Below are 57671 nucleotides of genomic sequence, written 5' to 3' on the forward strand. Positions count from 1 at the left end.
TAGCCGTCGGAGCCGCGGAAATTGACCCGCAGCACCGCATAGCCCAGCGAGGCGAGGAACTGGGTGTCCGGGTCGAAGCCCAGCGAATCGGCCACGCCGATCGGCCCGCCATGCGGGAACACCACCAGCGGCTTGCGTCCGCCGCCCGGCGGCAAGGTCAGGAACGCCTCCAGCGGCAGCCCGTCGCGCCCCTTGAACTTGAGCACTTCGCTCGGCGCGAAGTGCATGCCGTGCAGCCATGGCATGTCCTCGGCGATCGCGCTAGCGGCACGCTTGTCCAGGTCCAGATGGAACAGTTGCGGCGGCTGGTCGCTGGCGTCGGCCCACAGCACCATCTGCCGGCCGTCCAGGTTGCGCGCGGCGATCTGCACGTTGCGACCGGGCAGCGCCGCGCTCAGCGCGCGGCCGAGGCGTTCGTCGGTGCTTTCGAAGTAATGGCTGACCAGGCGCCCGCTCTCGTAGTAAGTGACCCCGATCGGCGTGCGCCGCGGCCCCTGGATCAGGTCGACCACATCGACTCCGGGCTGGCTGAACAGCGTGCGCACGATCTTGCGCGCGGCGACGTCGTAGGCGACCAGGTCGCGCTGCGCGCGGCCGTCGTCGGTCACCGCGTAGATCTCGCCCGCATCGAAGGACAGGCCGACCGGCTGGAAATCGCGCAGGTCGCTGAGCGTCATCACGTCGCGGTAGGTCGCGCCCATGCCGTCGCGGTACATCAGCACGTAGTCGTCGTCGCGCCGCACCACCGCCAGGCGCAGCCGCCCGTTGCCGTCGGTCAGCCAGCCCACGTCGCGTTCCAGGCCGATGTTCAGCCGTTCCTGGAAGCGCGGCCGCCAGCGGTCGATCGCCGCCTGGCTGGACACGTCCATCAGCTGCACCGCGTTGTCGCCGTTGCGCAGCGTGGTGGCGAACAGCACCGTGTTGGGCGTTTGCGGCAACGCATCGACGATGTAGCCGCCATTGGGCAGGGTCAGCGGGCTCCACTTGCGCGTGCCGTCGGCCGCGGTGTCCACGCGCATGCCGCGCACCACGTTCGGGCCACGCGGCACGCGCACGGTGAACAGCAGCGCATCGTTGCCGGCCCACAGCAGTTGCTTGATCGGCTCGACGCTGGTGGCCAACAGGCGCTGCTGGTTGCTGGTCAGATCCAGCAGTTCGATCCGCCATTCGTCCTTGCGCTCGTGCAGTTGCAGCGCCAGCAGGTCGCCACGCGGGTTCAGCTCCAGCGCCTTGACCAGACCGCCGCGAAACAACGTGGCCGGGGCGATCGGCATCGCGGCCGGTGGCGGCGGCGCGCGCAACGCCACCTTCGCCGCCGGCGTGGCGTTGGGATGCTGCGCCAGCGCCTTGCGGTAGAACTGCGGGAACGGATCGGGATAGTGCCCGGAATAGCTCAGTTCGTACTGCGTCCACAGCGCCGGATGGGTCTGCTGCAGCCAGTCCATTGCGGCCAGCGAACGGTTGACCATGCCCATGTCGACATTGAACAGCGACTCGGGACGGAACAGCAGATCGCCCGGATAGGTGATACGTCCGGGTTGGACACGGAAACGGAATTCGTCGCTGTCGCGCAAGCTGTAGCTGAATTGCGGCATCAGCATGATCTTGCGCCAGGCGTAGTCGCCGACCGGCGCGATGTACAGCCGGTAGCTGATCCCCGGCTTGAGCTGGGACATGGTGCCGGCGCCGAAGATCTTGCCGTCCTTGTTCAACTCCACGCCGTGCAGTTCGACATCGGTATCCACCGCGACCAGCACCAGGCCCTCGTCGGCCGCCAACTGCGGCGTCTGCCCCGGTTTGACTTCCTGCATCCGCGCCCACGCCGGCAATGCCAACGTGCACAACACCAACAGCCACGCCAGCCCGCGCGCCATGCGCAGGCGGCCACCGGCCGCGACAACGTACGTCTCCATTGCGTCCCCTGTTCCTTTGCTGGGCGGCGCCCCCCGGCGCCCAGCGCGCATCATAGCCGTGTGCAGGCGGCTCACGGCGGGCCGGCATGGCCCGAACGATCGCGCCGGCAGGCGCTACAGGATCAGCCGCTCGCTGAGGTAATCGATGAACACGCGTAATTTCGGCAGCACGTGCCGACCCGACGGCCACAGCAGGTGGAAGGTGCCGTCGGCGGCGACATAGTCGTCCAGCAGCGTGCGCAGCGTGCCGTTGGCGACCGCATCGCGCACCGAATGCTCCGGCAGCAGAGCGATGCCGCAGCCGCGCAGGGCGAAGCTCAGGCGCGTTTCGATGTTGTTGCAGACCATCGACACCGGCAACTGCAGGCCGGCCGCCGCCGCGCCCATCGGCCAGGCCTCCAGGCGTCCGCTGCTGCGGAAGCGGTAATGCAGGCATTGGTGGGCCAGCAGGTCGGCCGGCGCGCGCGGCGTGCCGCAGCGCTGCAGGTAGTCCGGCGCGGCCACCAGGCAGCGCCGGAAACCGCCCAGGCGCTTGGACGCCAGGCGCGAGTCGTCGGGTTCGGCCACGCGCAGCACCGCATCGAAGCCGTCCTCGATCACGTCCACCAGGCGGTCGTCGAAATCCAGATCCAGTTGCACCTGCGGATAGGCGCGCATGAAGTCGGCAAGCACCGGCAGCAGCACGTTGTTGTTCATCGGCAGGCTGACCCGCAGCCGTCCCTTCGGCGTGGCCGCGTGGCTGCCCAGCTCGCTGCGCGCCGCCTCGGCCTCGGCCAGGATGCGCCGGCAGCGCGGCAGGAACAGCTGGCCTTCCGCGGTCAGGGTCTGGCTGCGGGTGCTGCGATGGAACAGGCGCACGCCCAGCGACTGCTCCAGCCGCGCCACGCTCTTGGCCATCGCCGAAGCGGACACGCCCAGCACCCGCGCCGCCTCGGCGAAGCCGCCGCTCTCCACCACCTGCACGAAGCCGCGCAGGCTGCCCAGACTGTCCATCGCCCACTCCATTGCGGACATCTGCGTCCTCGGAGCCAGGAACTCTACCCGTCTTTTTCCGCAATCGGCATACGCCCACGCTGCAGCTCCTTCCACCGCGAGTCGCGTCCATGTCCATGTCCCCCACCGTCGCTTCCGTCGCCCCGGCGCATACGCCGGCACTTTCGCCGCACCAGGCCGCGCCGCTCGATGCCGCGATCGATGCGGCGCTGCGCGAGCAGCGCCTGGTCGGCGCGGTGGTGCTGGTCGCGCACGCGGGTCAGTGCGTCTATCGCCGCGCCGCCGGCTGGGCCGACCGCGAAACGCAGCGGCCGCTGCGCGAGGACGCCACGTTCCGCCTGGCCTCGGTCAGCAAGCCGATCGTCGCCACTGCGGCATTGGCGCTGGTCGCGCAAGGCCGGCTGCAGCTGGATGCGCCGATCGCTCGCTGGCTGCCCTGGTTCCGCCCCGCGCTGCCCGACGGGCGGGCGCCGGACATCAGCCTGCGCCAGTTGCTCAGCCACAGCGCCGGACTCGGCTACCGCTTTCTCGACCCGGCGGACGGCGCGCATGCGCGTGCCGGCGTGTCCGACGGCATGGACAACAGCGGCCTGAGCCTGGAAGACAACCTGCGCCGCCTCGCCGAAGTACCGCTGCAGTACGCACCCGGCACCGGCTGGGGCTATTCGCTGTCGATCGATGTCGCCGGCGCGCTGCTGCAGGCGGCCAGCGGTCAGCCGTTGCCGCAGCTGGTGCGCGACCTGGTCACCGCGCCGCTGGGCATGCACGCCACCGCCTTCCATGCCGAGGACGCGGCGCGGTTGGCCGTGCCCTACGTCAACGGCGACCCTTCGCCGCACCGGCTCGGCGAAGGCGAAGTGGTCGCGCCGTTCGCGGACGGCGCCGGCATCGTGTTCCATCCTTCGCGCGCGCTGGATCCGCAGGCGTTCGCCTCCGCCGGCGCCGGCATGGTCGGCAGCGCCGACGACGTGCTGCGCCTGCTGGAAACGCTGCGCTGCGGCGGCGCGCCGCTGCTGCCGGCCGCGCTGGTGGCCGAGATGGGCCGCGCGCAGGCCGGCGATTTCGGCCCGCCGGACGCGCCCGGCTGGGGCTACGGCCTGGGCTTTGCGGTGCTGCGCGATCCGGCGCCGACCGCGACCCCGGAAGCACCCGGCACCTGGCGCTGGGGCGGCGCGTACGGCCATAGCTGGTTCGTCGATCCGGCACGGCAGCTGAGCGTGGTGGCGCTGACGAACACCTTGTACGAAGGCATGTCCGGCGCGTTCGTGACCGAGCTGCGCGACGCGGTCTACGCCAGCCTGCGCAGCGTGCCGGCATGAGCGGGGAACGCCTGGCGCCGTGCCCGGCCGCGACCGCTGCGACGGCAACGCAGCGCCTGCCCTGGAGCGGATTGCTGGCGCTGGCCTGCGCCGGCTTCGTCACCATCCTCACCGAGACGCTGCCGGCCGGCCTGCTGCCGGCGATGGCGGCGGGACTGGGCGTCGGCGAAGCGTGGGTCGGCCAACTGGTCACCGTCTACGCACTCGGCTCGCTGCTGGCAGCCATCCCGCTCACCGCCGCCACCCGGCGCTGGCGCCGGCGTCCGTTGCTGCTGCTCGCCATCGCCGGCTTCGCGCTGGCCAACACGATCACCGCCGTGTCCGCCAGCTATCCGTTGATCCTGGCCGCGCACCTGCTCGCCGGGGTCAGCGCCGGGCTGTTGTGGGCGTTGCTGGCCGGCTATGCGAGCCGGATGGTGGCGCCGGCGCAGCAGGGACGCGCGATCGCGGTGGCGATGGTCGGCACGCCGCTGGCGCTGGCGCTGGGCGTGCCGGCCGGCACCCTGCTCGGGCAGCAGTGGGGCTGGCGCTGGACGTTCGGCGCGATGTCGCTGCTGAGCCTCGGCCTGCTCGGTTGGGCCCGCGCTGCGCTGCCCGACTTCGCCGGCCACACCGCGCGCACGGCGCTGCCGCTGCGCCGCGTGCTGGGCCTGCCCGGCATCGCCCAGGTGCTGGTGGTGATGCTGCTGTTCGTTCTCGCGCACAACCTGCTCTACACCTATGTGGCGCCGCTGCTGGCGCTGTCGGCCGCGGCGGCCGCGCTGGACCGCTACCTGCTGCTGTTCGGCGTCGCCGCGCTGCTGGGCATCGTCGCGGTGGGCCTGTGGATCGATCGCTGGATGCGGCCGCTGCTGCTGGCCAGCATCGGCCTGTTCGCGCTCGCCGCGCTGGCGATGGCGCTGTGGCCGCATTCGCCGGCACTGCTGGCCGTGGCGATGGCGGTGTGGGGATTAGCATTCGGCGGCTGCGCCACGCTGTTCCAGACCGCGATCGCGCGCCGTGCCGGCGAGGCCGCCGATCTGGCGCAGTCAATGGTGGTCACTGGCTGGAACCTGGCGATCGCCGGCGCCGGCGTGCTCGGCGGCATGGTGCTGCAACGTTCCGGCGCCGCCGCGCTGCCGTGGACGGCGCTGGCGCTGCTGGTGCTGGCGTGGGCATTCGCGCAGCGCCGGTACGGCTGGGCGAACACCGGCGGTTGAGCAGCGCCGGCACGACCGGCGCGCGTGCTGTCTGTGGCGTCGGCGATCGCTGGCGCCACGGGCCGGTGCCAATCCACATCCGCGATGATGCCCGCAGCCCATGCGCAACGATCGTCGTGCGGCGCGCTGCTCGCCGCTGCACGCAGCGCGCGACAACCGCCGCGGCGCGCCCCTTTGCGCCGCGACTCAGGCCTTGCGCAGGAAGCAGGTCTTCAGCACCAGTCCCTTGATCTTGTCCGAATTGCCTTCGATGTGCTCGGCATCATCCTCGACCAGGCGGATGCCGCGGATCACTGTGCCCTGCTTCAGCGGGATCGACGAGCCCTTCACCTTCAGGTCCTTGATCACCACCACGGTGTCGCCGGCCTGCAGCACGTTGCCGTTGCTGTCGCGCACCACCGTTTCTGCGGCGGTGGCGGTGTCCGCCGCTGCCGGCCACTCGTAGCCGCAGTCGGCGCAGATCCACAGCGCCCCGTCGACATAGGTGTTTTGCAGGGTGCATTGCGGACAGGCGGGTGCGGCGGACATGGGGTTCCTTGATACGGCGACGACGGGAGGACGCCTATTGTAGCCGCCCGCTCCACGCCGCCGCGTGCCGCGTCCGGTCCGCTCTTCCCGCAGGAATCCCATGTCCGCCGCTTCCGGTTCCCGCTTTGCGATCTATGCCGCGCTCGCCGGCAACCTGGCCATCGCCATCGCCAAGTTCGTCGCCGCCGCGCTGTCCGGCAGTTCGGCGATGCTCAGCGAAGGCGTGCATTCGCTGGTCGATACGGTCAACGAGCTGTTGCTGCTGTACGGCCTGCGCCGCGCCGCGCGGCCCGCCGATGCCAGCCATCCGTTCGGCTACGGGCGTGAGCTGTATTTCTGGAGCTTCATCGTCGCCCTGCTGGTGTTCGCGCTCGGCGCCGGCGTGTCGCTCTACGAGGGCATCGCGCATGTGCGCAATCCGGAGCCGGCCAGCAACCACACCCTCAACTACGTGGTGCTGGGCCTGTCGATCCTGTTTGAGGGCGCTTCGTGGTGGGTGTCGCTGCGCGAGTTCCGCGCGCGCAAGGGCGCCATGGGCTACGTGCAGGCGTTCCGCGAAAGCAAGGACCCGAGCCTGTTCACCGTGCTGCTGGAAGACAGCGCCGCGCTGATCGGCCTGTTCATCGCCCTGCTGGGCCTGTTGGCCGCGCAGTGGCTGCAGATGCCGGAGCTGGACGGCGTGGCCTCGATCGGCATCGCCGCGGTGCTGGCCTGTTCGGCCTTCGTGCTGGCCCGCGAGACCAAGGGCCTGCTGATCGGCGAACCGGCGGCGCGGCCGCTGAGCGATGCCTTGCGCCGCATCGCCGGCGCGGATCCGGACGTACGCGCGGTCAACGGCGTGCTGAGCGTGCAGATGGGTCCCGAGCAGGTGGTCGCCGCACTCAGCGCCGAATTCGAGGACCAGCGCAGCACCGCGCAGATCGAGGCCTGCATCGAGCGCATCGAACGCGCCGCGCGCGCGCAATACCCCGAATTGCAGTCGCTGTTCGTCAAGCCGCAAACGCCCGAGGCGTGGCAGGCGCGGCGCAGCGCGTTGCGCGCGCCGCCGCCAGCCTGAACGCGTAATCCGCCGCGCCGACTTGCGATCCGCCGCCGCTTTTCGTTAGGGTATTCGGGTAGCACCTCCCATCGCGCTGTGACTGTGCCGGCGTATCCCACTTCCTACTGAATGAGGTTTCCCATGGAGATCGCCAATGGCCTTGTCGCCACCATCCACTACACCCTGACCGACGATGCCGGCGAGGTGATCGATCAATCCGCGCCGGACAATCCGCTGAGCTATCTGCACGGCGCCGGCAACATCGTGCCGGGGCTGGAAAAGGCGCTGACCGGCAAGCGCCCCGGCGAACGCGTGCAGGTCGACGTGATTCCGGCCGAAGGCTACGGTCCGCGCCACGAGCAGCTGCAACAGCAGGTGCCGCGCAGCTCGTTCCCGGATGCCGAAGGCCTGCAGCCCGGCATGCAGTTCCAGGCGCAGACCGACCAGGGCCCGCTGCTGGTCACGGTCACCGAGGTCGGCGCGGAACTGGTGACCATCGACGGCAACCATCCGCTGGCCGGGCAGGTGCTGCATTTCGCGGTGGAAGTGGCCGGCGTGCGCGATGCCACCGAGCAGGAAAAGAACCAGGGCCACGCGGGCGCGGCGCTGTAACCGTCCGCATCCCGGCTGCACCGCACGAGGCCCGCAATCGCGGGCCTCGTGCATTGTGCGGAGGCGGCAGCGACAGGCGCGGCCACGCCCCTGCAGCGGCCGTCGCCAGCTTGCGCCGCGCTGCGGCTTGCCGCACAGTGCGCGGCCCCCTGCCCGGCCCCGCAGCGACATGAGACTCGGCATCGATTTCGGTACCAGCAACTCCGCCGCCGCCGCGGTGATCGATGGCCGCGTGGTGCCGATCGGCTTCGGCGACCAGCACCAGTTCCGCACCACCGTGTACTTCCCGGAAGTGATGCGCGACCCGGCCGATTTCGAGCTGACCCCGGTGCTGGAACGGCAGGTGGACGAGCTGATCGAGGCCGGCCGCCGCGATGCGGCCGCCGCCGGCCGCGAGCGCAGCCGCGACGAGTTGCGCCGCGACGCGATCCGGGTGGTGCGCCGGCAATGGATGGAAGCGCAGATGCGCGAACCGCGCAGTTCTGCGGCGCTGCTGCAGAACGCGGTGTACGGCGACGCGGCGCTGGATGCGTATTTCATCGAAGGCGAAGGCAGCCTGGTGCAGAGCCCGAAATCGATGCTCGGCTACAACCTGCATCCGCGCGCCAAGCAGACCATCACCGGCATCGCCACCCATATCCTCGAGCACATCCGCCTGACCGCCTCGCAGCAACTCGGCCTGCAGGTACGCAGCGCGCTGCTCGGGCGCCCGGTGCAGTTCCGCAGTTCGATCGGCGAGGCCGGCAATGCGCAGGCGCTGCAGATCCTGCACAGCGCCGCGATCGCCGCCGGCTTCGACGACATCGCGTTCCTGGAAGAACCCGCCGCCGCAGCGATGCACTACCACGCCGGCAGCGACGAACGCCACGACGCGGTGGTGGTGGACATCGGCGGCGGCACCACCGACATCGCCCACGCCAGCGTCGGCGGCGACGGCGCGCCGCAGGTGCATCGCGCCTGGGGTATCGCCCGCGGCGGTACCGACATCGACCTGGCGCTGAGCCTGGCCAGCTACATGCCGCTGTTCGGCCGCGGCAGCACCCGCGTGCCGGCGCACCATTACGTCGAGGCGGCGATGGTGCAGGACACCACCCGCCAGCGCGATTTCCGCCAGCATCGCTACGACGAAGTGCCGCACCCGTACGACACGCGGCTGCAGGCGCTGCAGGACACCGGCAACACCGCCCGCCTGTACCGCGCGGTGGAACGCAGCAAGATCCGCCTCAGCGACAGCGCACAGCACGCGGAGGCGCTGGAGTACATCGAAGCCGGGCTGCAGGTGCAGGTGCGCGCCGAGGAACTGACCCATGCCGCACGCAGCTATCTGGAAGCGCTGGGCGAGCTGCTCGCGCAGGTCCGCAGCGACATCGGCTGCGATCCGGCCGCGGTGTTCCTGACCGGCGGCATGTCGCGCGCCGGCTACATCCAGCAGGTGGTCGCCGCCGCGTTCTCGCAGGCGCGCCTGGTGCACGGCGACCCCTCGTTCGGCGTGGTCCAGGGTCTGGCCCTGGCCGCCGCGCAGCGCTGACCTGCGCGGCCCGCGACGCCTCGCCAACCTCGCCGCGGCGTGCGCCGGCATGACCGCGCGTGCGCAAGTCGCTAGCGCAGCTTCCGTTCATACGCAAGGGGCGCGACTGGCGTAATATGCGCGGTCACGCTTCAGCGTCACGTTTCTACACGCGTCTCGTCCGGCCGTTTCTGTCGCCCGACTCGCCCCTCTTCTCGCGCCAGCCTCCGTCCCGCTTCGGGCCGGACCCAACGGGAGCGCCTGTGTCCGGCTACGCCACCCAGATCAACACGCTCAACCTGGGCGGCCAGGACTATCGCATCCGTTCGCTGCTCGATACCCAACAGTTCTCCGATCCCGACGCGCAGGCCGAAGCGGCCGGCATTTCCTCGGCGCAATGGAGCCTGTTCGGCAACGTGTGGCCGGCCGGCCGGCTGCTCGCCGAAGCGATGGCGCTGTACGACTTCGGCGACAAGCGCATCCTCGAGATCGGCTGCGGCCTCGGCCTGGCCAGCCTGGTGCTGCGCCGCCGCGGCGCCGACATCGTCGCCAGCGACCGGCATCCGCTGACCGAAGTGTTCCTGGCCTACAACGCCGCGCTCAACGAAATGCCCGCGGTGCCGTACCGCCGCCTCGACTGGGACCAGCCCAACCTCGAGCTGGGCCGTTTCGACGTGATCATCGGCAGCGATGTGCTGTACGAACACCAGCATCCGGCGCTGCTGGCCGAATTGCTGGCGCGGCATGCGACGGCGAGCGCGGAAGTGCTGATCGCCGATCCGGGCCGCGGCAACAGCGCCGCGCTGACCCGCGCGCTGGCCACGCAGGGCTACGCGCTCAGCGAACAGCGCGAAATGCCGTTGGGGCCGGACGATCTGCCGCCCTACCGCGGCCGCGTGTTGCGCTTCAGCCGCGATGCCCTGCCAACCGGTGGCAACGCGTGAGCGCCCAACAGGCAACGCCGCGCGCCGCGGCCGAAAAATCCGTCACCTGCGATCGCTGCGACGCGATCTGCTGCCGCCTGACCGTGCTGCTGATGCCCGACGACAAGGTGCCCGAGCACTACACCGAGCACACCGCCGAAGGCCTGCACGTGATGGCCCGCGACGAGGACGGCTGGTGCGTGGCGGTGGACAGCAAGCGCATGTGCTGCTCGATCTACGAACAGCGCCCGGCGATCTGCCGCAAATTCACGATGGCCGGCCCGTATTGCCGCGACATCCGCCGCATCCACAACGATCAGTTGGCGCGCGGCATTCCCCTGACGATGTACTGACTCCAGGAGATTCACCATGGCACGTCCCACCAGCAAGACCCCGCCCCCGACCGCCAAGACCGCACGCAGCAGCAGCGGCGACAAGGCGCAGAAGGGCCTCAGCCGCGAGCGTATCGAGGCCGACATGGCCGCGTTCCGCAAGGCCGGCGGCCGCGTCGAAGTGCTCGGCACCACCCGCGTGCTGAAGAAAGTCGACGAAGCCGAAGCCGGCTGAGCACGCGCACTGCGGCCCCGCCGCAGGCGATGTCGGCGCCGTCTTCACGGCGCCGGCCGATAATCCAGATCTCTTCGCTGTGACAGACGCACGGCATGCTCCTGCGCTCCCTCTCCGCTGAACTGGGCCAGCCGGCCTGCGGCAATTGCCGCGATGGCGAGCCGCTCGGCTTCGGCATCCGCATGGCGTTCCAGCCGATCGTCGATGCGCAGGCGCGCACGATCTACGCGTACGAGGCGCTGGTCCGCGGCGAGGACGGCAGCGGCGCGGCCGCGGTATTGGCGCGGGTGCGGCCGCAGCAGCTGTACCGCTTCGACCAGACCTGCCGAGTGCAGGCGATCGCCACCGCGGCGCGGCTGGGCCTGCGCACCCGGCTGTCGATCAATTTCATTCCCAATGCGGTGTACGAACCGGCGACGTGCATCCGCCTGACCCTGGCCGCGGCCGAGCACTACGGCGTACCGACCGGCAATCTGATCTTCGAGATGAGCGAGTCCGAGCGCATCCGCGACCTGCCCAAGGTGGTGCGGATCCTGCGCGACTACGCGCAGCGCGGCTTCCTGACCGCGATCGACGATTTCGGCGCCGGCCACTCCGGACTCAACCTGCTCGCAAGTTTCCAACCGCATCTGCTCAAGCTGGACATGGCCCTGATCCGCGACATCGATAGCAGCGTACCGCGCCAGCATATCGTCGCCGGCATCGTCGGCATGGCCGCGGCACTGGGCTGCCGGGTGCTTGCCGAGGGCGTGGAGACGCCCGCCGAATACCGCGCGCTGCGCGCGTTGGGCATCGAGTTGTACCAGGGGTTCCTGTTCGCGATGCCGGCGCTGGAGGCGCTGCCGGAGATCCCTGCCGAACGCTGGGACAGCCTGGAACAGGCCGCCTGAGCGACGCCCGGCAGCGCGCATGCGCTGCAGCGTCGGCGTGGCGGCGATGGCGCTGGCCTGGCGTGTTGCGCACTTGCCCGATGCGGCGACGATTGCGACCATCGCGCCTCCCCCGCCATGCCGAACCCGCCGATGTCCTCGCTCCACACCATGCTGCCACCCTCGGTCCACCGCTGGCTGGACCTGATCGTGCCGGGCGCGCAGATCGCGCTGATCGTGCTGGGCGCATGGCTGTTGCGCACACTGCTGCGGCGGCTGGTGCGGCGCCTGAGCGAGCACCACGCGTTGCCGCCCGAACTGACGATGCTGGCGCGCCGCGGCAGCGGCTTCGTGATCTACACCACCGCGCTGTTGCTGATCCTGGATCGGCTAGGCGTGTCCGGCACGGTGCTGTGGACCGCGTTCACCGGCTTCGCCGCCGTGGCGGCGGTGGCGTTCTTCGCGGCCTGGAGCGTGCTGTCGAACATCTTCTGCACGCTGCTGATCTTCGCCACCCGGCCGTTCCGCCTGCACGACCACATCGAATTGCTCGAGAACGGCGAAAAGCCCGGGCTCAAGGGCCAGGTAGTGGATATCAACCTGATCTATACCACGCTGCGCGAACACCGCGGCGACGAGGGCGACAGCGTGCTGCAGATTCCCAACAGTCGGTTCTTCCAGCGCAGCACGCGGCGCTGGCGCGGCCACCCGGTGCCGCCGGGACTGGGCTAGCGCGCAAGCGCACGTCCTAACAAGACACTGATCGCACGAACGCTATCGTGCCTGGTCTGTGCGCCGTCTCGCGGCGCGCGCCCCCATCGACAAGGTGCCCCATGGAACAACCCGTCCACCCGTTCGCCGAGCTGTTCGCCCAGTTGGGCCTGCCCAACAGCGAAACCGAGATCCGCCAGTTCATCGGCCGCCATTCGCCGCTGCCGGACACGATGCGGCTGGAAGAAGCGCCGTTCTGGACGCCGGCGCAGGCGCAGTTGCTGCGCGAGGAACGCATCGACGACGCCGACTGGGCGATGGTGGTCGATCAACTCAACATCGCCCTGCACTCGCGGCCGGTACCGCCGGTCGGCACCGCCGCCAACGACGACTGAGTCGCCCCAGGGCGTGCCATCCATTCCCAAGCAGATCGCGCCGCTCCTACGCGTTGGATTGAACGAGCCCGTGGCCACGCCCGCGCGCGGACACGACAGCGTGCACGCGCAACAGCGGCCCTGCGGGTTGGCCTGTCAGGCCCAACGCGACCTACTCGGGAATGGAAGACACGCCCTAGCGCAGCTGGCTGTCCTTGCTGCCGCGGCGGTTGTAGCCGCTGTGCTCGTGCTGTTCGTGGTCGTGCGCTTCCTGGCAGGCCACGCACAGGCGCACGCCCGGCACCGCCTTGCGTCGCGCCTCGGGAATCGGCGCATCGCAGGCTTCGCATTGTTCCAGGCTCGGGCCCTGCGGCAGTTGGCTGCGCGCACGCTTGATCGCATCTTCGACGGTCGCGTCGATCTGGTCCTGCACCGCGCCGTCGCCCGCCCACCCTGTGGCCATGATCGTCTCCAAGGATTCGCTACGTCCCGATGATGCGGCCGCGGCCGGCGATTGCAATGCACACCGGTTTCACATTCGCCGGCATGTTCATGCACGGCGCGCGCTGCCCGCCAGCGGGTCATCGGTTCTCAAGCAAGTCGCGTTGCGCCGGAGTGCGACCGCCGCCGGCGCGTAGTACCGATGCAGCCGCCGCTGCGCAGCGAGCGGCCGAAAGGCCGCGCGCCACCGGCTACCAGATCAGGTCGTCCGGCACCTGGAAGCGGCTGTAGTACGCGTCGTCCTCGTCGCCGGCCGCCGGCGCGGCTTGGGTGGTGTCGAGCACGATCGCCGCGGGATCGCGGCTGGCCACCTTTTCCACCACCGCGCGCGGGATCGGCGCATAGCCGGCATCCAGCCGCGCGATCACCGCCGCACCGCTGATCAGCTGCGCGCGCAAGGCCGCGTCGACCCGCAAGCGCTGGATCTTGCCGGCATCGGTGAAGTGGTAGTCGATCTCGCCATCGGCCTTGAGCTTGTTGCTGTCGACGATCTGCCGCGCCTGCGCGCGCTGCTCCTGCGCGCGTGCCTGCGCGTTGCGCTCGGCGGCCAGCGCACGGTCTCGCTCCACCCGTTCCAGCCGCAGCCGCTCGCTCTCCAGCTGCTCGGCGCTGGGCGGCGGCGGCGCCTTGCCGTGGCGCGCCTTGGCCTGCTCGCGCGCGACCTGCGCCACCTGGTTCTTCTTCACCAGGCCGGCCTTGAGCAGCTGTTCCTGCAGGGGATTGCGCATCGGGAAAATCCAGTCGATCCAAGACGTTGGCCGCTATCTTACCCGCTGCGCCCGCCCGCTGGCCGCGCCCGTGCGGCGGCGGCCACGGCTCGTGCCGGCGGCCATGGCGCGCTATCGTGGCGCCATGCAAACGCTGAAATACCTAGCCGGCTATCCGCCGCATGTGCAGGATCAGGTCCGCGAACTGATCGCGCGCGATCGCCTGGGCGAATGGCTGCGCAAGCGCTACGACACGCCCAATCCGGTGCGCAACGACCGCCAACTGTACGACTACACGCTGGCGTTGAAGGACCGCCACATGCGCAGCTCCGAGCCGCTGCACAAGGTGATCTACGACAACCGGCTGCAGGCGGTGAAGCACGCGCTCGGCACCCACACCAGCGTCTCGCGGGTGCAGGGCAGCAAGCTCAAGGCCAGCCGCGAGATTCGCATCGCCGGCGTGTTCCGCGACGCGCCGGCGGCGTTCCTGCAGATGATCGTGGCGCACGAACTGGCGCACCTGAAGGAAAGCGCGCACAACAAGCCGTTCTACCAGCTGTGCACGCACATGGCGCCGGACTACCACCAGCTGGAATTCGATCTGCGCCTGTACCTGACCCAGCTCGATCTGGCCGGTACCGCGGACCGCTGAGCGGCACCGCGCATGGCAGGGCAGCGACGGCTGCACGTACACTGCCCTGCCCTGATCGCCGAGCCATTCGATGTCCGTCCCTACCCGCCTCGACAAATACGTGGCCGCCATGCTGCCGTGCTCGCGCAGCGAAGCGCAGCAGTACATCGAGGGCGGCTGGGTCAGCGTGGACGGCGTGGTGGTCGAGGAACCGCAGGCGGCGGTGACCACGCAGCAGGTGACCCTGGCCGCCGACGCGCAACTGGGCGCGGTCGAGCCGGCCACCCTGTTGCTGCACAAACCGGCCGGGCTGGACCTGGACGCCGCCCTGGCCCTGGTCAGGCCGGACACGCGCAGCGCGCTGGACATGGCCAAGGTGCGCGTGCTGAAACGCCACTTCCTGCGCCTGAACGCGCCAATGCCACTGGAAGACGCCGCCAGCGGTCTGCTGGTGCTCAGCCAGGACGGCCGCGTGCTGCGCCGCCTGACCGAGGACGCGACCTCGATCGAACAGGAATTCGTGGTCGAGGTGCGCGGCGAACTGAGGCCTTACGGCATGTTGCGGCTGGCGCACGGCCTGATCTACCGGCAGCGCAGCCTGCCGCCGTGCAAGGTCAGCTGGCAGAACGAGGACCGCCTGCGCTTCGCGATCAAGCACGTGCAGCCCGGACAGCTGCAGCACATGTGCGCCGAGGTCGGGCTGGAAGCGATCAGCCTGCGGCGCCTGCGCGTGGGCCGCATCCCGCTGGGCAAGCTGGCAGCGGGCGAATGGCGTTATCTGCCGGGCGGCGAGCGTTTCTGAGCGGCGGCGGTCGCGACCGGTGACGCGCCAACGCACGGCGCGTGCAGCCGTGCCGTCGCGCACGCTTGAGCCTTCCGGCGCGAAGTCCCCCTGTCTTGCGGCCTATTGCGCGCGTCGCGGCCGGCGGCCGACACTCGCCGCGGGCACAAGGGGACGGACATGATCGCAACGATGCTGGCAGCGGCACTGGCCTTGGCGCCGACCGATGCCGCGGTGGCGCAAGCCGACCTGCAGTTCGCCGCCGCGCGCATCGCCGCCGATCATCCAGGCCTGGCCCCCGGCGCGGATCCGGCGCTGGCCGCGCAGGCGCGACAGGCGGCGAGCGCGGCGCAGGCCCAGGCGCGGCGCATCGTCGATCGTGCCGGCTATGCCCAGGTCATGCAGGCCTATGTCGCCTCGTTCGGCGATCCGCATGTCGCGATCGAACTGGCCTCGCCCGATACCGACACCGGCGCCGCGAGCGCCAACCCGTCCGCGCCGGACAGCGCCGCGCAGGGCGCATTCGAACGCCTCACGCCAGCGGCCTGGAAACTGACCCTGCCGACCTTCTATGCCGGCGATCCCGGCTTCGATTCGACGATGAGCGCGATCGCCGCGGCGGCGGACGCGCTGCGGCAACACACGCCCGCCCTGCTGGTCCTGGACCTGCGCGGCAATGGCGGCGGCGCCGCGGCGCCCGGCGATGCGGTGCTGGCCGCGATCTGGGGCGAGCAGGCGCTGCCCACGCTGGACCGCCGCCGCGCCAGCGCCTCGCTGTGGCGGGTCTCCGACGGGGTGATCGAAAACCTGCAGACGCGCCGCACGCGCATCGCCGCGCGCTACCCGCAGGAACTGCCCGACTTCGACCGTTTGCTGGACGGGCTGCGCGCGGCGCAGCGCCGGGGAGAAGCCCTGTATCGCGACCCGCTGCCGAGCGCGGCCGCCGGCACTCCGCCGCACGGCGGCCCGGCACGCATCGTCGCCATCACCGATGGCGCCTGCATCAGCGCCTGTCTGGATTTCATGGACCGGCTGCTGGAAGGTCCCGGCGTGGAGCAGGTCGGTCAGCCGACCGGCGCCGACACGCTCTACACCGAAGTGGAAAGCGTGCCGCTGCCGAGCGGACGCGCGACGTTGCTGCTGCCGATGCAGCGGCTGGAAGGGCGCCAGCGCGGCGCGATGCAGGCCTATGCGCCGCGCGTGCGCCTGGACGACGACGCGGCGGTGAGCGCCTGGCTGCGCCGCGAAGTGGCCGCGGTTTCGCCGCCCGCCGGCACCGCGCCGTAGCACTGCGGCGCGGCGCGACCGGGATCGGGGTCGGGGTCGAGATCGATCCGAGCGTGTCGAGCGCGCCTGTGCGGCAACGCGCTACGGCTGCGCCAACGCGCGCTCCACCGCCTGCTGCGCCAACGGCGCCATCAGCGCATAACCGGCCGCGGTGGGATGCACGCCGTCGTTGGCCAGGGCCTTGTCCAGGCCGCCCTGACGATTGCGCATCTTGCTGTGGTAGTCCAGGTACACCGCGCCGTGGCTTTGCGCGTACTGCTTGATCCAGGCATTGAGCGCGCGGATCTTTTCCGCCGGCTGCAGGCCCGGCCGCCATGGGTAGTCGCTGACCGGCAGCACCGACGCCAGCACCAGCTTGATGTGGTTGGCCTGCGCCAGCTCGGCCATCGAGCGCAGGTTGTCTTCGATCATGCGCTGGGTGGACAGGCCGGTGTTGCCGGCCAGGTCGTTGGTGCCGGCCAGGATCACCACGGCCGCCGGCTTGAGGTCGATGACGTCCTGGCGAAAGCGCACCAGCATCTGCGCGGTGGTCTGCCCGGAAATGCCGCGATTGACGTAGGGCTTGCCGGGGAAGAACCTGGCGCCCTCGCTACGCCCCCACATGTCGGTGATCGAATCGCCGTAGAACACCACGCGCCGCTCGCCTGCGGCCGGCGGCGCCAGCGCGGCGTTGTCGGCGCGATAGCGATTGAGCTGCGCCCAGTCCAGCAGGCGCTGCTGCAGTTCGGCCACGTCCTTGGCCTGCAGCGTGTCCGGCGCTTGCGTGTACAGCGCATCCACCTTGCCCTGCAACGCGTCGGCGGCAGGCGCGGCGGACTGCGCGAACGCGGGATGGATGGCACTCAGGCACAGCGACAACAGTGCGGCACGCGACAAGGGCTTCACGATCGACCTCCAGCTTGGGGAAACGCGTCACCCTAATCCAAATCGTGCGCCTGCGCGCGGGTCGGTGGCTGGGGGGCGTTTGCGGAGCGCATGCACAGTGTGCGCTGCATTGTCGATGCGACGTTGCCCGCGGTTTCTGCGCACGGAGCTCGCTCGTATTCTCGGCTCGGCGATGCTGCGCCCGTACCCTCACCCCAACCCCTCTCCCGTGGGGAGAGGGGCTTGAACGCGCTGCTGCCGGCAGCGCTGCAGCCCGGCTTCGCTCAGTCGCTGGCAGCCGCCTGCCGCGGCAGCGTCGCCAGGAAACGGGTGCCATCCTGCTTCGACGAGCTGACCTCGATGCGTCCGCCATGCGCCGCGACGATCCGGTCGACGATGTACAGGCCCAGGCCCAGGTTCGCGCCGGCGACCTGCGGCGTGCCGTCGGCGTGCGCGGTGGTGGTCAGCGGCTCGAACACCGAGGCCAGCATCGCCTCGGGAATCGGCGGTCCCAGGTTGTGCACGCTCAGGCCCACCTCGTCCGCCGCCAGGCCGTTCAATGCAATGGTGATCTGCTGATCGCGGCTGCCGTACTTCAATGCATTGTTCAGCAGGTTCGCGATCACCCGGCGCAGTCGCATCACGTCCCAGCTGCCGTGCAGATCGCCGACCGTGATCACCTGCATCGCCCGTTTCGGATAGATCGTGGCCATTTCGTCGACGAGTTCCTGGGCCAACGCATCCAGGCTGGCCGCTTGCGGACGCGCCGGCGTGGACACGCCCAACTTGTCGCTGGTGAAGTCCATCAGGTCGTCCAGGATCGCCTTCATCTGCATGGCGCTGCGCAGCAGCACGCGCGCCTGCGGCGCTTGCGCCTCGCCCTGCCCCAGCATCAGGTCCGCGCAACTCATCACCGCCGACAACGGCCCGCGCAGGTCGTGGCCGAGGATGCCCATGAACAGATGCTGGGTCTGCTCCACGCTCTCCATGAAGGCGCGCACCGAATCGGCCAGGATCTGGTCCAGGGCCTCGTTGAAGCGGCTCATGTCCGGCAGATCCTGCACGCCCGGGATGTGCTCGGATCGGCTCCACAGGCGCATCACGCTGGCGCGCAGCGCACGAAATTCCGACACCAGCTGCATCATGCCGAAGCCGTGCTTGATCCGTTGCCGCGCATGCAGGCTCGCCGCGCCGTCGGTCTCGAATTGCTCCGAGCCGGCGTCCAGCGACCTGAGCCGCAGCTCGGTCGCGCTCATCGGCGCGCGCATGTCGGCGACGATTTCGGCCAGCAGTTGCGCGGCGTGATCGCGCAACTGGAATGCGCTCATCGCCTCGCCTTCCGCACCGCGGGTACGCGCGAACGCGATCCAGTCGTTGCACAGCGGCTCGATGTTCGCCTCGATGAAATCGGCCAATTTCATGCCGGCACCCTCGCACCCGGGCGAGCGCACCGTAGCCGCCGGGCGCGCCCATTCGCCGCGAGCACGGCCCCCGCGCCGCTCGCCACCGTCGCCGCGCGGCCTTCCAAGCAAAACATCCCCATTGCGTCAGCCCCCAGCGTCGATGCGCCAGCTTAAACATTCCCGGTTGGATGCGTACGCCGGGAATCTGCCGGATCGGGCAAGGCGCTGCCATCGGTCGCCGCCACAGCCGGGTTTTCGCGGCGGCTCGCGGCTGCGCGGGGCGCGACGGCTCGCGCAGCCTCTGAACGGATCGATTTTTGCGCGGCGCCGAGGCTACAAGGCGCACGGCAGTACCGATGCGGAATCGGCGATATGCGCAACGGCGAGCCGCCAAGGACCGACACTCGAATACGGCATGCGCCAGGCACGCGACGCGCAGATTGTCACCAAAGCGCCATACGGCAGCCTCCGCTTCGGCCAATCGCAGGCATGCCGCTGCGCCACACGCTCGGCATTCAGTCGCCACTCATGCGCCGATCACTGCCCCGCATCGGCCCGCATGCCGCGCGATAGCCAATGCACGAATGCCGGATGCCGAACCCACAAGCCGTTGCCCGGCAAGGGACAGCGGCGAATGCCGAAGCGCACACGCCGCGCATGCCGGCCATCGGGCATGCACAACGTTTGCCACGCGATGCCGCGCGGGCGATTGGTTTTCGCTATCCATGCAACCTTTTCGCAGGCCCTAACTTTTTTGTACGTACATGACACGCGCCGTTTTCGGTTCCTACCATTGCGCCGGTAGTGAAGGGGGGGTCCCCACTCCAAGCCCCGAAGGACACCGCATGAACAGGCATTACGCGCAACGGAAACTCTCTCTGCTGTGGCTGGCCTTGGCTCCCGGACTGATGCTCGCCGCGACGGCGTCGGCACAGTCCGCAAGCACGGCGCCGGCGCAAGCGCCGAACGACAACGCAGCGTCCGCCAGCCCGCAGGGCGGCAGCGACGGCGACACCGCAAGCTCGCGTTCCATCGCTGGCTATGGCACAGCGTTCGGCGGCGGCGCGCCGTACGCCACGCGCAGCAGTTGGGAAAACGCCGGTGGCGGCTACCTCAACACCCGCTTCGCCCCGGCCGAATGGCAGATCACTCCGTTCAACGCGGCGCGGCTGAAGACCGCATGGACCTTCACCACCGCAGGCGACGTGTCCGCCACGCCGACCGTGCAGGGCAGCGCGCTGTACGTGCCCGACTGGGGCGGCCAGCTGTATCGCATCGACACCGCGCTGGGCAAGGCGGTGTGGCAGGTGAAACTGTCCGACTACACCGGCAACGCCGCCTCGCTGTCGCGCAACAGCCCGGCGATCGCGCGCGACAGCGTGCTGGTCGGCGACCAGGCCAGCGGCACGGTCGTGGCGATCGACAAGAACACCGGCAAGCTGCTGTGGAAGACCGTGGTCGAAGCCAATGCGCAGGCGCGCATCACCGCCTCGCCGGTGGTGTACGGCGATCGCGTCTACGTCGGCGTGTCTTCCGGCGACTGGGGCGGGATGACGCCTGGCTACAAATTCTCGTTCCGCGGCAGCGTGGCCGCGCTCGACCTGAAGACCGGCAAGCTGCTGTGGAGCTTCCGCACCGCGCCGGAGGGCTACACCGGCGCCTCGGTGTGGGGCACGCTGGCGCTCGACCCGCAACGGCAGCGCGTCTACGCCACCACCGGCAACAACTACTCGGTGCCGCTGGACGTGGCCAGCTGCGTCAAGAACGCCAATGGCGACAAGACCGCGCAACTGGCCTGCCTGGCGCCGGACAACTACGTGGACTCGGTGCTGGCGCTGGACATGCGCAGCGGCAAGCCGGTGTGGACGCGCCGCCTGCAGGGCGCCGATGCCTGGTCGCTGTCGTGCCTGGTCGCGCCGACTGCCGGCGTGTGCCAGGAACCGCAGGGACCGGACTACGACTTCAGCGGCGGCGGCGCCAACCTGTTCACCGCGATCCGCAACGGCAAGCGCCAGGCCCTGGTCGGCGCCGGGCAGAAGAGCGGCGTGTACTGGGCCTTCGACGCCGACAGCGGGCGCACCGTGTGGTCCACCCAGGTCGGGCCGGGCGGCACCGCCGGCGGCATCGAATGGGGCTCGTCGGTGGATTCGCTCAAGTCGCGCGTGTACGTGGCCATCAACAACAACAACCACACCAGCTACACCCTCGCCCCCGGCAACACCGAGACCTGGAACGCCGGCGCGTGGGCGGCGCTGGACGCGGCCAGCGGCAAGATCCTGTGGCAGGTGAAGGTGCCGGGCATCGATCCGATCCAGACCACGTTCGGCGCCGGCGGCCGCGGCCCGCTCGCGTCCTCGCCCGGACTGGTCTACGCGGGTTCGATGTCCGGCGCGATGACCGTGCTCGACGCCGAGACCGGCAAGACCCTGTGGAGCTTCGATGCCGGCGGTTCGGTGTCCAGCGCGCCGGCCGTGGTGGACGGTGCGGTGTACTGGGGCGCGGGCTATAGCCGCTTCAACTTCGGCACCGGCGTGCACAAGCTGTACAAGTTCGTCCCGGCCAGCGCGCGCGGCCGCTGATCGCGCGGCAGCGTCCCCGAGACAGGTGCGCACCGACAGTCCTCCTGCACGCAGGAGGACTGTTTTTGTAGACAATGCATCCGCCGCGAGGCCGCAGGTCAGCCGCCGGCGGCGCGACAGCGACGCTTCCATCACGCAGGCGATCGGCGCGCAGCCCAGCTGCCAGCCCTTACGAGCGCTTCTTTTTTTTCGCTTCCCGGCTTTCTTCGCCGGCAATCAGCGACCGCACGTCGTGGATGATGGTGAACATCGCCGCCTGCGCCTTGTCCCCGTCACCGCTCTTGATCGCGTTCAGGACCCGCCGATGCGCCGGGATGCTCGCCGTGTGCCCGCGGATGCGGTTGGTGAACTGGATCGAAAAACTCAGCGCGGTGTTCACCAGCTCGTGGAATTGCATGTAGAACGGATTGCCGGTCGCGTCGAGGATCGCGACATGGAAGGCCACGTCCGAGGACAGGTGATCATCTTCGCCACGGCCAGCCGCGATCATGCGTTGCAGCGCGTGCTCGATCTTGCCGATCGCCTCGGCATTGCCCTGCTGCGCGGCCAGTTTGGCCGCCATCGGCTCGATGCCCTGGCGCATTTCGGTGAAGGAACGCAGCAGGCTGTGCGAGAACTTGCGCTCCAGCATCCAGCGCAGCACGTCCGGATCCAGCAGGCTCCAGGTCTGTTCGGGCCGCACCACGATGCCGCTGCGCGGGCGTGCGGACAGCAGGCCCTTGGCGGTCAGCATCTTGATCGCCTCGCGGGTCACGCTGCGGCTGGTGGCATACGCCGAGGAGATCTCCGCCTCGGTGGGGAAACTCTGCAAACCATAAATTCCGGCCACGACATCGCGCCCCAGCGCATCGAGCAATTGCGAGCTAAGCGTCGTGCTTCCGAACTGTCGCGTCCCCCTTCCCAGATGGTGGGATTTCATTGCAGGCAGCCGTTTTTACAAGGAAAGATCGAGAGTAGCACGGCGATTTCGGCGCGGAAGTCTTGATTTTTTCACAGCAAATTCCGTGGCCCGGGACATGCGCGGACACGTCCCGGACACCGGGCGGGCACACGTGTCGCCGGCCGGCAAGCAGTTCACCGCAGCCGTTCGGAAGCGCTCGCGCCGCGAACGGGTATGAGCCCGCAACACGCGTCTCGCCGTGCTGCGCCGCCCTGCCACCGCTCACTCGTCGCGCCCGGGCGCCGCCTGCTCGGCAACGCTGTCCGGCGTCGCGTTCGGCTGCAGGCGGAACCGGTAGCTCGCCGGCTGCAGCGCGATGCGATACGCCGCGTGCGGCTGGCCCCACTTGCTCCACTGGTCGTCGCCGCCCACCCCGATCTGGCGATCGTCGATCAGCAGCGACACCCGGTCATGGGCACGGATATCGGAACTGTGCGCGCTGCCGACCGGCCTGCGCTCCAGGTCCGAATACGGGAACGCGAGCGCGTTGACCGACAGCGGCGCGGACCCGCTCACGGTCAGCGCCGCGCCCTGCTGCGGCGCCAGCCGCAACCAGCGCACACCGACCTTGTTGCCGGTTTCCTGCGGGCGGATGTAGTCGTGGTGCTGCTCGGCGATCTTGCCCGCATAGAGCGCGATCTCGCCGCTGCTGTAGCGATCGGCATAGGTCTCGTGCGGACCGCGGCCATACCAGGCCAGGTCGACGAAGCGGCTGGGCATGGTGAACGCCAGGCCGACGCGCAACGGATCCGGCAGGCCGGGATAGCGCGGGTCGAAGCGCGCGGTGACCTCCACCGAGCCGTCGCGCGCCATCAGGTAGGCGACGTCGTAGCGCACGTCGGCCGTCGCGCCGTCGCCGCCAAGATCGAAACCGACCTCGATCCTGGCGCTGCCGTCATCGGCCTTGCTGGCGACGACGGAACGCACCCGGCGCGTTTCCGACAAGGTCTTCCACACCAGGTGCGTCGCATACAGGCCGGTGCCGATGTCGTTGTCGGTCGGCGCGCGCCAGAAGTTGGGCGCACCGCCCTGCAGCAATTCCTGGCCGCGGTAGGCATACCGCGCGACCAGTCCGGTGCCGCGGTCGATGCGCAGTTCCGCGCCCGCCGCGCGCAGGCTCACTTCGCCCGCCGCCTCGTGCAGCGAAACCGCGGCGCCATCCGTACGCGGCGCCGCTGCAGCCGCCGGCGGCGATGCCAGCGCGAACTGCTCCCAGGACACCACGTGCCCGGCGGGCACCAGCGGGATCGTGCCTTCGCGCGCGTGGGCGCGCACGCTGATCAGGTACTCGGCGCCGGCCTGCTTGTGCAATGCGGGCAGGTCCAGCTGCAGCTCGCCGGCCGCGCCGGCGGCGATCGCCAGGTCCGGCGCGCGGCCCTCCTGCACCACCCGCCCGTCCTGGCGGATCTGCCAGTCGAAGGAAAATCCCGACAGGTCGATGAAGGCATGCCGGTTGCGCACCAGGAAGCGCCCGCGGTCGGCGTCGATGGCCTCGAACTGGATCGGCCCGTAGACCTTGGCCAACTCGTGCAGGTGCGGGTTCGGGGTGCGGTCCGATTGCAGCAGGCCGTCGCCGAACTCGATCGCGCTCTGGCCGGAAGGGTTCGGTCCGTAGTCGCCGCCATAGCCCCAGTACGGCCGGCCATCGGCGGTCTTCAGCAGCGTGCTCTGGTCCACCCAGTCCCAGATGAAGCCGCCCTGCAGGCGGTCGTGCGCATAGATGGCGTCCCAATAGGCTTTCAGGTCGCCCAGGCTGTTGCCCATCGCATGCGCGTACTCGCACATGATCAGCGGCTTCTGCGCATACTCGGTGCTCGTCGCGTAATCGACGATGCGCGCCACCGAGTCGTACATCGGCGCGTAGATGTCGGCATAGGCATTGGGCTCGTGCTGCGCGTACAGCGTGCCCCAGCCCAGGTAGCTCACCAGCCGGGTCGTGTCGCGCGCGTGCAGCCAGTTGGCGGCCTTCTCGAAATTCGGGCCGATGCCGGCCTCGTTGCCCAGCGACCAGAAGATGATCGACGGATGGTTCTTGTCGCGCTCGAACATCCGCTGCACCCGCTGCAGGTGCGCCAGCTCCCATTTCGGGTCGTAGCCGAGCTGCACCTTCTCGCGCGGGCGCATGCCCTCGTTGCCGGCCTCCATGTAGGCATGCGACTCGATGTTCGCCTCGTCCATCACGTACAGGCCGTATTCGTCGGCCAGGGCGTACCACAACTCCGCGTTCGGATAGTGCGAGGTGCGCACGGCGTTGATGTTGTTCTGCTTCATCAACTCAATGTCGCGCCGCATCGAGGCTTCGGAGATCACGTGGAAGGTCTGCGGATCGTGCTCGTGCCGGTTCACGCCGCGGATCTTGACCGGCTTGCCGTTGACCTTGACCAACCCGTCCTTGACCTCTACCGTGCGGAAGCCGATGCGGCTGGCGCTGGCCTGGATCAGCCGCCCATCGGCGGCATGGACCTCCAGCAGCAAGGTGTACAGATTCGGCGTTTCCGCGCTCCACGGGCGCACCTTGCCGATCGCCCCGGACAGCGTGAGCGCCTGCTCCTGTTTGGCCGCCGCCAGCGTCGCCTGCCGCACCAGCACCGGCGTGTCGCCGTCGAGCAGCGTGGCGGTGACCCGCGTGCCCTTGGCCGCATGCAGCAGGCCGACGTCGACATCCAACGCTCCGCCGACGTAGCGCGCATCCAGGGTGGCGCGCGCGAAGAAATCGCGCAGCCAGGTCTGCGGCGTGGCCAGCAGGTAGACATCGCGCTCGATGCCGCTGACCCGCCAGAAATCCTGGTCTTCCAGATAACTGCCATCGGACCAGCGATAGACCTCGATCGCGACCGAGTTGCGGCCCGGGCGCAGCTGCGCGGTCACGTCGAATTCGGCCGGCAGCTTGGAATCCTCGCTGTAGCCGACCCGCTGTCCGTTGACCCAGACGTAGTAGGCCGCGCCGGCCGCGCCGATGTGCAGCAGCACCCGGCGCCCGTCCCAGCCCTGCGGCACCTCGAACTCCCGCCGGTAGGAGCCGACGCTGTTGATGGCGTGGGGGATGAACGGCTGGTTGGCCGGGAATGGGTACTGGATGTTGTTGTACAGCGGCTGCCCGTAGCCCTGCGCCTGCCAGTCGGACGGCACCGGAATGGTCTTCCACGCCGACACGTCGTAATCGTCGCGGTAGAACTGCGCCGGGCGCTGCTCCGGCGTGGGCGAGAACATGAAGCGCCAGTCGCCGTTGAGCGCGAGGTGGTAACGCGAGTCGGCGATGCGGCCGGCCTTGGCCAATTCCACCGATTCGTACGGGAAGGATGTGGCCCGCGCCGGCAGCCGGTCGATCTCGTTGACCTCCGGGCGCTCCCATTCGGGCCGCGTATCGGCGGCGGCCCAGGCCGTGGCCATGTGCAGGCCGAGCAGCAGCAAGACGCTTGCATTGGCCAGGAGTCGTTGTCGCACTGTCGGTTTCATCGAAAGCCCCTCGTGTACAAAACAGCGAATCGGGTCACACTGCAGCGGCGATTCCCAACGTCGGGATGCAGCGCCGGCACTGCAACGCGTAAACATGCACGGCCACGCGGCGGGGCGCGGGCCGGCCTCATTGTTTGCGCAGGACCACGGTGACCACCGACTGCGGCGGCGCCAGCGCCGTTTGCGCACCGGGCGCGGCGGCGCGGCGGCAAGCGGTTTCGGCGCGCTGCGCGGCCGAGGTGACGATCACCTGCTGCGACCACGCACCAGGCCCCAGCCCCTGTTCCGCAATCACCAGGCGCCGCGCGGTCAGCCCGGCGTTGACGTGCACGAATACCAGGTCGCGCCCGTCCGCCGACAGCGCCGCTACCGTATCCGCATCGTCCACCTGCAGCAGGCGCATGCCCGGCCGCAGATAGCGGCTGAAGTTGGCCATGGCCCAGTACTTGCGGGTGACCTGGAAGGGATGCTCCGCCGCCGCCGCGGCGCTCAGGTCCATCCGGATCAGGCCCCAATGGCGAGCCGCACCGGGCTTGCCGGCCGCGGACGTTTCGATCGCCTGCCAGAACACCCACGCCGACGGCTCCAGGCGCTTGAGGTCCAGCACCATGTGCTCGGCCAGCGCCAACGCCGGGCGCATGTCGTCCACGCCCTCGGCCACGTTGGGCGGCGACAGGTCGTTTTCCGACATCCACAGGCGAATGCCGCTGGCGGCGGCGATATCGCGCACGCCGGTCTGGCCGGTGCTGTCGTAGCTGTGCACGTTGAGCTGGCCCAGCACCGCCTTGGTGGCGTCCGCATAGCCGGACCAGTTGTGGATGAAGCCCAGCGCGCTGGTTTCGTCCATCGCCGCGACCCGGGTACGCAAGCCGCGCGCACGCAGCGCGCGGTCGCTGGCCTGGAGGATGCGTTCCTGCGCCGGCACGCTCCAGTGCGCGCCTTCCTGGGTGTTGGCGGCGAACCAGTAGGGCGTGCCCGGCTCGTTGACCGGCGACAGGGTGCGGAAGGCGATGCCGTGGCGACGCTGCAGTTCGTCCACCACCTGCGCCAGATACGCCGCGAACGCCGCCTCCTGGCCGGGCCGCAGATTGTCGTCCAGCCCATGCTCGGCACCGGAGACGCGCCCGCTCACGGTCATGAACCACGGCGGCGAGTTGGAAAACGCCTCGAAGATGCGCTGATCCGCAGGCACCCGCGCGCGGATCGCGTCCAGCCACCAGCGCTGGCCCTGGTCGGCCGACCAATCCCACAGCGCCGGATCGTCGGCACGCCACCAATCCTTGCCCGATGCGCCCGCCGGCTGCCGCCAGAACCCCGGTATCGCCGCGCCGGGGCGCAGATACGGCGGTGTGTCGGCCGCATTGCCGCCGCCGATGTTGTAGCGGGCGATGACCCAGCCCAGGCCGTCGCGGCCATAGAGCAGATCGGCCAGGCGGTTGCGCAGCGGATCCGGATAGGCGCCGGTCACGTTGGCAAACCAGGCCAGCGCCGTGCCGAAGCCCTCGAAGCGGGTCCGCGGCGACTGCAGGTCCGCGCGCAAGGCGACGGTGACCGGCGCGTCGGCGTCGCACAGCGGCGCGCCTAGGCACGGCAGCGCCAACGTCGCGAGCGCGATGCCGCCAAGCCAGCGGCACCGCAGCCGCGCAGTCCATGTGCGCGGCATGCGCGGGCGAGGCAGTACGGCGCTACTCATGCGCCGCCTGCATCAGCGTCACCATCAGGCTGCCGCCGCGTTCGGGCAAACGCAGTCCGAAATAGGTTTCGTCGCCGTTGAGCAGGCGCTCGCGCACCCAGCGCCCGTCGTCGAAATGCCCCTCTTCCACCGTGAGCAGCTGCGCCGTGCCGCGCGCACCGAGCTTTGCGGCGAACGCCAGGTTGGCGTTGGCGCCGGTGACCAGGAACCGTTCGGGTTCCACTTCGGCGACCAGCACGCGGCCGTTCGGCGCCGCGTTGCCCTGCCCGCGCGGCCCGCCATAGCCGTCGCGGACCTCGCCGAAGCGCACCGCGACATCCAGCTGCGAGAACGCCAGCGCCACGTTGGCGATGCCCTCCTCTTCCACCGCGGCCTGCACCCGCCCGGCATCGCGCAACGGCACCAGGAACCGCGCCGCGTCGCGCAGCAGCCGGAAGTTGACGGCGACCGGATCCAGCGTCTCGCGGCCCTCGGCATCCAGGGCGAAGTCCTCACCGATGCCGAACTTGCCGACACCCACCGCGAAGGGCCGCGCCAGCACCAGGAACATGTGCCGCGCATGCGCGGCCGACCCGCCGGTCTCCGGCACGAACAAGGGATTGTCCGGGCGGTCGTAGGCCGCGGCGATGGCGGTATAGGGCGCGACGTTGGTGTCGTAGTTGTCCACGCCGACGACGTCGATCGCCGGCGCCAGCGCCTTCCACATCGGCAACAGCCAGGACACTGCGCCGCCGCTGGGCGAGGACAGGCCGGGCCGCAGCAGGCCGGGTTGCTCGCGCGGCCAGACGTTGAGGTACAGCGGCAGGTCGTAGGCGGCCTTGCCCGCCGCGGCGACCGCCTGGATGTAGCGCGCGGTGTGGTAGGCCATGAACGCCTCCGGTGCGCGCGCGCCGAACGCGGCGGTCCAGTCGCCGGGCGCGGCGCCGGGCATGTCGGCCGGCACCTGGCTGGCGAATAGCGCCTGCGCGGCGCCGGGCATGTCGGACGGCACCTGGCTGGCGAACAGCGCCTGCGCGGCGGCGGAATGGTCGCGCTCGGCGCCGAGCGTGCCGGCCTCGTTCTCGACCTGCACCATCAGTACGGTGCGGCGCTTGCCGTCGATGTCGCGCAGGTGCCGCATCAGCGCCGCAAAGGCGCGCGCATCGGCGTCGCGGCTGGCCGCCGCCAGCGGCGAGAGCGCGTCGATCGAGCGGCCATCGGCGTCGATGACGCGCGGGTAGCGCACGGGATCGCGTTTCACCCAATCGGGCACGTAGGCCATGCCGCCGTTCTTCCAGGTGCCGAACCACAACAGCGCCAGCCGCACCTGTTGCCGCCGCGCCTCGGCGACCAAGCCGTCGACCAGGCTGAAGTCGTAGCGGCCGGCGACCGGCTCCAGTTCCTGCCAGGACACCGGGACCATCACCGTGTTGCAGTGGCTGCGCGCGATCGACGCCTGCAACTGCCGCAACTGCGCCGGGGTGCCGCTGCTGTTGTTGAGCTGCATGCCCAGCAGCAGCCACGGCATGCCGTCCACGGTGAAACTGCGGCGGCCGTCGGCGGCGACGACGAAACGGCTGTCCTGCGCCTGCACCGCCATGGCCGGGACCAGGGCCAGGAGCAGCGCGATCGCGCCGCCGCGCAGGCAGCGCCAGACTCGCGTGCGGGCGATGCTGTTGGTCGATGGCATCTGCATGGCGTGCGTGCTGTCTCCGGGTCGGGTCGGTGTGGTTGCCTGCAGGCGCTCAGGTCGCGGCGCAGTGGGCGCGGACGAAGTCGGCGTGCGCCGGCATCCGCTCCACCGCCATCGCCGCCGCCGCGGCGACGCGTTGCAGCCGCGCGGCGCCCTCCGCGGCCGGCATCGCCGCCGCCAGCGGATCGAATCCGTGCACGCGCAGGCCCTGCCCCTCCATCACCGCCAGCCAGCTGGTCTTGCTGAAGAGTTCGTCGGCCTCGCGGAACACCCGGCCCGATTGCGCGAAGACCTGCAGGCGTTCGGCCAGGCTGTCGGGGATCGGCATCGTGCGCGCACGCTCCCAGTACGCGCCGGGCCGCGCGGTGACGTGGAAGTGCAGAATGATGAAGTCGCGGATGCTGTCGAACTCCTGCGCCATCAGCCGGTTGTAGCGGCGGATGTCGGCCGGGTTGCCGGCACGGTCGGGCAGCATCTCCAGGAAGCGGGCGATGCCGGCCTGGATCAGGTGGATGCTGGTCGATTCCAGCGGCTCCAGGAAGCCCGCCGCCAGCCCCAGCGCCAGGCAATTGCCGGACCAGAAGCGTTCGCGCCGGCCGGCACGGAAGCGCAGCGTGCGCGGCTCCGCCAGGGCCTTCCCGTCCAGGTTGGCCAGCAGCGTCGCGGCGGCGGCATCGTCGGACAGATGTTCGCTCGAATAGACGTAACCGTTGCCGGTGCGATGCTGCAGCGGAATCCGCCATTGCCAGCCCGCCTCGCGTGCGGTCGATCGGGTGTAAGGCGTGAACGCCGACGAGCGCTCCGATGGCACCGCCACCGCGCGGTCGTTGAACAGCCAATGCGACCAGTCGACGAACCCGGCATCGGGCGCGTCCGCGATCAGCAGGCTACGAAAGCCGGAGCAGTCGATGAAGAAATCGGCATCGATGCGCGTACCGGACTCGAGCACGAGCGCGGCGATGCCGCCGTCGGGCGCACGCCGCAGCACCTGCTCGACCTTGCCCTCCAGCCGCGTCACGCCGCGGCTCTCGGCGTACTCGCGCAACAGCCGCGCATACAGCGAGGCGTCGAAATGGAAGGCGTAACCCAGCCGCGACAGCAAGGCATCGCCTTGCTGCGGCCGCATGAAGCGCCCGCGCATCGCCGCCAGGGTATTGAGCGAATACGCCGCCAACGGTTCGGCCTGGCCGTCGCGGTGCATGCGCCGCCACAGGCCGTCGAACGGCACGGTGCCGAAGTCGAGGCCATAGGTGCCGAACGGATGGAAATAGCGCTGTCCCGGCTGCAGCCAGTCGACGAATTCGATGCCCAGCTTGAAACTGCCCTGGGTGGCGCGCAGGAACGCGTTTTCGTCGATGCCGAGCAAGGCGTTGAACAGCGCGATCGGCGGAATCGTCGCCTCGCCCACCCCGACCGTGCCGATCGCCTCGGACTCGACCAGAGTGATACGCGTGGCGCTTGCGCCGAGCACGCGCACCAGGGCCGCCGCGGCCATCCAGCCCGCCGTGCCACCGCCGACGATCGCGATGTGGCGCAACGGCTCGCCGGCACTCACGTCCGTTGCCACCGGCACCGCTGCGCTACCCAGCGTGATCCCATCTTCATCGGTCCTTGCATGACATCGATCGCAGGTGCCCGGCCCATGCAGGCATGGGCCGGATGCGGCCCGCTTCGATCGCCGAAGCGGACCCCCATCGCATCAGTACGTGACCCGTGCCGAGAACCCGTAGCGCCGGTCGTTGAGTTCGTACCGCAATGGCGCGCTCGCCGTGCCGATGTAGATCTCGTTCATGCGGTTGTTCAAGTTCACCGCGTCGAACGACAGCGCGACGTGCTCGTTGACGTTGTAGCTGACCGAGGCATCCAGCGATGCGTAGGGCTTCTGGTACTGCGGAATGCCGTTGGCGCCGCTGCCCTGGGTGGTGTCCAGGTATTCGCCACGCCAGCTCCAGGCCAGGCGCGCGGTGATGGGGCCCTTCTCGTACAGGGCCACCGCGTTGTAGCTGTGCTTGGACAACTTCTCCAGCGGCACCGTGGCCGGAATGTCGGAGCCGGCAGTGGCGAAGGGATTGGACACGCTGCTGTCCACATAGGTGTAGTTGAACTGGAACCCCAGGCCGCTCAGCAAACCGGGCAGGAAATCGTAGAACTGCTGGTAGGCGAATTCGGCGCCGCGGATGGTGCCGTTGCCGGTGTTGAGCGAAGTGCTGATGTCGTAATCCAGGCCGTTGTAGTTGCGCACCACGGTGCCGCTGGCCAGGAAGCCGTTCACCTTCTTATAGAACAGGCCGGCGGTGAGCGAGCCGGCAGGAGCGAAGTACCATTCCAGCGTCGCATCGTAGTTGTCCGACTGGACCGGGCGCAGGAACGGATTGCCCGAGGAGCCGCCGGGCCGCCCGGTGATCGGATTGAGCTGGCTCGACGCGCCCAGCGAGACGTTGGTCGACATCTGGTCGAAATTGGGCCGCGCGATCAGCTGCGAATAGGCCAGGCGCGCCTGCAGGGTGTCGCTCAGGTGCGCGCGCAGGTTGAAGCTGGGCAGCACGTCGTTGTAGGTGCGTTCGACCGACAGCGGAGTGATGCCGCCGCCGTCCATGAACACCGCGCCGTCCGAGCCGGTGGTGGTCTTGAGCAGGCGCACGCCGATGTTGCCGTCCAGGCGCAGCCCGGCGAGCTCGGTGTCGTAGTCGGCTGTGAAATAGCCGGCCCAGGTCTTTTCGCTCTGGTGGTTGAGGTCGCTCGGCTTGAACGCGGTCTGCGGCGCGAAGCCGAACAGCGCCTCGGTGCGCGTGGTGCGGTCGAACAGGCCGCCGCCGCCGGCGAACTCCGGATACAGCACGCCACCGGTCAGGGTCTTGCCGTCGAAGAAGTCCGGCGACGGCCCCTTGCGCACCAGTTCCGGATGCGCCGAGACCGACGGATAGACCAGGCTCGTGGCGCAGTTGGGATCGGGTCCGTCCACGCCCAGGCAGGCCGCGTTCCAGGTGCCGCGCAGGTCGATGCTGCTGTCGGCGTAGCGCACGCCGGCGCTGAGCTTGGTGAAAAAACCGCCCTCGGTGAAATATTCCAGGTCCGATTGCAGCGCCAGCTGGTCGGCGTCGTTGCGGGTCAGCGCATCGGCGATATAGCTGGCGGCATAGTTGTTGGGATCGCTCAGCAACGCCGGATCGCGCACGTTGAAGCGCGGGTTGCCGCCGCGCAGGTCGAAGTCGACGATCGAGCGGTTGAGCGCGTTGCTGCTGTCCTCCGAGGCGCGGTCGTAGAGCGAGACGACGAAGCCGTTGCGGTCGGCATCGTAGGACGAGGTGAGGTATTGCGCGTCGAACGTCACCGCCAGCTTGTCGCTGGGATTCCAACGCAGATTGAGGCTGTAGTTGGTATTGGTCGAGGTGAGATCCTGGTCGTAACGCGCCGACTCGAACATCTGGTTGTCCAGCGCGCCCGAGGTCGCGTAGCCGTTCTTGTCGAAGGTGAAGTCCGCGCCCGCCAACGGCGACGCCGCCTCGCGTCGGTTGGCCTGATAGAAGTACTTGCCCTGCCGGTAGAAGTCGTAGGTCGTGCGCAGGAACTGCCCGGTGACCAGCACCGTATCGGACGGCTTCCACTGCAGCGCAGCCGCCGTGCCCAGGCGCTTGCGGTCGCCGCCGTCGTCGTAGATCTGGAAGCCGGAGGGAATCTGCGCGCCGCTCGGCGCGCCGGCGATGACGCCGTCCGGCACCGCCACGAACGGGCCGGTCAGGATGCCGTCCTGGCGATAGCTGGAGCGGCCATAGCCGACATTGAACAACACGCCGATCTCGCCGGCGTCGGTGTCGAAGCGGTCGCTGTACAGGCCCGAGGCCGATCCGCCGGTCTTGTCGGCGCGGTCGTAGTAGTTGCCTTTGACGGTGGCGCTGATGACCCGGCCGGGCGCATCGAACGGCAGCCGGGTGCGCAGGTTCACCACGCCGCCGACACCGCCCTCGATGATGTTCGCAGGCGGATTCTTGTAGACGTCGATACCGGACAGCAGCTCCGGCGGAATGCCTTCCAGGTCCAGGGTGCGGCCGCCGGAAGCGGAAAACGTATCGCGCCCGTCCAGGAAATTGCGCACCTGGGTCAGGCCACGCACGGTGACCGCTGGCTGCGTACGGTGATCGAAATCGGTGGCGCCTTCGCCATAACGGCGCTGGATCTGCACGCCGGTGATGCGCTGCAGCGCTTCCACCGTGTTCGCATCCGGCAGCTTGCCGATGTCCTGGGCCTGCACCGAATCCACGACCTGCGTCGCGTCCTGCTTGATCGCCTGCGCCGAGCGCAGGCTTTCGCGCACGCCGGTGACCGAGATGCTGTCCAGCGTCTTGACCTCGCCGCTGGCCGGCTGCGCAGCGGCATCCTGCCCGCCCTGCTCGGCAGGCGCGGTGGGCGTGGCCTGCGCCCACGCCAGGACCGGCGTCAGCATCGCCAGGCCCAAGGCGCTGGCGAGGGGATTCCTGTGCTTCGGGTACTTACGCTTGAAGGGCGCACGGCTTGTCATTCGAACTCTCTCCGGTACTGACGAAATTGACCTGCGTATCGAAACCGACATCGGCCTTGAAGCTGCGCGCGATGGACAGCGAAGTTCGTGCCGGTGGTGGCGACAACTACAGCGACAGCAAGCAGTGTTTTCCAGCTATGTTCATATTTATATGACAATTAGAGAGGGCGCACGTTGCGTCGCAACATGACCTCAGCGCCTGCGGTCGCAACGCTGCGCACTTGTGATGCCGGCCTTTGGCGCGCGCACGCCAGCGCTGACACCGGTTGTAGACGCGTGCGACGGCGCATCGCAACGACGCACCTGTCTACGAAATCGGCCACGTACGCGTGACGTCGCGCACGCAATCGCCGAGTCGGCGCCCGTAGCCTCGGCATGCACCTTGGAAGTGGGTGCAACGGCATCCGGTCCCCTGCCGGATGGTCCTGTCGTCTTCTAGAAGAAGGAAGATCCATGAATCGCAAGCACGCGTTGTACCTGGCCTTGCTCGCCGGCATCTCCGGCCTTTCCCCCGTCGCCATGGCCGCCAATCCCCCCGCGGCCGAGATGGACTCCGCTCCCGTCGAAACCAGCGCCAGTGCCGCCGCGCTCGGCGGCGCCGAACTGCGCAGCTTCGCCATCGGCAGCGCGCATGCGCCGCGGGTCATCGAACTCGGCGCTCCCGACAGCGCCCAGGCCGCGACGATGAAGCAACTGCGCGGCCAGCAGGTCAAGCATGGCCAGCCGCTGCAGATCGGCTTCTCGCGCGACATCGCCAAGCCGGCGATCAACCTGCGCCGGCTCAACTGGCAAAGCCTGCCCAACGGCGCGCAGGTCACCAGCTTCGAGATCGTCTCCACCGATGCGGCGGCGCTGCGCGCGGCATTGCAGCTCAGCGGCAGCGGCGCTCAGCCGGGCGACCCGAGCAAGGCCACGCTGCGCTTCGCCGGCGACGACGGCCGCGTGTTCGAACAGAGCGGCGCCGATTTCGCCGGCAGCGAGCCAGGCTGGTCCGCGGCGGTGTCCGGCTCGCGCCTGGTGGTGGAGATCGAACTGCCGGCCGGCCAGTACCCGCAGGGCTTCGCGCTGAAGATCCCGCAGATCTCGCACATGGACATCAATCCCGTCGCCAGCGAGGAAATGATGCGGCCGATGATCGGCGAGAGCGATTCGTGCGAGCGCGACATCGTCTGCCGCGCCAGCCCCAGCAGCGGCTTCACCTCGGCCGCCAAGTCGGTGGCGCGCATGGTGTTCAGCACCAGCAGCGGCTCCTACCTGTGCACCGGCACCCTGCTCAACAACAGCAACTCGCCGAAGAAGTACCTGTTCTGGACCGCGGCGCACTGCATCAGCACCCAGACCGTGGCCAACACCCTGCAGACCTACTGGTTCTACGACGCGACCACCTGCAACGGCTCCACGGTCAGCTCGTCCTACACCACGCTCAGCGGCGGCGCCTACCTGCGCCACGCCAACACCACCCGCGACACCTCGCTGCTGGAACTGAAGACCGCCCCGCCCAGCGGCGCCTTCTATGCCGGCTGGAGCAGTTCGGCGATCGGTTCCACCGGCACCGCGATCGAGGGCATCCACCACCCCGCCGGCGACGTGAAGAAGTACTCGCTGGGCAGCGTCACCGCGCTGTCGTCGTCGATCGACGGCAAGTCGCCGCTGTACAAGGTGGTCTGGAACACCGGCGTCACCGAAGGCGGTTCCTCCGGCTCCGGCCTGTTCACCGTCAACAGCAGCGGCGCCTACCAGCTGCGCGGCGGCCTGTACGGCGGCACCTCGTACTGCAGCGCGCCCAGCGACCCGGACTACTACTCGCGCCTTTCCGACGTGTATTCCAGCATCCAGCCCTACCTGAGTCCGTAAGCCCAGGCCCGGGAGGGCCGTACTCCCGGACCCGGACAGGCCACGCCGCGCGCGTGGCCTGTCCATACGGCCCGCCACCACCCCGGCACGCAGGGGTTACACTGGGAGCCCCATCTCTCATACGGCAGGCATCCACTTGGCAAAGCCCAACTATTCCTTCGAAAAACGTCAGCGCGAAATCGCCAAGAAGAAACAGCAGGACGAGAAGGACGCGCGCAAGCGCGAAGCCCGCGAGGCGGCCAAGGCCGCAGCGGACGCCGAAGCGAAGACGCCCGACAGCGGCACCTGAGCGGCGCCGGCGGAACCGGTCGCGTACCGGCTCCCGCCACTGCGCGCAGCCCCAGTGTCGCCGGCCATGCGCAGCGGCAGGCGTCATCGCCTCCTGTTGCGACTCAGGCGACGCCGGTGGCCGGCGCGGCAGCGGTGGATGTGGACGGCAACGTCGCCGGGAACCAATCCGCGCGTGCCAGCCAACCCTTCAGGAATTTGTCGTCGGCCGGGCGCTCCTGCGCCAACCGGTCGTAGTAATCGATCCGGCCCTGGCGATACGCCGCATAGACCTGCGCCTGGTCGGCCGCCTGCAACGCCGCCAGCGTGACAGGCCCCATTTCCCCGTCCGTGGCCAGGCCTGTCGCTCCCAGCTGCAGCAGGACCCGCTGCAGCAGCAGCACCGCCTCGGTCCCGGCATTGACGTAGAAATCGAACAGGATCTCGGCCAACAGTTGCGAGGCGATCTGATCGCCGTCCAGCTTGTCCCAGTAGGCAGTCCGATAGATGACGCCGGCCTGCTCCGGGGTCAGCGCGCGCAGTGCGTCCAGCGTCGGCTGCTCGCCGAGCAACGGCTGCGCATAGCGCTGGAACGTCGCCAGGGTGATGCCGCGGTTGGTGGCGCCGCCGGGATCGGACGGATCGTCGACGAAGCCCCCTTCGAATTGCAACAACTGCGGTAGATACAGATCCAGCGATGCCATCGCGACGCACTCCTTGACCAACGATAGGACTTGCAGTGTGGCACCGAAGCGGCGTCCATAGCTGTGCCCCAGGGAACAACTTGCGTGGCCGGGACGCTGCACGGACGCAGGCAACGGACGGCGCCTACACGCCCCGTCGACGCCTCCGTCACGACCCGCCTGCGCGCGCCAATGCACAGTGCCGGCAGGCATTCACGCCCTATCGGAGACCCGCATGGCCAGCCCGCAGGAACTGGAAGAGAAATTCTGGAAAGCGCTCAAATCCGACCGCACGGTGATGCTCGGCCTGGACGGCGTGGAAGATGGCCATGCACGGCCGATGACGGCGCAATTCGAAGGCGACCGCGGCGGTCCGATCTGGTTCTTCACCTCCAAGGACAACGCCCTGGTGCAGAAGCTGACCCAGAGCCAGCGGGTCATCGCCGCGTTCAGCGCCAAGGACCACGACCTGTTTGCCAGCATCAGCGGCACGCTCAGCGTGGACAACGACCAGGCAGTGATCGAGCGCCTGTGGAACGGCTTCATCGACGCCTGGTACGAGCAAGGCAAGGACGATCCCAAGCTGGCGCTGCTGCGCCTGGATCCGGACCACGCGCAGATCTGGCTCAACGGTTCCAGCCTGGTGGCCGGCATCAAGGTGCTGTTCGGCATCGACCCCAAGCGCGATTACCAGGACAAGGTCGCGGACGTGCCGCTGCGCTGAGCCGCGCGGCAGCGCATTAAGGCCGATGGCGCCGCTGCGTTTTCTGGGCGCAGCGGCAATGGCGCCAGATGGGACAGGTGCAATTGGCCGTCGAAGTGCGGCGGCCACAAAGTCTGGAACCTTACCCGGTGTTCGCAGCGCTTCGACCTGCATCAAAGTGCGGTAGAGGCCGGGAACGCGGAGGCAATCGACCCGCAGGCCGCCTGGGCGCATCGAGGCCTTGCTGACTTACGCCAGTCCTGCAGAGTTGACTATCCATCACGCATTACATCGAAGGACGACAGACCGAGTCGCCGGTACTTGGCCCGCAGTGCGTGGAACAGGTCTCCCGCCTTCACTCGCTCCCATTCCTGTTTGAGCATGCGGCTTGAGGTCTTGAGCAAGGCGTCGATGTTCTGCAGCAACTGGTCGTAGGAGAACGGCTCGTCCTGCAAACCACGACCGAGGCCGGCGAGGATCGACTGGAGCTGCGCGTCCATCTGCTGGTGCAGCGGATCGGTGCCGTTATCGCCCTCGGCAGCGAGATTCAAGCGCAACGTGATCTTGTAATGGTTCTTCCTGCACACATCCAGATACGTGTCCAGCTTAGTCACGATGGCTCCCTCGAGTTCGGTCAGCGTCAGCAAATATTTCCTTCGCTCTTCCGCATCCACCCTCAAGTTTGAATACCCGTTCTCTTCCACGTTCTGGTTATGCGTGTCCACATCGCGCACCCAGTCGGCGATGACCTTGCGGCTGGCCGCCGTCCCCTGGCCCTGGTCCAACAAGGATCCAAGCGTGCGTGCTGCTCCGCAGAACAAGGAGAGTTCCTCGCGCATCGCATCGATCCAGGCCTGTCTGAATTCAGACACCTTGTTTCTTTTGTTGATGTGCAAGGTCATCAGGCCGAATCCGCCTGCAATGATCGGCACCCACAGCGTACTTTCCATTGGTGCAACTCCTCTCATCAAAGGAAACGGCGATCTGTGCGGCCGTGCCGGCCGCTATCCAACACTTGCCGCATGTCCGGGCACGGCAATTCAAAGCGTCGGCATACATCCTCGCAAGACGCATCAAGGCCGCCGCGTCCGCAATTGGCTCAGCGCTTACGCTATTGCCATGATCACGTTTGGCCGTCGATCAATCGTCCGCCCCTGTCACATCGTGCTGCCGATCACGCGCAGCCAACAGGTCGGCAGCCACCAATGCGCGCGTACTGCGCAGCGATCGCGCCAATGCACTGCCGCCATGCAGTGCTGGAGCCCCGGTTTGCTCCAGCGCTTTCTGCACTCGCTCGGATAGTCCCCAATCGGCAGAGATGGCCTTCGCGCACGGCCCAGTCCAGTTCTCCAGTAAGCCGGCGACCACGTCGGGATCTGGCCGCACTGCGGCATGCCTGGCATACGCATCGCGTACCACCTGCACCACCGCGACCGTGCCCAACCCATACAACAGCGCCAGCAGCTGCGCCGCCGCGGGATCCTCACGCGTTGCATCCTCGGCATGGCGCGCCGTGGCCTTGGCCGACAGCAAGGTGTGCTCCCACAGCAGCGCCGCGCAGCGGCCGAACGCGCTGCCGTCGTCGGCGATGACCGGCTGCAGCAGCGCGGCCAGCACGATCTGGCGCAGGCCTTCGGTGCCGAGCAACGCCACCGCGCGCTCGAGGCTCTCGATCGGCTCGGCGTGGCGGCGGTACACGGCACTGTTGGCGATGCGCAGCAGGTTGCCGGCCAGCGCCGGATCCTGGCCGAGAATCGCGGCGATGGCCTGGGCGCCCACATCGGGATCGTTGATTGCGCGGGTCAGCTGCGGCAACAGCTGCGGGCGGCGCGGCGTATAGCGCGGATGCGCATCGATGCGCGCCAGGACCGCGACCGCCGCCGCGGCGATCTCGGCCTGCCCGGCACGCGACGCCGCGCTCGGTTCGGGCGCAGGCACGCCGGCGAACGCCAGCGCGTACAGGCGCAGCAACAGCGCGGATTCCTGCTCTGCGGAAAGTTCGGCGGCAGTTGCGGCCACGCCCTGCCCCGGCTCCGCCGCGATCGCCGCATCCGTGACGGCGTCTTCGGCGGTGGCACGGTGCGCAGACGCCGCGACTGTTCGCGCAACGGCGATCGGCACCACAGATCCGCGCGGGCGCCCACGGCGCCACATCCAGCCGCCGATGCCCAGCAGCAAGACGACGGCAACGCCTGCAATCCAAATCGACGGCACCATCATCGGCATCCGCAAGGTCGCCAGATCCCCCACCCGGCTGGAAGCGCAGCCATGGCCAGGCGCGCCACGCCATTCAAGCATGGCGCGCAGATTCCTGCTTGAACGGCGGCGCCGGCCTGCACGCGAAGCCGCAGCGACTGCGCGGCGCCGGCGCCCTGCACGCTCAGGGCGCCGGCGCAGCCGCCGCGCGATGCCCGTAGCTGAGCACCCGCGTCAGCTTCCAGCCGTCCTGGTCCTGACGCCACACCATCACGAACTTGGCAATGCCCTCGCAATGCCCGCTGGCCAGTTCGCAGAAGCGATGCTCGCCTTCCTCGATCGCACCGAAGTCCTTGACCGGGTAGACCCGCAGCGTGCCGTCCACCAATTCGCGGCGCACCTTGCCGCAGATCCACTTGCGCGTGTTGTCCACCACGGTCTTGCGGTCCCAGCTTGCCCCGCCAGTGTCGTGATAGAACTCCACGTCGGGCACGAACAGTTGCTCGAACGCCGCCATGTCGCAGCGGTTGTAGGCGCCGAACAGGCGCTGGTCCAGTGCGGCGACCGTGTCGAACAGCGGCCCCGCAGTGCCGTCCTCGGCCGGCGCCGCGGCCCGCGCGGTCGCCGCGCAAGCCAGCAGCAGTAGCGATCCCCAAATCTTCATCCGCCACACCCCCAGTCGTCGATGCGCAACTATGCGTCTCCCCAGGCCGCGACCGCAATGGCGCCAGGCGCATGCCGCAGGCAACGCGCTGCGCGGTGGCAAACGCAGACATCATGGCTGCAGGCACCCTCAGCGCACGCGCCACGGCCGGCGTGGCCGGCGTGGCCGGCGGCTACATGTTGCGCCGGTACTCCCCGCCCACTTCGTACAGCGCGTGGCTGATCTGCCCCAGGCTGTGGGTCTTCACCGCCTGCATCAGCGCGGCGAAGACATTGCGGCGCTCGCGTGCGGCACGCTGCAGGTAGCCGAGGCCGGCCGCATCGCCGGGAACAGGCGCGCCTGCAACTTCGCCCGGTTCCGCTGGCAGCGGCTGCGCCGGCGCAATGCCGTTGCGGCGCTTCTGCCAGTCGCGCACGTTGGCGATCTGCTGGCCCTTTTCCTCCTCGGTGGAGCGGATCAGCTCGATCTGGGTCGCGGTCTCGCCGGCGTGCTGCTTGGGCAGGAAGGTATTGACCCCGACCAGCGGCAGGCTGCCGTCGTGCTTCTTGTGCTCGTAATACAGACTCTCTTCCTGGATCTTGCCGCGCTGGTACATGGTGTCCATCGCGCCGAGCACGCCGCCGCGCTCGCTGATCGCCTCGAATTCGCTGTACACCGCCTCCTCCACCAGGTCGGTGAGCTGCTCGACGATGAAGCTGCCCTGCCACGGGTTCTCGCAGAAATTCAGCCCCAGCTCCTTGTTGATGATCATCTGGATCGCCACCGCGCGGCGCACGCTTTCCTCGGTCGGCGTGGTGATCGCCTCGTCGTAGGCGTTGGTGTGCAGGCTGTTGCAGTTGTCGAACAGCGCGTACAGCGCCTGCAGCGTGGTGCGGATGTCGTTGAACTGGATCTCCTGCGCATGCAGCGAGCGGCCCGACGTCTGAATGTGGTACTTCATCATCTGGCTGCGTTCGTTGCCGCCGTAGCGCTCGCGCATGGCCCGCGCCCAGATGCGCCGCGCCACGCGGCCGATCGCGGTGTACTCCGGGTCCATGCCGTTGCTGAAGAAGAAGCTCAGGTTGGGCGCGAAATCGTCGATGCGCATGCCGCGCGCCAGGTAGTACTCGACGATGGTGAAGCCGTTGCTCAGGGTGAAGGCGAGCTGGCTGATCGGGTTCGCCCCGGCCTCGGCGATGTGATAGCCGGAGATCGACACCGAATAGAAGTTGCGCACCTTCTGCTCGACGAAATACTGCTGGATGTCGCCCATCATGCGCAGCGCGAACTCGGTGCTGAAGATGCAGGTGTTCTGCGCCTGGTCCTCCTTGAGGATGTCGGCCTGCACCGTGCCGCGCACGCTGGACAGGGTCTGCGCCTTGATCTGCGCATAGGTCTGCGCGTCGACCAATTGATCGCCGCTGACCCCGAGCAGGGCCAGGCCCAGGCCGTCGTTGGTGGGCGGCAGTTCGCCGTGATAGCGCGGCCGCTGCCGGCCCTCGAACAAGGTCTCCAGGGTCTGCTCGGCCTGCGCCCAGCGCTGCGCATCGGCCTTGAGGTATTTCTCCACCTGCTGGTCGATGGCGGTGTTCATGAACATCGCCAGGATCATCGGCGCCGGGCCATTGATGGTCATCGACACGCTGGTGGTCGGCGCGCACAGGTCGAAGCCGGAGTACAGCTTCTTCATGTCGTCCAGGGTGGGAATATTCACCCCGGAATTGCCGATCTTGCCGTAGATGTCCGGGCGCGGCGCCGGATCCTCGCCGTACAGGGTGACGCTGTCGAAGGCGGTGGACAGGCGCGCGGCCGGCTGACCCACGCTCAGGTAGTGGAAGCGGCGGTTGGTGCGCTCCGGCGTGCCCTCGCCGGCGAACATGCGGATCGGGTCTTCGCCGGCACGCCGGTACGGATAGACGCCGCCGGTATAGGGATAGCTGCCGGGCAGGTTCTCCTTGCCGAGGAAGCGCAGCAGTTCGCCCCAGCTCTTGTAACGCGGCGCGGCGATCTTCGGGATCGGCTGGTGGCTCAGCGACTGGCGGTAGTTCTCCACGCGGATCGCCTTGCCGCGCACTTCGTATTCGGTGACTTCGTCGGTGATCGACTTCAGCCGCTGCGGCCACTCGCGCAGCAACTTCAGCGATTCGCTGGACAGCGTCTGCAGCGCATCGTTGTAGCGCTGGCGCAGCAGCAGCAAGGTCGCATCGACGGCGGCTCCGGCCATGGCGGGCGCGTCCGCGCTGCGGGCGGTCGGCTGCAATTCCTCGACTGCATAAAGCTCCAGCTGCTTCGGCAACTGCGGGTCTTGCAGTTCGTGCAACGACTGCCAGAACGATTGCGCGCGATCCGCGGCCTCGGCCTGGCGCTCGATGCCGGCGTTGAGCGCGCGGCCCTGTTCAGCGATCTCGGCCAGGTAACGCACGCGCGCGCCGGGGATCAGCACGGTGGCGCGCGGCTCCTTCAGCGTGGTGTCCAGTTGCGGCTGGAAATCGCAATGCGGCGAAGGCGCGGCGTGGCGGGCGGTCGTTTCGGCTTCGGGACCGGATGCCTCAAGGCCCAGCTTCGCGCGCAACAGCCGGCACAGGTTGACGAACATCCAGCTGATGCCGGGATCGTTGAACTGGCTGGCGATGGTCGGATACACCGGCACCGCCTCGTCCTCGAGCTGGAACGCGACGCGGTTGCGCCGCCACTGCTTGCGCACGTCGCGCAGCGCGTCCTCGGCGCCGCGCCGGTCGTACTTGTTCAGCACCACCAGTTCGGCGAAGTCGAGCATGTCGATCTTCTCCAGCTGGCTCGGCGCGCCGTAATCGCTGGTCATCACGTACACCGGGAAATCGACCAGGTCGACGATCTCCGAATCGCTCTGGCCGATACCGGCGGTCTCCACGATCACCAGGTCGTAGCCGATGCCTTTCAGGAACGCGATGCAGTCCTTCAGCACCCGGTTGGTGGCCGCATGCTGGCGCCGCGTGGCCATCGAGCGCATGTACACGCGCGGGCTGCGCAAGGCGTTCATGCGGATGCGGTCGCCAAGCAGCGCGCCGCCGGTGCGGCGCCGGCTCGGGTCCACCGACACCACCGCGATGCGCATCTGCGGGAAGCCGGCCAGGAAGCGGTTGAGCAATTCGTCGGTGACCGAGGATTTGCCGGCGCCGCCGGTGCCGGTCAGGCCCAGCACCGGCGCTGCGCGCCGCATGGGGGACTCGGGACCCGGGACTCGGGACTCGGAGGTACCGGGCAGGCCGGATTGCCACTGCTTGCGCAGCAGGGCCAGCTCGGACTCGGAGAACGCGCCATCCTCGAGCGCCGACAACACCTTGCCGATACCGATCTCGTCGTCGATGTGCGGCAACAGCGCGCCGGCCTGTTCCGGGTCGCGAGTTCCGAGTCCCGACTCCCGCGCGCGCGAAGCGCGCGCCACCACGTCCTCGATCATCTCCACCAGGCCCATCTTCATGCCGTCGTTGGGGTGGTAGATGCGCTCCACGCCATAGGCCTGCAGCTCGGCGATCTCCTCCGGGGTGATGGTGCCGCCACCGCCGCCGAACACCCGCACATGGCCGGCGCCACGTTCGCGCAGCATGTCCACCATGTACTTGAAATACTCGACATGGCCACCCTGGTAGGAAGACAGCGCGATCGCGTCGGCGTCCTCCTGCAACGCCGCGCGCACCACGTCCTCGACGCTGCGGTTGTGGCCGAGATGGATCACTTCCGCGCCCTGCGCCTGGATCAGCCGGCGCATGATGTTGATCGCCGCATCGTGGCCGTCGAACAGGCTGGCAGCGGTGACGAAGCGCAGCGGGCTGGTGTCGGCTTGCGGCAGCGGCACGCGGGACGCGGGAATGCTCATCGAGAAGACATCGGCAAGAGAATGCCGCAATTCTAGGCGCGCAGCGCAGCGTGGGCAGGTTGCGCTGCAACATGCGGCGATCGGCGCGCTGGCGATGGAGGTGCCGCCGGACGCCATGGCGAGCTTAGCTATCCGAGACATGAATGCGGCAACGCGATGCGTCAACAGCGGCGGCGCCTGCCGCGTTTGCGTTGACGTCGGCACACCGCCGATGTCCCTGGAGAATCGCATGTCCATTCGTCCCTTGTTGCTGGCCTCCCTGCTCGGCAGCGCGCTCGCCGGCGGCATGCTGGCCGCGCCCGCGCAGGCGCGCTCGGTGGTGGAACTGTCGGTGCGGACCGCACCGCCGCCGCCGCGCTTCGAACGCGTGGTGGTGCGGCCGGGCTACGTCTGGGCGCCGGGCTACTGGCAGTGGAACGGCCGCCGCCATGTCTGGGTCGCCGGCCGCTACGTGGCCGCACGCCCGGGCTATGTCTATGTCGGCCCACGCTGGGAGCACCGCGGCCCGGCCTACCGCTTCCACGGCGGCTATTGGGTACATCGCTAGGCCGCGGCCTGGCGGCGCGGCATGGTCCGCGCCGCCACAATGCTGCGTGGCGTCGTGACCGTCTTCATCGCGCTTTGCGATAGTGCGCAAACCACGGCACCCGCCGGCTCCCGAGAGAACGCATGTTCAGGCATTCGCTGTCGCGTGCGTTCCAGCCGTCGTCGTCGGCGCCAGCCTTCCGTGGCGCGGGCTGTCTGCGCATGGCGTCCTAGCGATGCCGTCGCGCGTCCCGCCAGGCACCTATGCGATCGCCATCACCGTGCTGGCGGTGGCGATCGCCAGCGTCGCCGCGTGGCGCGAACGCCCCACCGATGCGGCCTCGCACCGCGGACTCGGCGACGCCATCGACGCCACGGCAAAGACGGTCGCGGCGCGCAAACGCATCGCCACGCCCGTCGCCAGCGCGCCGACTGCGCCGAGCGCCTCCCCGACCATCGACGAACCCAGCTTCGATCGGCAAGGCCGGCTGCTGCCGGATCCGACGTTGCGGCGCTACCTGGATCGCCATCTGACGGCAGTGGATGCACAGGCCGTGGCGACGCAGCGCCAGGGCCTGGCGCGCGACCTGGTCGCGATGCCCGCCGCGCAGGCGGGTCAGATCCTCGCCTGGTTCGATCGTTACGCCGCTTATCTGCAGGCCGAAGCGGCAGACGCGCCGCACCGCATCGACCAGGAACAGCAAGTGCAGCAGACCCGCGCACTGCGCGAACGCCTGCTCGGACCGCAAGCGGCCAGCACCCTCTTCGCCGACGAGACCGCCACGCGCTGAACGGCGCAGCGATCGGCGTCGGGTGGAGAAAGATGCCCTCCGCACCGCGCCCCGGCGCCATCGGAGCGTCGCAACCGGCACCGAGATGCCTATGCCGCGCGGGTCTGCGGAGTCCGCCCGCAGAGTGCACGGTCCGCAGGCAATTGCTTTAAAATGCGCCTATCGCGACGATCAGGACCCGTTCCGGAACCCGTCGCGTTTTTCGTTTTGCGCACCCTCACTAGGCAAGTTCCTGGAACCAAGGTGTCCTACACCTGCAACGCCAGCGGAGCCCCCATGCTTTTCGAAACGCTAGCCACCACCGGCCACGAACAAGTCGTCTTCTGCAACAACCGCGACGTGGGCCTGCAGGCGATCATCGCCATCCACAACACCGTGCTCGGCCCCGCGCTGGGCGGCGTGCGCATGCGCCCCTATCCCAACACCGAGGCCGCGCTGCACGACGCGCTGCGGCTCAGCCGCACCATGACCTACAAGAACGCGCTGGCCGGGCTGAACATCGGCGGCGGCAAGGCGGTGATCATCGGCGATCCCAAGGCCGACAAGGCCGAGGCCCTGTTCCGCGCCTTCGGCCGCTACGTGGATTCGCTGGGCGGGCGCTACATCACCGCCGAGGACGTCGGCACCGACGTCAACGACATGGAACAGATCTACCTGGAGACCGAATACGTCACCGGCGTGCACCAGGTGCACGGCGGCTCCGGCGATCCGGCCCCGTTCACCGCCTATGGCGCGCTGCAGGCGCTGATGGCTTCGCTGCAGCGCAAGCTCGGCCACGAGGAGATCGGCAAGACCAGCATCGCCGTGCAGGGCCTGGGCCACATCGGCATGGAGCTGGTGAAGCTGCTGAAGGAGCGCGGCGCCAAGCTGTACGTCACCGACCTGGACCAGACGCTGGTGGAACGCGCGGTCGCCGAATACGGTGCCGAGGCGGTCAAGCCGGACGAGATCTACGACGTGGCCGCCGACGTGCTGGCGCCATGCGCGCTGGAAAGCGCGATCGACGAAGCCACCCTGCCGCGGCTGAAGGCGAAGATCATCTGCGGCACCGCCAACAACCAGTTGGCCAACGCCGCAGTGGGCGAAGAACTGCATCGCCGCGGCATCCTCTACGCCCCGGATTACGCGGTCAACGCTGGCGGAGTGATGAACGTGTCGCTGGAGATCGACGGCTACAACCGCGAACGCGCGATGCGCCTGATCCGCAGCCTGTACCACAACCTCGGCAAGATCTTCGACCTGTCCGAGCGCGACAACATCCCGCCGCAGCAGGCCGCCGACCGCATCGCCGAAGCGCGCATGCACGCCATCGGCAAGCTCAAGCTGCCGCTGGGCCGCACCGCCCCGCGCTCGATGGGGCATCTGCGCGGCGAGTAGGCGAGCCAACAACAGAACTCCCGACGCGCAGCGCGTCGGGACTGAAGTCCCTCCCACAAAAGCCGGCACGCCATCGGCAGCCAAATGCCCCTGTAGGAGCGGCTTCAGCCGCGACAGGCGAAGCGGGAAACCTGGCGCTACCTCAGCGCGTCAAGGCCGAAGCCTCCTCTGCGAATAAAGCGCGGGCCGCACCAAGCCCGCGCTACATCAGAACCCCAACCGATACCGCAGCGACATCGCATGATCGTCGCCGCGCGGGCCGAAGCGCCGGTCGTAGCCGATGCCCAGCGCGCTGCTGCCCCAGCGCCGGTCCAGGCTCGCGCCGAACAACCCGCCCGAACGCGCCGGCTGCAGATCCACCAGCGGCGCCCACGCGTCCACGCCGACGAAGCTGGCCTGGCGCTGCAGTCCTTGCGCGGCCAGGGTCTGCTGCCATTCGGCATAGCCCTGCAGCGACCAGCCGCGCCCGCCATAGCTAGCACGCAGACCGGCCAACGCCTGGCTGCGCGAAGAGGACGCGGCCGCGGCCATCAGCCCGAAGCCGTCGCCGCCCTGCTCGCGGAAGCCATCGCTGTCGATGCGGCTGTAGTCGGCGCCGGCGTACGGGGTCAGCGACGCCTTGCCGCGCCCGAAGCGATAGCCGACTTCGACGCTGCTGGACAGGAAGCGTCCGGCGTAGCGGCTGGATGCGTCGGCGACGCTATCGCCGAGCAGCAGGCTGCGGTCGAGCTGGCGCCGGTACTGCCCGGTGCCCAGTTGCGCCAGCGCGTAGGCATTGCCGCCAACCGCACCGAGATAGGCCTGGCCCTGCACCTGGCGGTCGCGGCTGTGGTCCAGGCCACCGTCGCCGCCACCGTCGGCGCGGCTCTCGCCGAAGGCGAAACCGGCCACACCGTGCTCGCCCAGGCGCAGGTCCTGGCCCATCATCCAGCCGTCGAGCTGGAACTGGCTGCCGGCGAAACTGCCCTGCCCGGTGTCGCCCAGGCGCTGGCTCCACGCGCCGATCGCGCGCGGTTGCGCGACCAGGCTGTCGAAGCGGCCGGACAGCGCGCGCCGTTGCAAATCGATGCTGTCGAAGGTCATCGCGGTGGCGGCCGCATGCGCTTCGCCGGACAGACTGCGCAGCGTCGCCGCCGCGGCGGCCGCGCTCGGCGATTGCTGCACCGCGCCGGCCGCCTTCAGCAGCGACGCATCGACCGTCGCCGGATCCCGGCTCAGTTGCGAATCAAGCTGCGCGAACGCCGCATCCACCCGCGTGGCGGAGGCGAGCGTGGCCGCGGTGATGCTGCCGAAACTCGCCGCCGTGGCGGTGACGCTCAGCGCCTGCACGGTGATCGAGGCGCTGGTGCTGTCGTAGGCAAGCGACGAGGTCAGGAACACGTTCGACGGCGTGGTCACCGAGGCGAACGTGCCGCTGAGTCCGCCGCTGGTTTCGAGCACCTTGTAGGCGGTGTTGTTGACCACGTAGTCGCGCTTGCCGAGCACGTACAGCGAGCCGCCCTGCAGCGTCGCCGTACCGGTCACCGAGAGCTTGTCGCCGACCAGCAGCGCCAGCCGGCCATTGCTGTCCTGCACGTAGTTGCCATTCAGGCTCAGCGCCGCGGCACCGACCTGGAAGGTGCCGGCATTGCTGACGTTGCCGCGCAGCGGCCCGGTGCCGATGAAAGTGGCGCCGTTGCCGATCGCCACGTTGGAGCCGCCCAGGCTGGCCGCGCTGAGCGCGCCGGCCTGCACCTGGGTCGTGCCGCTGTAGCTGTTCTGGCTACCGCTCAGGGTCAAGGTGCCGCTGCCCTGCTTGATCAGGCCGCCGCTGCCGGCGATGTCGTTGGCCCAGGTCGAGTTGCCGCTGAAGGAGACGCTGACGTCACCCCAGTCGAACCTGGCCGGCCCCAGCACCGCCTTGCCGACGTTGAGCAGGCCGTAGCCGAAGGTGGCATCCACCCCGGGCGTGCCGAGGTCGGTGGCGGTGCCGAGCAGGGTCTGCCGCAGCAGGTCGTTGCTGAAGTAGGGAAACGCCTGCCACACCAGCGCCGCGGCGCCGGAGACCAACGGCGCCGCGTACGAGGTGCCGCTGCCGTAGTAGTAGTCCGGGTTGGCGGTGGCGGTGGTCGCCTTGGGATCGACGAACACTTCCGTGCCCGGGGCCACCAGGCAGTAATGCATGGCCACGCCGCAGGCATTGGAATACGACTCCAGCTTGGTCCCGGTGCTCGCATCTACCGCGGCCACCACCAGCCAGCCGCGTTCCAGGTCCGCCGCCGGTCGGCTGCCGCCTGGGCCGGGCTGGCTGGGCAGCGCGGCGACATCCGACGGATCGGCCTTGGCTTCGTTGCCGGCGGCGAACACCACCAGCCCGCCATTGCTCAGCACGAACGGGCGGTATTCGTTGGCGATGGCGTTGGTCGCGGTCGGGTCGGTCCAGTAGATGCCGCCCCAGGAATTGTTCATTACCTTGACCCCGGCGTTGATCAGGTCCTGGTGGACGGAGGCCAGGCCCAGCGCGCCGCTGGCCTGGTTGCCTTCGCCGCTGCCGTCGTCGTCGGGCGAGGTGTCGCTGATGATGCGCGCCGACACGATCTGCGCGCCGGGCGCGATGCCGCCGGGCCACGCGCCCACCGCCTTGCCGGCGGCCAGCTGCGCGACCGTTGTGCCGTGGCCGTCGACATCGTCGACGTTGACGTTGTTCTTGGCCGGATCGACATAGATCAGGTTGGACACCACGCGTCCGGCCAGCGCCGGGTGGTTGCGGTTCACGCCGGTGTCGACCACGCCGATGCGATAGCCGCTGCCGTCGTAGCCGGCGTTGTGCGCGGCCAGCGTGTTGGTCAGCGCCAGATGCGCGTCGAACGCCGGCTGCGGCGGTGGCGGCGAGGTCGGCGGCGAGGTGGGGGGAGAGGTCGGCGGCGGCGGTGGCGGGGGTGAGCTCGGCGGCGGCGAGGTCGGCGGCGGATCGCTGCGGGTCAGCCCGCCACCGCCGCCACCGCCGCACGAGGTCAACGCCATCGCCAGTGCGGTCGCCAGCAGCGACCGGGCCATCAACTTCCGCATGATCTCTCTCCGAAGATAAGCATGCCGGCCAAATCGTCCGGCAATGTTGCGTTAGCGGCCGCAAACGGGCGGCCTGAATCGATACGAATCTACACCTGAATTCCGCCCCCGCCACCATCCCCGCCCGCGCACCGCGATTGGCAGAAGCGGCGCCGAGGCAGATAATCGGCGACTAATCTTTCGTAAGGGTTTGCCATGACCGAGATCGTCATCGCCGCGGCCAAGCGCACCGCCATCGGCGCCTTCCTGGGCCAGTTCAACGGCGTGCCCACGCCGGAACTCGGCGCCGCGGCCATCCGCGCCGCGCTGGAGCAGTCCGGCATTCCCGCCGCCGACGTGTCGGAAGTGATCATGGGCTGTGTGCTGCCGGCCAACCTCGGCCAGGCGCCGGCGCGCCAGGCCGCGCGCGCCGCCGGCGTGCCCGACGCCACCGGCGCCACCACGATCAACAAGGTCTGCGGCTCGGGCATGAAGGCGATCATGCTCGGCCACGACCTGATCAAGGCCGGCTCGGCCAGCATCGTCGTCGCCGGCGGCATGGAATCGATGAGCAACGCCCCGCACCTGCTGCCGAATTCGCGCACCGGCAACCGCTACGGCAACTTCCAGGCGGTCGACCACATGGCCTGGGACGGCCTGACCAACCCCGACGACGGCCAGGCCATGGGCGTGTTCGGCGAGGCCACCGCGGAGAAGTTCGGCTTCAGCCGCCAGGACCAGGACGCCTATGCGATCGAATCGGTGACGCGCGCGCAGGCCGCGCAGCGCGATGGCGCCTTCGACGCGGAGATCGTTCCGGTGCGCGTGGCCACCCGCAAGGGCGAGGCGGTGTTCGCCAGCGACGAGCAGCCGGGCAAGTCCGACATCGCCAAGATCCCCACGCTGAAACCGGCGTTCAGGAAGGACGGCACGGTCACCGCCGCCAGTTCCTCCAGCATCTCCGACGGCGCCGCCGCCACGGTACTGCTCAGCGCCGACGACGCGGCCCGCCGCGGCGTGGTGCCGCTGGCGCGGATCGCCGGCCACACGACGTTCTCGCAGGCGCCGGAATGGTTCACCACCGCTCCGGTCGGCGCGATCAAGAAGCTGCTCGAGCAGATCGGCTGGAGCCTGGACCAGGTCGACCTGTTCGAAATCAACGAAGCGTTCGCGGTGGTGCCGATGGTGCCGATCAAGGAACTGGGACTGGACCCGGCCAAGGTCAACGTCAACGGCGGCGCCTGCGCGCTCGGCCATCCGATCGGCGCATCCGGCGCGCGGCTGGTGGTGACATTGCTAAACGCGTTGCGCACGCGCGGCGGACGCCGCGGAATCGCAACCCTGTGCATCGGCGGCGGCGAGGCGACAGCGGTCGCCATCGAATTGATTTGATTGGAATTAACCCTTAAAACACAAAAATGAATGCGCGTGCGCTTGACAGCCGACTTTGGCTTGTCATCATGTTGAGGGCGCGCAATAGCGCGTTGCCTAACTAAACGACGAGGATAGACACACATGAGCATCAACAAGCTGCTGATCGCAATGGCCCTGGGCCTGGCCCTGGCCGCATGCTCGAAGCAGGAGCAGGCGCAGGACGCCGCTGCTTCGGCTAACGAAGCCGCCACCGACGCGCAGGCTGCTGCCGACCAGGCTTCGGCCGCCGGTGCCGCCACCGCCGATTCCGCCCAGGCTGCTGCCGACACGGCCGCTACCGCTGCCAACACCGCTGCCGACGCTTCGCAGGCCGCCGCCGCTGCCCCGACCGATGCCGCTGCCGACAAGGCTGCCGACACCGCCAAGGCTGCTGACGACACCGCCGACAAGGCCAAGGACGCTGCCGAAGAAGCCAAGAAGTAATAACTTCTCGCTTCAGGCACGTCTGAAGAAGCCGCTGGTTCGCCAGCGGCTTTTTCTTTGCCTGCGATTCGCCCAAGCGCATGCGCGACACCGGTGCTGCCCGCTGCGCCAGGCTTTCGGCCGACGCTATGATTGGCGAGCGCTAGCGCCTGACCGGCGCCATCGGCGCTGCCACCTCCAGGCCGCCTTCCTTTCGCAACGGACTTGCCAATGATCGTCGGTATCGACCTCGGCACCACCCATTCCCTGATCGGCGCCTACTTCGAGCAAGGCAGCCGCCTGTTTCCCAACGCGCTCGGCGAGTTGCTGACCCCGTCGGTGGTCAGCGTCGACGACAGCGGCATCCTGGTCGGCCAGGCCGCGCGCGAACGCCTGGTCAGCCACCCGCAGCGCAGCGTGGCGGCGTTCAAACGCTGGATGGGCAGCGACCGCGAGACCGTGCTGGGCGCGCACCGCTTCCGCCCGGAAGAACTGTCGGCGATGGTGCTGCGCTCGTTGCTGGCCGATGCCGAAGCCGCGCTCGGCGAAAAAGTGCACGAAGCGGTCATCAGCGTGCCGGCGTATTTCTCCGATGCCCAGCGCAAGGCCACCCGCGCGGCCGGCGAACTGGCCGGCATCCGCGTCGAGCGGCTGATCAACGAACCCACCGCGGCCGCCCTCGCCTACGGCCTGCAGGAACGCCAGGGCCATGGCCGCTTCCTGGTGCTGGACCTGGGCGGCGGCACCTTCGACGTGTCGATCCTGGAGATGTTCGAAGGCGTCATCGAGGTCCACGCCAGCGCCGGCGACAACTTCCTCGGCGGCGAGGATTTCCTGGAACTGCTGCTGCAGGCCTTCCTGGCCGACCATGCGCTCGCGCCGCAGGCGCTGAGCGTGCAGGAGAGCGGCCAGCTGCGGCGGCGGCTGGAAGCGGCCAAGCGCGCGCTGTCCAACGGCCAGGAAGCGACCGTGCAGATCGGCGTGGCCGGCCAGGCCCTGCACTGGACGCTGCACGAGGAACGCTTCAACCGCATGGCCGAACCGCTGGTGCAGCGCATGCGCGCGCCACTGGAACGGGCGATGCGCGATGCGCGGCTGCAGCCGGCGCAGCTGGACGAGATCGTGCTGGTCGGCGGCGCGACGCGGATGCCGCTGGTCGCCAAGCTGGTCACGCGCATGTTCGGACGGCTGCCGATGCGCCACATCAATCCCGACCAGGCGGTGGCGCTGGGCGCGGCGGTGGCGGCCGGGATGAAGGCGCGCAATGCCGCGCTGGAAGAGGTGATCCTCACCGACGTGTGCCCGTATACGCTCGGTACCGAAGTCGCCGCGCGCGACGCGCACGGCCAGCTGCGCACCGGCCTGTTCCATCCGATCATCCAGCGCAACAGCACCGTGCCGATCAGCCGCGAGGACAGCTTCTATCCGGTCCACGACGAACAGGAACACCTGGTGATCGACGTCTACCAGGGCGAGAGTCCGCTGGTGGCCAAGAACATCAAGCTCGGCGAACTGCGGGTGCCGCTGCCCCAACACCTGCCCCCTGCCGAGAAAGGCGTCACCACCCGCTTCACCTACGACAACAACGGCCTGCTGCAGGTGGAAGTGACCGAGCACCACAGCGGCCTCAAGCACGAACTGATCCTGGAGCAGAATCCCGGCCTGCTCGGCGCCGAGCAGATCCGCGAACGGCTGGCCGCGTTGCAGGCGCTGAAGATCCATCCGCGCGAACAGCAGGACAACCTGAGCCTACTGGCGCGCGCCGAACGCATGTACGAGGAATGCCTGGACCTGCGCGAACAGATCCAGGCCTGGATCGTCGCCTTCCGCGGCGCGCTCGACACCCAGGACCTGCGCCTGATCGACGACCATCGCCGACAGCTCGGCGAGGCGCTGGACGCACTGGAGCGTCGCGCTTGAACTGGGCGTTGCGGTGGCTGCAACTGCCGCCGGATGCCGACGAAACCGCAATCAAGCGCAGCTACGCCAAGCTGCTGCGCCAGCATCGCCCGGATACCGACCCGGAAGGTTTCCAGCAACTGCACGCGGCGTACCAGGCCGCGCTGGCCTGGGCGCGAACGCGCGGCGACGATGCCGATGCCGATACCCATGCCGACGAGGATATCGAAGAGGTTGAAGACAACACTGCTCGTGCAGCTGCGCAGACCGCGACCGTTGCTGGCAACCTTGCCGCCAACGATGGCGATGGCGACGATCGCCGCGACGCGCAGCCGACGCCGGCAGCGGCGTCCGCCACGCACGGCGATTTCCTCGACAGCCACCGGCCACGCCCCGAGACCGAGGGTGACGCCCCACACCCGACGCAGCACCCGCCGACGCCAGCGCCGCAGGTCGACGCGGCTACGCCGCCGCCGTGCGACCCCGAAGCGCTGTGCGACGATCTCCTCGCCGTGGCCACGCGCGCCGAGCCGCAGGCGCTGCAGCAGTGGCTGGAAGGTCAACCTGCGCTGTGGTCGCTACGCGACAAGGCGCAGGTCGGCTGGCTGTTGAGCCATCGATTGCAGCAGCGACTGCCACCAATCCAGCGCGACAATTTCGCGATCCTGCTCGGCTTCTTCGGCCTGGACGACATCGCCGCCGGCCCCGCGGCGCAGGCCTTGCCGATGCTGCAGGAGCGCCTGCACCTGGCCTGGGAAATGCAGCCGGCAAACGCCGAGGCATTGGCTCGGCGGGTGTATCCCGCCACCGCCGACGAATATCGGGTGCCCGCGCTGATGCGCCAGCTGACGCGTCCGTTTGCGCTGCCGCAGGCGCTGTGGGCGAGCCTGATGCCGGGGCGGCCGCTGGCGCTGCGCCGATTGCTGCTGCGCCTGGATCAGGGCCGTCTGCACACCCTGCCCGCACCGGTGGACCCGCAACAGATCGATTTCTGGATGAGCGCCAGCGAGGCCGGCTACCTGACCCGGGCGCGGCTCTCGGTCGGCCTGCTGCGTTGCGCCGTCACCGCGCTGCTGGTGGCCAGTGTGGTGCTGCTGGCGAGCGCCGCCAGCACCTGGTCGCCGGATCCGGTGCCGATGACCTTCGCGCTGGCACGCAGCGGCCTGGCCGCCTTGGCGATCGTGGCGCTGTGGGCCGCGTGGCTGCTCGCCGGCACGCTGCTGCGCTGGCAGGGCGAAGCGGAGTCGGACACTCGCTCGCCGGCACCGCACTGGCTACGCTGGTCGTTCGTTCCGCTGCTGGCCGGCGTCGGCCTGGGCGTGAGCGAGATTCCCGGACAGCAGCTGGCCGGCGGCGTCATCGCCACCATCGCGTTGTTCTTGTCGATGGTGCGGCTATGGCGGCGAAGCGGGCGCGCCTACCGCCCGAACAGCACCATTCTCTGGCTGGCCTTCCTGACCCCCAGCATGGCCCAGTCGATCCCGGTCCCACTCAGCGCGGCGCTGGCGCTGGGTTTGTGGACCTGGGACCTGCTGCGCCAGCATCGGCTGCGCCGGCGAAGTTCCTGAACGCGAGCCGGTGGCGATCGTCGGCATTGACACCGGCTGCATGCGCGCCCGCCTAGGCTGCGCCGCATCAACCCGCAATGGAGAACGCGCATGAACAAGACCCCGATCGTGGCAGTGGCCCTGCTGGGCGCCCTGGCGCTGGCCGCCTGCCAAGGCCCGGAAGCGCAGCAAGCGCAGCGCGACGCCAAGGTGGCTGCGGAGCAGACCGGCGAAGCAGCCAAGGAAGCTGCCGACCAGGCCGCGCAGACCGGCCACGAAATCGCCACCGACGCCCGCGACGCGGCGCACCGCGCCGCCAACTCCGAGGCGGTGCAGGATGCCTCGGCCGCTGCCAAGGAAGCCGCGGCCGACGCCAGCGAGGCCACCGCCAGCGCGGCGCAGAAGCTCGCCGACAAGGCGCGCGAGAACGCCAACGAAGATCCGCACAACGGCGACAAAGAGAAGCATTGATCGCACTCGCCCGCCGCACTCGCGCACTGCGCACGAGTGCGGCGGGTAGCGTGGCGGCGCCACGAACCGCGCCGCCACGTCCCCAGTAAAACCGGCGTTGCTGCGCCGATGTCGCAACCCGGCCGCGCCGTGGCGTGACCTACGCCACCTTTTGCACGCGAGGGTTCTGCCGATCCGGTCCCTGGTTACAATTCCCCCATGTCGACGTTCCAACGCGTGCGGATCAGAACCCGCCTAGCGCTTCTGTTCTCCGCCCTGGTCTTCGTCTCGATCGGGTTCGGGGTGTTTTCCGGCGCACAGCGTTCGATCTCCGATGCGGCGCGCGTGGCCCACACCCACCAGGTGCTGCGCAGCATCGACGAAGTGCAATCGACCCTGCTGCTGGCCGAAACCGCGGCGCGCGGCTACGAACTCACCGGCAACCAGGCCTACCTCAGCAACTACCGCGACAGCGCCGAACGCGTGCCGCGGCATCTGGCGCAGCTGCGCGGCCTGGTGGTCGACAACCCGGTACAGATCGCGAACCTGGACATCCTGCAGCGCCTGGTGCAGGCGCGGCTGACGCAGATGCAGCAGATGCTCGAGATCTACCAGCGCGACGGATTGGACGCGCTGCAACGCGCGATGGCGCCGAGCGTGTTCAAGGATTCCAGCGCGATCCGCGACCACGTGCAGCAGATGACCGAGCTGGAGCAACAACTGCTGCAAAGCCGCGACCGTTCCAACCAGCGCAGTTCCGATCTGCTGCTCGCACTGGCCCTGGCCGGGATTCCGTTCGGCCTGGGCAGCGTGGGCGTGGTCTACGCGTTGCTGTTCCGCGAATTGCGCAGCCGCAGCAACGCCGAGCAGGCCGCCTCGGTCGCCAACGAAAAGCTGGCCGCCAGTATCCGCGACCTGGAGCGCACCAGCGCCGATCTCAATGCGCTCAGCCGCTACACCGGTCTGCTGCAGAGCTGCGTGGATCCCAAGGAAGCGCTGGAGGTGACCGCGCGCATGCTCGCCGCGCTGATGCCCGACGCCGGCGGCAGCGTGTACCTGCTGCGCGCGTCGCGCGATCGCGCCGAATCCATCGTCGCCTGGGGCCAGGCGCCGGTGCGCAGCGAACCGGCGGTGGCGCCGGAGGAATGCTGGGCGCTGCGTCGCGATAAGGCGCACTTCGTGCACGCGCTGCGCCACGACTCGGCGTGCGCGCATCTGCTCGACGATCCGCAGGCGGTCGGTGCCAGCAGCGCCTGCATTCCGCTGTCCGCGCAGGGCACGCAGCTGGGCTTCGTGTTCCTGGCCGGTCCCGGCCCCGGGCCGCTGCCGCGCATCGCCATCGCCGAGGCTGCCGCCGAGCAGCTGTCGTTGGCGCTGAGCAACCTGCGCCTGCGCGAATCGCTGCGCATGCAGTCGATCCGCGACCCGCTCACCGGCCTGTTCAACCGCCGCTACCTGGAGGAGTCGCTGAACCACGAACTGGCGCGCTGCGCACGCCGCTCGGTGCCGCTGTCGCTGCTGATGCTGGACGTGGACCACTTCAAGCACTTCAACGACCTGCACGGCCATGGCGGCGGCGACAGCCTGCTCGCCGCGGTCGGACAGATGCTCGCCTCGCGGCTGCGCGGCGAGGACATCGCCTGCCGCTACGGCGGCGAGGAATTCACCGTGATCCTGCCGGAAACCGGCGCGGAGGCGGCGCTGGCGATCGCCGAGCAGATCCGCAGCGCCGCACAGCAGATGAGCACCACGCTGGACGGCAAGGCGCTGCCGGGCGTAACGCTCTCGATCGGGCTGGCCAGCTATTCGCGTGACGGCGTGGTCGCCACCACCCTGCTGCGCAAGGCCGATGCGGCGCTGTACCGGGCCAAGCGCAGCGGCCGCAACCAGGTGCAGCAGTTCGATCCGGCGCTGGACGGGATGGGCTGAGGCCAATCGCGTCCCAATGAGAAGGCGGAAGGCGCGCTGCGCCTGGGTGCCTGCCGCCCAGACCGCCGGATACGGCAAAGCGTCCCATTCGATCGCGCTGCAGGCCGTGGATCCGCTCGCGGCGTACGAAGCGCGCTTTAGCGATGGTTGTCACAAAACCTGAGCGGTAGAGCGGCGATAGTCCGGTTTCCCCCGACTGGAGACGTCTTCGCATGTCCATCTGGAAAGATCAGGGTACCCCGCGCAAGGATGGCCTGCCGCTGCCTGGCGCGCCCGGCGGCACCGCAGTGCCCGAGCCACGGCCGGTCACCGAACCGGCGCTCGGTGAATCCGCGGTCAGCGTCGCCGCGGCCGCTCCCCTCCCCGTACGCGCCGCAGCGCCGGCGGCAAAGGAGTCGCTGATCGCTGCCGACATCACCATCGAAGGCAAGATCGAAGGCACCGGCCACATCCGCATCGCCGGCAAGTTCAAGGGCGACGTCAACGTGCAGGGCGACCTGACCA

Annotated in this window: 47 protein-coding genes (2 of these 47 running past the window's edge); 28 read left to right on the forward strand and 19 right to left on the reverse strand. The window is 69.0% G+C overall.

The annotated features are described in order from the left end of the window. Both HEP74_RS13935 and HEP74_RS13940 read right to left on the reverse strand, forming a co-directional pair. Positions 1 to 1913, reverse strand: partial view of an alpha/beta hydrolase family protein gene (locus HEP74_RS13935; protein WP_185813386.1) — the 5' portion only. The gene continues 595 nt to the left of window position 1, outside the view; only the first 1913 of its 2508 coding nucleotides appear in the window; the start codon lies at positions 1911 to 1913; its stop codon lies off the left edge, out of view. Positions 1914 to 2027: 114 nt separating this feature from the next. Further along, positions 2028 to 2906, reverse strand: a complete 879-nt coding sequence (locus tag HEP74_RS13940; RefSeq protein ID WP_185813387.1) for a LysR family transcriptional regulator — start codon at positions 2904 to 2906, stop codon at positions 2028 to 2030. 116 nt (positions 2907 to 3022) lie between these two features. Between HEP74_RS13940 and HEP74_RS13945 the strand changes: the two genes are divergently transcribed. After that, positions 3023 to 4225, forward strand: coding sequence for a serine hydrolase domain-containing protein (locus HEP74_RS13945; RefSeq protein ID WP_221893192.1), 1203 nt, complete (start codon positions 3023 to 3025; stop codon positions 4223 to 4225). After that, entirely contained in the window at positions 4222 to 5424 is a 1203-nt protein-coding gene (locus HEP74_RS13950; protein WP_185813389.1) for an MFS transporter, read from the forward strand. The genes HEP74_RS13945 and HEP74_RS13950 overlap by 4 nt, the downstream gene beginning before the upstream one ends. 186 nt (positions 5425 to 5610) lie before the next feature. On the opposite strand, the gene HEP74_RS13955 is transcribed toward HEP74_RS13950, so the two are convergent. Next, complete coding sequence (locus tag HEP74_RS13955; RefSeq protein WP_185813390.1) at positions 5611 to 5952, reverse strand: zinc ribbon domain-containing protein YjdM; 342 nt, start codon at positions 5950 to 5952, stop codon at positions 5611 to 5613. Positions 5953 to 6052: 100 nt separating this feature from the next. Here HEP74_RS13955 and HEP74_RS13960 point away from each other — a divergent pair, with 100 nt between their 5' ends. From HEP74_RS13960 to HEP74_RS14000, 9 genes are all read left to right on the forward strand, one after another. After that, a complete protein-coding gene (locus HEP74_RS13960; protein ID WP_185813391.1) occupies positions 6053 to 7009 on the forward strand; it encodes a cation diffusion facilitator family transporter in 957 nt (318 codons plus the stop codon). A 123-nt stretch (positions 7010 to 7132) separates the two neighbouring features. Next, the gene (locus HEP74_RS13965) at positions 7133 to 7603 is read left to right on the forward strand and encodes an FKBP-type peptidyl-prolyl cis-trans isomerase (protein WP_179563736.1); all 471 of its coding nucleotides are present in this window, start codon (positions 7133 to 7135) and stop codon (positions 7601 to 7603) included. Between the two features lie 169 nt (positions 7604 to 7772). Beyond that, complete coding sequence (locus tag HEP74_RS13970; protein ID WP_185813392.1) at positions 7773 to 9131, forward strand: Hsp70 family protein; 1359 nt, start codon at positions 7773 to 7775, stop codon at positions 9129 to 9131. Positions 9132 to 9373: 242 nt separating this feature from the next. Continuing rightward, a complete protein-coding gene (locus HEP74_RS13975; RefSeq protein WP_185813393.1) occupies positions 9374 to 10054 on the forward strand; it encodes a class I SAM-dependent methyltransferase in 681 nt (226 codons plus the stop codon). Next, complete coding sequence (locus HEP74_RS13980) at positions 10051 to 10386, forward strand: YkgJ family cysteine cluster protein (RefSeq protein ID WP_185813394.1); 336 nt, start codon at positions 10051 to 10053, stop codon at positions 10384 to 10386. Before HEP74_RS13975 ends, HEP74_RS13980 begins: the two co-directional genes overlap by 4 nt. A 16-nt stretch (positions 10387 to 10402) precedes the next feature. After that, positions 10403 to 10600 (forward strand): hypothetical protein, encoded by a 198-nt coding sequence (locus HEP74_RS13985; RefSeq protein ID WP_185813395.1) that lies wholly within the window; start codon positions 10403 to 10405, stop codon positions 10598 to 10600. Between the two features lie 95 nt (positions 10601 to 10695). After that, positions 10696 to 11490, forward strand: a complete 795-nt coding sequence (locus HEP74_RS13990; protein WP_185813396.1) for an EAL domain-containing protein — start codon at positions 10696 to 10698, stop codon at positions 11488 to 11490. 132 nt (positions 11491 to 11622) lie between these two features. Beyond that, entirely contained in the window at positions 11623 to 12201 is a 579-nt protein-coding gene (locus HEP74_RS13995) for a mechanosensitive ion channel family protein (RefSeq protein ID WP_185813397.1), read from the forward strand. Positions 12202 to 12302: 101 nt separating this feature from the next. Next, positions 12303 to 12575 carry a DUF2789 domain-containing protein gene (locus HEP74_RS14000; RefSeq protein ID WP_185813398.1) on the forward strand — a complete coding sequence of 91 codons (273 nt, stop codon included), beginning with the start codon at positions 12303 to 12305 and terminating at the stop codon, positions 12573 to 12575. A gap of 175 nt (positions 12576 to 12750) precedes the next feature. Here the strand turns inward: HEP74_RS14000 and HEP74_RS14005 are convergent, their stop codons facing one another. Together HEP74_RS14005 and HEP74_RS14010 are read right to left on the reverse strand one after the other, a co-directional pair. After that, positions 12751 to 13017, reverse strand: coding sequence for a DksA/TraR family C4-type zinc finger protein (locus HEP74_RS14005; RefSeq protein WP_185813399.1), 267 nt, complete (start codon positions 13015 to 13017; stop codon positions 12751 to 12753). A 229-nt stretch (positions 13018 to 13246) separates the two neighbouring features. Beyond that, entirely contained in the window at positions 13247 to 13783 is a 537-nt protein-coding gene (locus tag HEP74_RS14010) for a DUF2058 domain-containing protein (protein WP_185813400.1), read from the reverse strand. A 124-nt stretch (positions 13784 to 13907) separates the two neighbouring features. Here HEP74_RS14010 and HEP74_RS14015 point away from each other — a divergent pair, with 124 nt between their 5' ends. The 3 genes from HEP74_RS14015 (at position 13908) to HEP74_RS14025 (ending at position 16461) form a co-directional block, all read left to right on the forward strand. After that, positions 13908 to 14414, forward strand: coding sequence for a YgjP-like metallopeptidase domain-containing protein (locus tag HEP74_RS14015; protein WP_185813401.1), 507 nt, complete (start codon positions 13908 to 13910; stop codon positions 14412 to 14414). A gap of 70 nt (positions 14415 to 14484) precedes the next feature. Then, positions 14485 to 15195, forward strand: a complete 711-nt coding sequence (locus HEP74_RS14020; protein WP_185813402.1) for an rRNA pseudouridine synthase — start codon at positions 14485 to 14487, stop codon at positions 15193 to 15195. A 159-nt stretch (positions 15196 to 15354) separates the two neighbouring features. Continuing rightward, the gene (locus HEP74_RS14025) at positions 15355 to 16461 is read left to right on the forward strand and encodes a S41 family peptidase (RefSeq protein WP_185813403.1); all 1107 of its coding nucleotides are present in this window, start codon (positions 15355 to 15357) and stop codon (positions 16459 to 16461) included. Between the two features lie 81 nt (positions 16462 to 16542). Here HEP74_RS14025 and HEP74_RS14030 read toward each other — a convergent pair whose 3' ends face one another. Next, on the reverse strand, positions 16543 to 17346 hold the full coding sequence (locus tag HEP74_RS14030; protein WP_185813404.1) for an SGNH/GDSL hydrolase family protein: 804 nt from the start codon (positions 17344 to 17346) through the stop codon (positions 16543 to 16545). Positions 17347 to 17609: 263 nt separating this feature from the next. Then, the gene (locus tag HEP74_RS14035) at positions 17610 to 18746 is read right to left on the reverse strand and encodes a sensor histidine kinase (RefSeq protein WP_185813405.1); all 1137 of its coding nucleotides are present in this window, start codon (positions 18744 to 18746) and stop codon (positions 17610 to 17612) included. Between the two features lie 827 nt (positions 18747 to 19573). Between HEP74_RS14035 and HEP74_RS14040 the strand changes: the two genes are divergently transcribed. Continuing rightward, positions 19574 to 21307 carry a BamB-related PQQ repeat family beta-propellar protein gene (locus HEP74_RS14040; RefSeq protein ID WP_185813406.1) on the forward strand — a complete coding sequence of 578 codons (1734 nt, stop codon included), beginning with the start codon at positions 19574 to 19576 and terminating at the stop codon, positions 21305 to 21307. A 169-nt stretch (positions 21308 to 21476) separates the two neighbouring features. Here the strand turns inward: HEP74_RS14040 and HEP74_RS14045 are convergent, their stop codons facing one another. The 6 genes from HEP74_RS14045 to HEP74_RS14070 all read right to left on the reverse strand — a co-directional run bounded on the left by HEP74_RS14045 (position 21477) and on the right by HEP74_RS14070 (position 33509). Next, on the reverse strand, positions 21477 to 22226 hold the full coding sequence (locus HEP74_RS14045; protein ID WP_185813407.1) for a FadR/GntR family transcriptional regulator: 750 nt from the start codon (positions 22224 to 22226) through the stop codon (positions 21477 to 21479). 243 nt (positions 22227 to 22469) lie between these two features. Beyond that, complete coding sequence (gene lacZ, locus HEP74_RS14050) at positions 22470 to 25691, reverse strand: beta-galactosidase, LacZ type (RefSeq protein ID WP_255427753.1); 3222 nt, start codon at positions 25689 to 25691, stop codon at positions 22470 to 22472. A 139-nt stretch (positions 25692 to 25830) separates the two neighbouring features. Then, a complete protein-coding gene (locus HEP74_RS14055) occupies positions 25831 to 27366 on the reverse strand; it encodes a glycoside hydrolase (protein WP_185816641.1) in 1536 nt (511 codons plus the stop codon). A 22-nt stretch (positions 27367 to 27388) separates the two neighbouring features. Then, positions 27389 to 29071 carry a DUF5597 domain-containing protein gene (locus tag HEP74_RS14060; protein ID WP_221893125.1) on the reverse strand — a complete coding sequence of 561 codons (1683 nt, stop codon included), beginning with the start codon at positions 29069 to 29071 and terminating at the stop codon, positions 27389 to 27391. A gap of 49 nt (positions 29072 to 29120) precedes the next feature. Then, the gene (locus HEP74_RS14065) at positions 29121 to 30563 is read right to left on the reverse strand and encodes a tryptophan halogenase family protein (RefSeq protein ID WP_255427979.1); all 1443 of its coding nucleotides are present in this window, start codon (positions 30561 to 30563) and stop codon (positions 29121 to 29123) included. Positions 30564 to 30767: 204 nt separating this feature from the next. Further along, complete coding sequence (locus tag HEP74_RS14070; RefSeq protein ID WP_255427754.1) at positions 30768 to 33509, reverse strand: TonB-dependent receptor; 2742 nt, start codon at positions 33507 to 33509, stop codon at positions 30768 to 30770. A 528-nt stretch (positions 33510 to 34037) separates the two neighbouring features. Here HEP74_RS14070 and HEP74_RS14075 point away from each other — a divergent pair. Beyond that, the gene (locus HEP74_RS14075) at positions 34038 to 35438 is read left to right on the forward strand and encodes a trypsin-like serine peptidase (protein ID WP_185813409.1); all 1401 of its coding nucleotides are present in this window, start codon (positions 34038 to 34040) and stop codon (positions 35436 to 35438) included. 136 nt (positions 35439 to 35574) lie between these two features. Beyond that, a complete protein-coding gene (locus HEP74_RS14080; RefSeq protein WP_179563714.1) occupies positions 35575 to 35727 on the forward strand; it encodes a hypothetical protein in 153 nt (50 codons plus the stop codon). Positions 35728 to 35830: 103 nt separating this feature from the next. Here the strand turns inward: HEP74_RS14080 and HEP74_RS14085 are convergent, their stop codons facing one another. Next, positions 35831 to 36409: a glycoside hydrolase family 108 protein gene (locus HEP74_RS14085; protein WP_185813410.1), complete on the reverse strand. Its 579-nt coding sequence runs from the start codon at positions 36407 to 36409 to the stop codon at positions 35831 to 35833. Between the two features lie 214 nt (positions 36410 to 36623). Here HEP74_RS14085 and HEP74_RS14090 point away from each other — a divergent pair, with 214 nt between their 5' ends. Continuing rightward, a complete protein-coding gene (locus tag HEP74_RS14090; RefSeq protein ID WP_179563712.1) occupies positions 36624 to 37112 on the forward strand; it encodes a pyridoxamine 5'-phosphate oxidase family protein in 489 nt (162 codons plus the stop codon). Between the two features lie 251 nt (positions 37113 to 37363). Here HEP74_RS14090 and HEP74_RS14095 read toward each other — a convergent pair whose 3' ends face one another. From HEP74_RS14095 to HEP74_RS14110, 4 genes are all read right to left on the reverse strand, one after another. Next, positions 37364 to 38041 (reverse strand): hypothetical protein, encoded by a 678-nt coding sequence (locus HEP74_RS14095; RefSeq protein WP_185813411.1) that lies wholly within the window; start codon positions 38039 to 38041, stop codon positions 37364 to 37366. A 190-nt stretch (positions 38042 to 38231) separates the two neighbouring features. After that, positions 38232 to 39110: an HDOD domain-containing protein gene (locus tag HEP74_RS14100; protein ID WP_255427755.1), complete on the reverse strand. Its 879-nt coding sequence runs from the start codon at positions 39108 to 39110 to the stop codon at positions 38232 to 38234. A gap of 361 nt (positions 39111 to 39471) precedes the next feature. After that, positions 39472 to 39951: a nuclear transport factor 2 family protein gene (locus HEP74_RS14105; protein ID WP_185813412.1), complete on the reverse strand. Its 480-nt coding sequence runs from the start codon at positions 39949 to 39951 to the stop codon at positions 39472 to 39474. 172 nt (positions 39952 to 40123) lie between these two features. Beyond that, positions 40124 to 43786, reverse strand: a complete 3663-nt coding sequence (locus HEP74_RS14110; RefSeq protein WP_185813413.1) for a methylmalonyl-CoA mutase family protein — start codon at positions 43784 to 43786, stop codon at positions 40124 to 40126. Between the two features lie 229 nt (positions 43787 to 44015). On the opposite strand from HEP74_RS14110, the gene HEP74_RS14115 reads away from it, so the two are divergent. From HEP74_RS14115 to HEP74_RS14125, 3 genes are all read left to right on the forward strand, one after another. Then, entirely contained in the window at positions 44016 to 44333 is a 318-nt protein-coding gene (locus tag HEP74_RS14115; protein WP_185813414.1) for a YXWGXW repeat-containing protein, read from the forward strand. Between the two features lie 214 nt (positions 44334 to 44547). Continuing rightward, positions 44548 to 45102, forward strand: coding sequence for a hypothetical protein (locus tag HEP74_RS14120; protein WP_185813415.1), 555 nt, complete (start codon positions 44548 to 44550; stop codon positions 45100 to 45102). 276 nt (positions 45103 to 45378) lie between these two features. After that, positions 45379 to 46479 carry a Glu/Leu/Phe/Val family dehydrogenase gene (locus HEP74_RS14125; RefSeq protein ID WP_185813416.1) on the forward strand — a complete coding sequence of 367 codons (1101 nt, stop codon included), beginning with the start codon at positions 45379 to 45381 and terminating at the stop codon, positions 46477 to 46479. A 207-nt stretch (positions 46480 to 46686) separates the two neighbouring features. Here HEP74_RS14125 and HEP74_RS14130 read toward each other — a convergent pair whose 3' ends face one another. Then, entirely contained in the window at positions 46687 to 49527 is a 2841-nt protein-coding gene (locus HEP74_RS14130; protein WP_524540741.1) for an autotransporter serine protease, read from the reverse strand. 195 nt (positions 49528 to 49722) lie between these two features. On the opposite strand from HEP74_RS14130, the gene HEP74_RS14135 reads away from it, so the two are divergent. The 7 genes from HEP74_RS14135 to HEP74_RS14165 all read left to right on the forward strand — a co-directional run. Then, entirely contained in the window at positions 49723 to 50898 is a 1176-nt protein-coding gene (locus HEP74_RS14135) for a thiolase family protein (RefSeq protein ID WP_185813417.1), read from the forward strand. Between the two features lie 123 nt (positions 50899 to 51021). Further along, positions 51022 to 51363 carry a hypothetical protein gene (locus tag HEP74_RS14140; protein WP_145701049.1) on the forward strand — a complete coding sequence of 114 codons (342 nt, stop codon included), beginning with the start codon at positions 51022 to 51024 and terminating at the stop codon, positions 51361 to 51363. Positions 51364 to 51573: 210 nt separating this feature from the next. Next, on the forward strand, positions 51574 to 53262 hold the full coding sequence (locus tag HEP74_RS14145; RefSeq protein WP_185813418.1) for a molecular chaperone HscC: 1689 nt from the start codon (positions 51574 to 51576) through the stop codon (positions 53260 to 53262). Next, positions 53259 to 54809 carry a J domain-containing protein gene (locus HEP74_RS14150; protein ID WP_185813419.1) on the forward strand — a complete coding sequence of 517 codons (1551 nt, stop codon included), beginning with the start codon at positions 53259 to 53261 and terminating at the stop codon, positions 54807 to 54809. Before HEP74_RS14145 ends, HEP74_RS14150 begins: the two co-directional genes overlap by 4 nt. 90 nt (positions 54810 to 54899) lie before the next feature. Continuing rightward, a complete protein-coding gene (locus HEP74_RS14155; protein WP_185813420.1) occupies positions 54900 to 55259 on the forward strand; it encodes a hypothetical protein in 360 nt (119 codons plus the stop codon). Positions 55260 to 55457: 198 nt separating this feature from the next. After that, positions 55458 to 57167, forward strand: coding sequence for a diguanylate cyclase (locus tag HEP74_RS14160; protein ID WP_185813421.1), 1710 nt, complete (start codon positions 55458 to 55460; stop codon positions 57165 to 57167). A gap of 212 nt (positions 57168 to 57379) precedes the next feature. Then, positions 57380 to 57671, forward strand: partial view of a bactofilin family protein gene (locus HEP74_RS14165; RefSeq protein ID WP_185813422.1) — the 5' portion only. Its footprint extends 254 nt past the window's final position; only the first 292 of its 546 coding nucleotides appear in the window; the start codon lies at positions 57380 to 57382; its stop codon lies beyond the right edge, outside the window.

Origin of the sequence: Xanthomonas sp. SS, assembly GCF_014236835.1 — a bacterium.
GTDB lineage: Bacteria > Pseudomonadota > Gammaproteobacteria > Xanthomonadales > Xanthomonadaceae > Xanthomonas_A.

Excerpts from the sequence above, each read along its gene's own strand:
- HEP74_RS13950 (WP_185813389.1), top strand. The coding sequence starts at position 4,222 with ATGAGCGGGGAACGCCTGGCGCCGTGCCCGGCCGCGACCGCTGCGACG.
- HEP74_RS14025 (WP_185813403.1), top strand. The coding sequence starts at position 15,355 with ATGATCGCAACGATGCTGGCAGCGGCACTGGCCTTGGCGCCGACCGAT.
- HEP74_RS14010 (WP_185813400.1), bottom strand. The coding sequence starts at position 13,783 with ATGCGCAATCCCCTGCAGGAACAGCTGCTCAAGGCCGGCCTGGTGAAG.
- HEP74_RS13945 (WP_221893192.1), top strand. The coding sequence starts at position 3,023 with ATGTCCCCCACCGTCGCTTCCGTCGCCCCGGCGCATACGCCGGCACTT.
- HEP74_RS13985 (WP_185813395.1), top strand. The coding sequence starts at position 10,403 with ATGGCACGTCCCACCAGCAAGACCCCGCCCCCGACCGCCAAGACCGCA.
- HEP74_RS14060 (WP_221893125.1), bottom strand. The coding sequence starts at position 29,071 with ATGCAGATGCCATCGACCAACAGCATCGCCCGCACGCGAGTCTGGCGC.
- HEP74_RS14040 (WP_185813406.1), top strand. The coding sequence starts at position 19,574 with ATGAACAGGCATTACGCGCAACGGAAACTCTCTCTGCTGTGGCTGGCC.
- HEP74_RS14095 (WP_185813411.1), bottom strand. The coding sequence starts at position 38,041 with ATGGAAAGTACGCTGTGGGTGCCGATCATTGCAGGCGGATTCGGCCTG.
- HEP74_RS14085 (WP_185813410.1), bottom strand. The coding sequence starts at position 36,409 with ATGGCATCGCTGGATCTGTATCTACCGCAGTTGTTGCAATTCGAAGGG.
- HEP74_RS14020 (WP_185813402.1), top strand. The coding sequence starts at position 14,485 with ATGTCCGTCCCTACCCGCCTCGACAAATACGTGGCCGCCATGCTGCCG.
- HEP74_RS14120 (WP_185813415.1), top strand. The coding sequence starts at position 44,548 with ATGCCGTCGCGCGTCCCGCCAGGCACCTATGCGATCGCCATCACCGTG.
- HEP74_RS13990 (WP_185813396.1), top strand. The coding sequence starts at position 10,696 with ATGCTCCTGCGCTCCCTCTCCGCTGAACTGGGCCAGCCGGCCTGCGGC.
- HEP74_RS14000 (WP_185813398.1), top strand. The coding sequence starts at position 12,303 with ATGGAACAACCCGTCCACCCGTTCGCCGAGCTGTTCGCCCAGTTGGGC.
- HEP74_RS13960 (WP_185813391.1), top strand. The coding sequence starts at position 6,053 with ATGTCCGCCGCTTCCGGTTCCCGCTTTGCGATCTATGCCGCGCTCGCC.
- HEP74_RS14045 (WP_185813407.1), bottom strand. The coding sequence starts at position 22,226 with ATGAAATCCCACCATCTGGGAAGGGGGACGCGACAGTTCGGAAGCACG.
- HEP74_RS14130 (WP_524540741.1), bottom strand. The coding sequence starts at position 49,527 with ATGCGGAAGTTGATGGCCCGGTCGCTGCTGGCGACCGCACTGGCGATG.
- HEP74_RS14125 (WP_185813416.1), top strand. The coding sequence starts at position 45,379 with ATGCTTTTCGAAACGCTAGCCACCACCGGCCACGAACAAGTCGTCTTC.
- HEP74_RS14035 (WP_185813405.1), bottom strand. The coding sequence starts at position 18,746 with ATGAAATTGGCCGATTTCATCGAGGCGAACATCGAGCCGCTGTGCAAC.
- HEP74_RS13995 (WP_185813397.1), top strand. The coding sequence starts at position 11,623 with ATGTCCTCGCTCCACACCATGCTGCCACCCTCGGTCCACCGCTGGCTG.
- HEP74_RS14140 (WP_145701049.1), top strand. The coding sequence starts at position 51,022 with ATGAGCATCAACAAGCTGCTGATCGCAATGGCCCTGGGCCTGGCCCTG.
- HEP74_RS14065 (WP_255427979.1), bottom strand. The coding sequence starts at position 30,563 with ATGGCCGCGGCGGCCCTGGTGCGCGTGCTCGGCGCAAGCGCCACGCGT.
- HEP74_RS13970 (WP_185813392.1), top strand. The coding sequence starts at position 7,773 with ATGAGACTCGGCATCGATTTCGGTACCAGCAACTCCGCCGCCGCCGCG.
- HEP74_RS14005 (WP_185813399.1), bottom strand. The coding sequence starts at position 13,017 with ATGGCCACAGGGTGGGCGGGCGACGGCGCGGTGCAGGACCAGATCGAC.
- HEP74_RS14055 (WP_185816641.1), bottom strand. The coding sequence starts at position 27,366 with ATGCCGCGCACATGGACTGCGCGGCTGCGGTGCCGCTGGCTTGGCGGC.
- HEP74_RS14015 (WP_185813401.1), top strand. The coding sequence starts at position 13,908 with ATGCAAACGCTGAAATACCTAGCCGGCTATCCGCCGCATGTGCAGGAT.
- HEP74_RS14160 (WP_185813421.1), top strand. The coding sequence starts at position 55,458 with ATGTCGACGTTCCAACGCGTGCGGATCAGAACCCGCCTAGCGCTTCTG.
- HEP74_RS14070 (WP_255427754.1), bottom strand. The coding sequence starts at position 33,509 with ATGCTGACGCCGGTCCTGGCGTGGGCGCAGGCCACGCCCACCGCGCCT.
- HEP74_RS13940 (WP_185813387.1), bottom strand. The coding sequence starts at position 2,906 with ATGGACAGTCTGGGCAGCCTGCGCGGCTTCGTGCAGGTGGTGGAGAGC.
- HEP74_RS14075 (WP_185813409.1), top strand. The coding sequence starts at position 34,038 with ATGAATCGCAAGCACGCGTTGTACCTGGCCTTGCTCGCCGGCATCTCC.
- HEP74_RS14145 (WP_185813418.1), top strand. The coding sequence starts at position 51,574 with ATGATCGTCGGTATCGACCTCGGCACCACCCATTCCCTGATCGGCGCC.
- HEP74_RS13965 (WP_179563736.1), top strand. The coding sequence starts at position 7,133 with ATGGAGATCGCCAATGGCCTTGTCGCCACCATCCACTACACCCTGACC.
- HEP74_RS13955 (WP_185813390.1), bottom strand. The coding sequence starts at position 5,952 with ATGTCCGCCGCACCCGCCTGTCCGCAATGCACCCTGCAAAACACCTAT.
- HEP74_RS14115 (WP_185813414.1), top strand. The coding sequence starts at position 44,016 with ATGTCCATTCGTCCCTTGTTGCTGGCCTCCCTGCTCGGCAGCGCGCTC.
- HEP74_RS14155 (WP_185813420.1), top strand. The coding sequence starts at position 54,900 with ATGAACAAGACCCCGATCGTGGCAGTGGCCCTGCTGGGCGCCCTGGCG.
- HEP74_RS14090 (WP_179563712.1), top strand. The coding sequence starts at position 36,624 with ATGGCCAGCCCGCAGGAACTGGAAGAGAAATTCTGGAAAGCGCTCAAA.
- HEP74_RS14105 (WP_185813412.1), bottom strand. The coding sequence starts at position 39,951 with ATGAAGATTTGGGGATCGCTACTGCTGCTGGCTTGCGCGGCGACCGCG.
- HEP74_RS14110 (WP_185813413.1), bottom strand. The coding sequence starts at position 43,786 with ATGAGCATTCCCGCGTCCCGCGTGCCGCTGCCGCAAGCCGACACCAGC.
- HEP74_RS14135 (WP_185813417.1), top strand. The coding sequence starts at position 49,723 with ATGACCGAGATCGTCATCGCCGCGGCCAAGCGCACCGCCATCGGCGCC.